At 38.5% G+C, this 57,671-nt stretch carries 53 protein-coding genes, 1 pseudogene and 1 other annotated feature (1 of these 55 running past the window's edge); of the genes and pseudogenes, 17 read left to right on the forward strand and 37 right to left on the reverse strand.

Translation table 11 applies throughout. The annotated features are described in order from the left end of the window. Positions 1-83: 83 nt before the first annotated feature. Genes GMJ66_RS10200 through acpS form a run of 3 tightly spaced genes read right to left on the reverse strand, consistent with a single transcriptional unit; the run spans position 84 to position 3,100 of the window. Entirely contained in the window at positions 84-1,115 is a 1,032-nt protein-coding gene (locus GMJ66_RS10200) for a LolA family protein (RefSeq protein WP_156290221.1), read from the reverse strand. Between the two features lie 53 nt (positions 1,116-1,168). After that, a complete protein-coding gene (locus GMJ66_RS10205; protein WP_156290222.1) occupies positions 1,169-2,686 on the reverse strand; it encodes an NAD(P)H-hydrate dehydratase in 1,518 nt (505 codons plus the stop codon). Between the two features lie 57 nt (positions 2,687-2,743). Further along, positions 2,744-3,100, reverse strand: a complete 357-nt coding sequence (gene acpS, locus GMJ66_RS10210; RefSeq protein ID WP_156290223.1) for a holo-ACP synthase — start codon at positions 3,098-3,100, stop codon at positions 2,744-2,746. Positions 3,101-3,225: 125 nt separating this feature from the next. Between acpS and GMJ66_RS10215 the strand changes: the two genes are divergently transcribed. After that, entirely contained in the window at positions 3,226-3,996 is a 771-nt protein-coding gene (locus tag GMJ66_RS10215) for a rhomboid family intramembrane serine protease (protein WP_156290224.1), read from the forward strand. Positions 3,997-4,038: 42 nt separating this feature from the next. Here GMJ66_RS10215 and GMJ66_RS10220 read toward each other — a convergent pair whose 3' ends face one another. Together GMJ66_RS10220 and GMJ66_RS10225 are read right to left on the reverse strand one after the other, a co-directional pair. Beyond that, positions 4,039-5,469, reverse strand: a complete 1,431-nt coding sequence (locus GMJ66_RS10220; RefSeq protein WP_156290225.1) for a PH domain-containing protein — start codon at positions 5,467-5,469, stop codon at positions 4,039-4,041. Continuing rightward, positions 5,462-5,941, reverse strand: a complete 480-nt coding sequence (locus GMJ66_RS10225) for a PH domain-containing protein (protein WP_156290226.1) — start codon at positions 5,939-5,941, stop codon at positions 5,462-5,464. The genes GMJ66_RS10220 and GMJ66_RS10225 overlap by 8 nt, the downstream gene beginning before the upstream one ends. Positions 5,942-6,560: 619 nt before the next feature. Between GMJ66_RS10225 and GMJ66_RS10230 the strand changes: the two genes are divergently transcribed. Beyond that, positions 6,561-7,139, forward strand: a complete 579-nt coding sequence (locus GMJ66_RS10230) for a hypothetical protein (protein ID WP_156290227.1) — start codon at positions 6,561-6,563, stop codon at positions 7,137-7,139. A 207-nt stretch (positions 7,140-7,346) separates the two neighbouring features. On the opposite strand, the gene GMJ66_RS10235 is transcribed toward GMJ66_RS10230, so the two are convergent. Further along, positions 7,347-8,807, reverse strand: a complete 1,461-nt coding sequence (locus tag GMJ66_RS10235; protein ID WP_156290228.1) for a DEAD/DEAH box helicase — start codon at positions 8,805-8,807, stop codon at positions 7,347-7,349. Positions 8,808-9,378: 571 nt separating this feature from the next. Between GMJ66_RS10235 and GMJ66_RS10240 the strand changes: the two genes are divergently transcribed. Beyond that, on the forward strand, positions 9,379-10,290 hold the full coding sequence (locus GMJ66_RS10240; protein ID WP_156290381.1) for a DMT family transporter: 912 nt from the start codon (positions 9,379-9,381) through the stop codon (positions 10,288-10,290). Between the two features lie 127 nt (positions 10,291-10,417). Here the strand turns inward: GMJ66_RS10240 and GMJ66_RS10245 are convergent, their stop codons facing one another. Together GMJ66_RS10245 and GMJ66_RS10250 are read right to left on the reverse strand one after the other, a co-directional pair. Further along, a complete protein-coding gene (locus tag GMJ66_RS10245) occupies positions 10,418-11,104 on the reverse strand; it encodes an alpha/beta hydrolase (protein ID WP_156290229.1) in 687 nt (228 codons plus the stop codon). Positions 11,105-11,256: 152 nt separating this feature from the next. Continuing rightward, positions 11,257-11,667: a YppG family protein gene (locus tag GMJ66_RS10250; protein ID WP_197046659.1), complete on the reverse strand. Its 411-nt coding sequence runs from the start codon at positions 11,665-11,667 to the stop codon at positions 11,257-11,259. Positions 11,668-12,016: 349 nt separating this feature from the next. Here GMJ66_RS10250 and GMJ66_RS10255 point away from each other — a divergent pair. From GMJ66_RS10255 to GMJ66_RS10270, 4 genes and pseudogenes are all read left to right on the forward strand, one after another. Continuing rightward, positions 12,017-12,316: pseudogene (locus tag GMJ66_RS10255) on the forward strand (phosphonate ABC transporter ATP-binding protein); the annotation flags it as partial. A gap of 62 nt (positions 12,317-12,378) precedes the next feature. Continuing rightward, positions 12,379-13,158, forward strand: coding sequence for a phosphonate ABC transporter, permease protein PhnE (gene phnE / locus GMJ66_RS10260; RefSeq protein ID WP_156290382.1), 780 nt, complete (start codon positions 12,379-12,381; stop codon positions 13,156-13,158). Beyond that, positions 13,058-13,474: a PhnE/PtxC family ABC transporter permease gene (locus GMJ66_RS10265; RefSeq protein WP_197046660.1), complete on the forward strand. Its 417-nt coding sequence runs from the start codon at positions 13,058-13,060 to the stop codon at positions 13,472-13,474. Before phnE ends, GMJ66_RS10265 begins: the two co-directional genes overlap by 101 nt. Before the next feature lie 72 nt (positions 13,475-13,546). Next, a complete protein-coding gene (locus tag GMJ66_RS10270) occupies positions 13,547-15,124 on the forward strand; it encodes a bifunctional metallophosphatase/5'-nucleotidase (RefSeq protein WP_231514892.1) in 1,578 nt (525 codons plus the stop codon). A gap of 900 nt (positions 15,125-16,024) precedes the next feature. Here the strand turns inward: GMJ66_RS10270 and GMJ66_RS10275 are convergent. Continuing rightward, positions 16,025-16,591 (reverse strand): GNAT family N-acetyltransferase, encoded by a 567-nt coding sequence (locus GMJ66_RS10275; RefSeq protein WP_156290233.1) that lies wholly within the window; start codon positions 16,589-16,591, stop codon positions 16,025-16,027. A gap of 372 nt (positions 16,592-16,963) precedes the next feature. Between GMJ66_RS10275 and GMJ66_RS10280 the strand changes: the two genes are divergently transcribed. Beyond that, positions 16,964-17,581 carry a VOC family protein gene (locus GMJ66_RS10280; protein ID WP_197046661.1) on the forward strand — a complete coding sequence of 206 codons (618 nt, stop codon included), beginning with the start codon at positions 16,964-16,966 and terminating at the stop codon, positions 17,579-17,581. Between the two features lie 44 nt (positions 17,582-17,625). Here GMJ66_RS10280 and GMJ66_RS10285 read toward each other — a convergent pair whose 3' ends face one another. Continuing rightward, on the reverse strand, positions 17,626-17,946 hold the full coding sequence (locus GMJ66_RS10285) for a thioredoxin family protein (RefSeq protein ID WP_156290235.1): 321 nt from the start codon (positions 17,944-17,946) through the stop codon (positions 17,626-17,628). Positions 17,947-17,974: 28 nt separating this feature from the next. After that, the gene (locus tag GMJ66_RS10290) at positions 17,975-18,790 is read right to left on the reverse strand and encodes a DUF368 domain-containing protein (protein ID WP_156290236.1); all 816 of its coding nucleotides are present in this window, start codon (positions 18,788-18,790) and stop codon (positions 17,975-17,977) included. Between the two features lie 161 nt (positions 18,791-18,951). On the opposite strand from GMJ66_RS10290, the gene GMJ66_RS10295 reads away from it, so the two are divergent. After that, positions 18,952-19,281, forward strand: a complete 330-nt coding sequence (locus tag GMJ66_RS10295; RefSeq protein ID WP_156290237.1) for a PadR family transcriptional regulator — start codon at positions 18,952-18,954, stop codon at positions 19,279-19,281. Positions 19,282-19,283: 2 nt separating this feature from the next. Next, positions 19,284-19,976: a DUF1129 family protein gene (locus GMJ66_RS10300; RefSeq protein ID WP_156290238.1), complete on the forward strand. Its 693-nt coding sequence runs from the start codon at positions 19,284-19,286 to the stop codon at positions 19,974-19,976. A gap of 33 nt (positions 19,977-20,009) precedes the next feature. Here the strand turns inward: GMJ66_RS10300 and GMJ66_RS10305 are convergent, their stop codons facing one another. Beyond that, entirely contained in the window at positions 20,010-21,167 is a 1,158-nt protein-coding gene (locus tag GMJ66_RS10305) for a CapA family protein (protein WP_156290239.1), read from the reverse strand. Between the two features lie 363 nt (positions 21,168-21,530). Here GMJ66_RS10305 and GMJ66_RS10310 point away from each other — a divergent pair, with 363 nt between their 5' ends. Together GMJ66_RS10310 and GMJ66_RS10315 are read left to right on the forward strand one after the other, a co-directional pair. After that, complete coding sequence (locus GMJ66_RS10310) at positions 21,531-21,713, forward strand: hypothetical protein (protein WP_156290240.1); 183 nt, start codon at positions 21,531-21,533, stop codon at positions 21,711-21,713. A gap of 63 nt (positions 21,714-21,776) precedes the next feature. Next, complete coding sequence (locus GMJ66_RS10315) at positions 21,777-22,631, forward strand: dimethylarginine dimethylaminohydrolase family protein (protein WP_156290241.1); 855 nt, start codon at positions 21,777-21,779, stop codon at positions 22,629-22,631. Positions 22,632-22,986: 355 nt separating this feature from the next. Here the strand turns inward: GMJ66_RS10315 and GMJ66_RS10320 are convergent, their stop codons facing one another. The 8 genes from GMJ66_RS10320 to GMJ66_RS10355 all read right to left on the reverse strand — a co-directional run bounded on the left by GMJ66_RS10320 (position 22,987) and on the right by GMJ66_RS10355 (position 33,094). Further along, on the reverse strand, positions 22,987-23,265 hold the full coding sequence (locus GMJ66_RS10320) for a DUF1232 domain-containing protein (protein WP_156290242.1): 279 nt from the start codon (positions 23,263-23,265) through the stop codon (positions 22,987-22,989). A 38-nt stretch (positions 23,266-23,303) separates the two neighbouring features. Continuing rightward, entirely contained in the window at positions 23,304-24,023 is a 720-nt protein-coding gene (gene treR / locus GMJ66_RS10325) for a trehalose operon repressor (protein WP_156290243.1), read from the reverse strand. Between the two features lie 81 nt (positions 24,024-24,104). After that, positions 24,105-25,748: an alpha,alpha-phosphotrehalase gene (gene treC, locus GMJ66_RS10330; RefSeq protein WP_156290244.1), complete on the reverse strand. Its 1,644-nt coding sequence runs from the start codon at positions 25,746-25,748 to the stop codon at positions 24,105-24,107. Between the two features lie 101 nt (positions 25,749-25,849). Continuing rightward, positions 25,850-27,766 carry a PTS system trehalose-specific EIIBC component gene (gene treP, locus GMJ66_RS10335; RefSeq protein ID WP_156290245.1) on the reverse strand — a complete coding sequence of 639 codons (1,917 nt, stop codon included), beginning with the start codon at positions 27,764-27,766 and terminating at the stop codon, positions 25,850-25,852. 853 nt (positions 27,767-28,619) lie between these two features. Beyond that, positions 28,620-28,865, reverse strand: coding sequence for a hypothetical protein (locus GMJ66_RS10340; RefSeq protein ID WP_156290246.1), 246 nt, complete (start codon positions 28,863-28,865; stop codon positions 28,620-28,622). A gap of 278 nt (positions 28,866-29,143) precedes the next feature. Next, positions 29,144-30,973 (reverse strand): translational GTPase TypA, encoded by a 1,830-nt coding sequence (gene typA / locus GMJ66_RS10345; RefSeq protein WP_156290247.1) that lies wholly within the window; start codon positions 30,971-30,973, stop codon positions 29,144-29,146. 97 nt (positions 30,974-31,070) lie between these two features. Continuing rightward, entirely contained in the window at positions 31,071-32,405 is a 1,335-nt protein-coding gene (locus GMJ66_RS10350; RefSeq protein WP_156290248.1) for a sensor histidine kinase, read from the reverse strand. Between the two features lie 2 nt (positions 32,406-32,407). After that, positions 32,408-33,094 (reverse strand): response regulator transcription factor, encoded by a 687-nt coding sequence (locus tag GMJ66_RS10355; RefSeq protein ID WP_156290249.1) that lies wholly within the window; start codon positions 33,092-33,094, stop codon positions 32,408-32,410. 181 nt (positions 33,095-33,275) lie between these two features. On the opposite strand from GMJ66_RS10355, the gene GMJ66_RS10360 reads away from it, so the two are divergent. Then, entirely contained in the window at positions 33,276-34,766 is a 1,491-nt protein-coding gene (locus GMJ66_RS10360; protein ID WP_231514893.1) for a S1C family serine protease, read from the forward strand. Between the two features lie 282 nt (positions 34,767-35,048). Here the strand turns inward: GMJ66_RS10360 and GMJ66_RS10365 are convergent, their stop codons facing one another. Both GMJ66_RS10365 and GMJ66_RS10370 read right to left on the reverse strand, forming a co-directional pair. Continuing rightward, positions 35,049-35,258 (reverse strand): zinc ribbon domain-containing protein, encoded by a 210-nt coding sequence (locus tag GMJ66_RS10365; RefSeq protein WP_156290250.1) that lies wholly within the window; start codon positions 35,256-35,258, stop codon positions 35,049-35,051. A gap of 47 nt (positions 35,259-35,305) precedes the next feature. Next, positions 35,306-35,989: a TraR/DksA C4-type zinc finger protein gene (locus GMJ66_RS10370; protein WP_156290251.1), complete on the reverse strand. Its 684-nt coding sequence runs from the start codon at positions 35,987-35,989 to the stop codon at positions 35,306-35,308. Between the two features lie 653 nt (positions 35,990-36,642). Between GMJ66_RS10370 and GMJ66_RS10375 the strand changes: the two genes are divergently transcribed. Further along, on the forward strand, positions 36,643-37,524 hold the full coding sequence (locus tag GMJ66_RS10375) for an NAD(P)-dependent oxidoreductase (protein WP_156290252.1): 882 nt from the start codon (positions 36,643-36,645) through the stop codon (positions 37,522-37,524). Positions 37,525-37,549: 25 nt separating this feature from the next. Here the strand turns inward: GMJ66_RS10375 and GMJ66_RS10380 are convergent, their stop codons facing one another. From GMJ66_RS10380 to GMJ66_RS10390, 3 genes are all read right to left on the reverse strand, one after another. Next, positions 37,550-37,849 (reverse strand): hypothetical protein, encoded by a 300-nt coding sequence (locus tag GMJ66_RS10380; RefSeq protein ID WP_156290384.1) that lies wholly within the window; start codon positions 37,847-37,849, stop codon positions 37,550-37,552. 104 nt (positions 37,850-37,953) lie between these two features. Continuing rightward, positions 37,954-38,154: a cold shock domain-containing protein gene (locus GMJ66_RS10385; RefSeq protein WP_231514902.1), complete on the reverse strand. Its 201-nt coding sequence runs from the start codon at positions 38,152-38,154 to the stop codon at positions 37,954-37,956. A gap of 326 nt (positions 38,155-38,480) precedes the next feature. After that, the gene (locus GMJ66_RS10390; RefSeq protein WP_407939231.1) at positions 38,481-41,345 is read right to left on the reverse strand and encodes a 2-oxoglutarate dehydrogenase E1 component; all 2,865 of its coding nucleotides are present in this window, start codon (positions 41,343-41,345) and stop codon (positions 38,481-38,483) included. A 456-nt stretch (positions 41,346-41,801) separates the two neighbouring features. Here GMJ66_RS10390 and trhO point away from each other — a divergent pair, with 456 nt between their 5' ends. Together trhO and GMJ66_RS10400 are read left to right on the forward strand one after the other, a co-directional pair. Further along, positions 41,802-42,779 (forward strand): oxygen-dependent tRNA uridine(34) hydroxylase TrhO, encoded by a 978-nt coding sequence (gene trhO, locus GMJ66_RS10395; RefSeq protein ID WP_156290254.1) that lies wholly within the window; start codon positions 41,802-41,804, stop codon positions 42,777-42,779. 110 nt (positions 42,780-42,889) lie between these two features. After that, a complete protein-coding gene (locus GMJ66_RS10400) occupies positions 42,890-43,369 on the forward strand; it encodes a glutathione peroxidase (protein ID WP_156290255.1) in 480 nt (159 codons plus the stop codon). A gap of 411 nt (positions 43,370-43,780) precedes the next feature. Here GMJ66_RS10400 and GMJ66_RS10405 read toward each other — a convergent pair whose 3' ends face one another. From GMJ66_RS10405 to GMJ66_RS10460, 12 genes are all read right to left on the reverse strand, one after another. Beyond that, positions 43,781-44,503, reverse strand: coding sequence for an amino acid ABC transporter ATP-binding protein (locus GMJ66_RS10405; protein WP_156290256.1), 723 nt, complete (start codon positions 44,501-44,503; stop codon positions 43,781-43,783). Beyond that, positions 44,496-45,155, reverse strand: a complete 660-nt coding sequence (locus tag GMJ66_RS10410) for an amino acid ABC transporter permease (protein WP_156290257.1) — start codon at positions 45,153-45,155, stop codon at positions 44,496-44,498. Before GMJ66_RS10410 ends, GMJ66_RS10405 begins: the two co-directional genes overlap by 8 nt. 30 nt (positions 45,156-45,185) lie before the next feature. After that, a complete protein-coding gene (locus GMJ66_RS10415; RefSeq protein ID WP_156290258.1) occupies positions 45,186-45,953 on the reverse strand; it encodes a transporter substrate-binding domain-containing protein in 768 nt (255 codons plus the stop codon). Positions 45,954-45,968: 15 nt separating this feature from the next. Then, complete coding sequence (locus tag GMJ66_RS10420; protein ID WP_156290259.1) at positions 45,969-47,132, reverse strand: M20 family metallopeptidase; 1,164 nt, start codon at positions 47,130-47,132, stop codon at positions 45,969-45,971. Positions 47,133-47,656: 524 nt separating this feature from the next. Continuing rightward, complete coding sequence (proS, locus tag GMJ66_RS10425; protein WP_156290260.1) at positions 47,657-49,096, reverse strand: proline--tRNA ligase; 1,440 nt, start codon at positions 49,094-49,096, stop codon at positions 47,657-47,659. 202 nt (positions 49,097-49,298) lie between these two features. Next, positions 49,299-49,536, reverse strand: a binding site (T-box leader). A 126-nt stretch (positions 49,537-49,662) separates the two neighbouring features. Then, positions 49,663-50,214: a cysteine hydrolase family protein gene (locus tag GMJ66_RS10430; protein WP_156290261.1), complete on the reverse strand. Its 552-nt coding sequence runs from the start codon at positions 50,212-50,214 to the stop codon at positions 49,663-49,665. Positions 50,215-50,218: 4 nt separating this feature from the next. Beyond that, the gene (thiD, locus tag GMJ66_RS10435; RefSeq protein WP_156290262.1) at positions 50,219-51,064 is read right to left on the reverse strand and encodes a bifunctional hydroxymethylpyrimidine kinase/phosphomethylpyrimidine kinase; all 846 of its coding nucleotides are present in this window, start codon (positions 51,062-51,064) and stop codon (positions 50,219-50,221) included. Positions 51,065-51,102: 38 nt separating this feature from the next. Continuing rightward, complete coding sequence (locus GMJ66_RS10440; protein WP_156290263.1) at positions 51,103-51,588, reverse strand: DUF456 domain-containing protein; 486 nt, start codon at positions 51,586-51,588, stop codon at positions 51,103-51,105. Between the two features lie 202 nt (positions 51,589-51,790). Further along, entirely contained in the window at positions 51,791-53,236 is a 1,446-nt protein-coding gene (locus GMJ66_RS21055) for an ABC transporter ATP-binding protein (RefSeq protein ID WP_331279678.1), read from the reverse strand. A gap of 15 nt (positions 53,237-53,251) precedes the next feature. After that, positions 53,252-54,076, reverse strand: coding sequence for an ABC transporter permease (locus GMJ66_RS10450; protein WP_156290264.1), 825 nt, complete (start codon positions 54,074-54,076; stop codon positions 53,252-53,254). Then, a complete protein-coding gene (locus tag GMJ66_RS10455; RefSeq protein ID WP_197046669.1) occupies positions 54,076-55,047 on the reverse strand; it encodes an ABC transporter permease in 972 nt (323 codons plus the stop codon). Before GMJ66_RS10455 ends, GMJ66_RS10450 begins: the two co-directional genes overlap by 1 nt. A 33-nt stretch (positions 55,048-55,080) precedes the next feature. Continuing rightward, positions 55,081-56,679, reverse strand: coding sequence for an ABC transporter substrate-binding protein (locus tag GMJ66_RS10460; RefSeq protein ID WP_156290266.1), 1,599 nt, complete (start codon positions 56,677-56,679; stop codon positions 55,081-55,083). 760 nt (positions 56,680-57,439) lie between these two features. On the opposite strand from GMJ66_RS10460, the gene GMJ66_RS10465 reads away from it, so the two are divergent. After that, positions 57,440-57,671 carry the 5' end (the start) of a M15 family metallopeptidase gene (locus tag GMJ66_RS10465; protein WP_156290267.1) on the forward strand. The gene runs 317 nt beyond the window's last position, so 232 of the gene's 549 nt are visible here — the first part of the coding sequence; the start codon lies at positions 57,440-57,442; its stop codon lies beyond the right edge, outside the window.

Below are 57,671 nucleotides of genomic sequence, written 5' to 3' on the forward strand. Positions count from 1 at the left end.
TGAAAAAAGTATTTGACATTGTACGCTAAGCAATAAAAAAGCAGACCCCCTTTCTTTTCGTGAGCCTGCTGCGATATATCACGTTATTTCACTGCTTTGCCTTGAACAGATTGTGCTACTTGAATTAACTCTTCTCTTGTTAATTCATCACTTGCCAATGTATAATCGACTCCATTGTAATTCCATTCAATTTTATTCTCACTTAAAGCTGCTAGCGTATACCCTAAATTCACAATATCTCCCTCTACCTCTTGCGGAGCATTCAGGGTGGTTACAGCATCCGAGCGTTCTTGAATGAAAGTAAAGTTTTTATCACCTTCAAATGTTAAAATAACCCTTTTGCCATTTTCGAGATCCACTTCTCTTTGTTCCATTACTTCTGCACCTGCAGTGAATTCCGGCATTACCACTTCCAGAACATTATCCGCAGTCTCCTCTTCCGCTCCAGCAGAAGCAGGTGCACTGGTATCACTGGAAGCCATGTTTTTATCCATAGAAAAGTCATCTTCATTAAATGTAGGATTAAGTTCAAAACTTGTGAAATTCACTTCTACCAAGGCATTATCATCTTTATCTAATACTCTTACTAGAACTGGCGTGTAATCTTCCTTATCAAAGTGAATTTCCTGATATGGCAAGTTGTTATTGCTTTGATAATTTGTTTTAGTTCTAAAAATATAGTCCGTTTCCGTTGTTTCAAAGGTTGCTTCCGGATCCGCAATAACGTCTTCAACCAATGATTGGTATAAATATGGCTGACTACCGTTATCTGGCCACTCTGTTTGGAATTTAAAGCTCTTTTCCAATGACGGAGTCAATACAAAAACACCATCTTCATTTTTCAGGATAATTTGGCTGCCTTTTTCATCGGACTCACTGGAAAGGGCAACACGATATAATTCTTCTTTTTGATGCCATATATCAATGTTAAATTTCTGTTCTTCCTCTCCGGTATTCATGGACATTTCTGCTTTTGCTTTATATCCTGTCATCTCTTCCAACTTCTTTTGCAGTTCACCGACAACATCTTCCTGTGTTTTTTCACCACATGCTGCTAATACCAGCACAATTAAACCGAGTACCATTAGTTTTAAAGTTACATTTAGTCTTCTCATATACATATCTCCCTTGTCTCAAAACATCAGGGAACTATTTTCACATGCAAATTTCAAGAAATAGTACGATATACTTTCGAAATGCCGTCAATGACATCTGTTGCCATTAAATCATAGTAAGTGTTTTGTCCTTCTACTTGAATATCTGCGGACCTACCATGAAGATAGCAAGCATTACACAATGATTGGAATAGGTCATGATGCTGCAAAATCATTGCAAGGACAATTCCTGTTAATACATCACCACTTCCACCTTTAGCCAGACCTTGATTTCCTGTCCGGTTTACCATCTGCTTTCCATCAGGTGATGTTATAATCGTATATTTCCCCTTTAATACGACATACACACCATACTCCTTGGCAAATTCCATGGAATAATGAAATGGCGCCATTAGCAACTCAGAAACAGACAAATCCAGTAACATCGCCATTTCTCCAGGGTGTGGAGTGATAACGGTTGGTGCTTGTCTCTCTTTCAGTACCGGAAGAGCTGATTTCATATGATACAGTCCATCAGCGTCTATTATAAGAGGAGAATCGGCTTGTTCCGTTATACTCCGCACAAGTTCAGCCGTCTTTTTTCTCCTTCCCATTCCAATACCTAAAGCGATGGCATGATAGCTGGAAATTGGAACTTCAACCTCATTTGTTAGGAAGCCATCCAATTCAGAAAGGGCTAGGTACATCGTTTCTGGACAATGCGACGCAATGATCGGAATTACTTCCTTTACCGTACCCGCTGTAATTAAGCCTGCCCCCGCTTTTAATGCAGCTTGTACGGTCATCGTGATTGAACCGGGCATTACTACACTTCCTCCAACAACTAACCCCCTGCCATGATTTCCTTTATGAGCATATGTTTCTCTTTTTGGCATCGTATCTCTAAAAAGCTGCTCACTCCATACCTTCCGATTGGCAAACTTTCGAAAAGCTTTTTCAGGAAATCCAATAGATACCACTTCCCATTGCCCATAAAAGGGGGCGGTTGCTTGAAGAAAGGCACTCATTTTCGCCGCTCCAACTACGAACGTGTAGTCTGCATCAACGCTCGTAAACGATTCTATCCCTTCGTCGGCAGGTAATCCAGTAGGAATATCGACGGAAATAACCGATGCTCTAGCATGGTTGACCTTCTTTACATAGCTCGATATCGGTTCCCGTAACTCACCTTTTACCCCTATTCCTAATACGGCATCAATTACTACGTCCGTCTCTGCTAAAATCACATTCAAATCGTCTCCTGATTTTATTTTAGTAAGGGCTCCGCCGCAGTTTAAAAACACCTGTTTATGATAACTGGCGTCCCCACTAACCTTTTCATCCGGAACAACTTGTACCGCTTTGACGTAGTATGTTTCCTCCATTAATGTCCTTGCAATGACAAAACCATCACCGCCATTATTCCCTGGTCCTATTAGGACGGAGATTCGATCCTTCTTTCCAATCACTTGCTTTATTTTCTCGCTTACAGCTCTTCCGGCATTTTCCATTAACAGCTTTCCTTCGATTCCAATTTCTCGCATTGTGTAATGGTCAATACCGTACATTTCTTTTGCAGTGACAATATCCAATTTGTTCCCTCCTGCTGCATTAAAATATATGAGACAACCTAGGCAAATATGCAAAGGTTATTCCGCTTCAATGACAACTTGGGCGACAGCATATGCTTTACTATGGGTAATGGAAAGAAATATCCTTTCTTTTTCAAAACCCTTCACCTGAATCATCGGAGCGCCATGTTCATCTGGCAGCACCTCTATATGTTGAAAACTTAACTTTCCAATTCCAGTTCCAATCGCTTTCGCAAATGCCTCTTTTGCAGCAAATCTCCCTGCAGCAAACTCCACTTTTCGGTTCGTTTTTTGTAAGGCATCATATAAAAACTTTTCCTTACTTGTTAAAATTCGATCAACAAACTTTTCATTTGCTATACTCTTCTGAATTCTATCCAATTCAATTATATCAATTCCAATTCCTTTTATCATATCTTTACTCCTCATTTTATGTATAGCTTACAATAGTCATAGGCTATAATTTTAAGTATTATAATAATAGTACACTTTTACTAAGAGATTAAAAATTATTTCATTTAGGGAGGTAATACCTTCACATGTTTATTCGGAATGAACGAAGCATAAAAGAGTTCATGGAGTATTATCCAGTTGTTTCCACTCTGGTAATCATCCATCTAGTGCTTTGGCTAATCATAGATTTCCTTGCGCTTCCAATTGGAGCAATGATTGAAGCCTGGGGAATAGGAGATAACTTCTTAATTGCACAAGGTCAGTATTGGCGCTTATTTACTCCAATATTCCTTCATGGCGATTTGATGCATGCGTTGTTTAATTCATTTTCCCTTGTGTTATTCGGTCCTGCACTGGAGCAAATGGTAGGGAAGTCAAAATTCTTGCTCGCCTATTTTGGTGCAGGAATTATTGGGAACTTAGGTACGTTTATATTTGGCCCTGAGTATTACTGGCATCTCGGTGCATCTGGTGCTGTGTTTGGATTGTTTGGCATTTATATTTTCATGGTGATGAATCGAAAACACTTAATCGATCAAGTGAGTGCACAAATGGTCAGCGTAATATTGGTTATAGGTTTAGTAATGACCTTTTTCCGTTCCGGTATAAATGTATATGCGCATTTATTTGGTTTTATTGGCGGATTTATCCTTGCACCACTTGTTTTAAAACATGCTTTGCCTTATTCTCCGTGGCGAAACCAAAGACGCCGTCGTTATTATGATGACGATGAAATTCAGTTTGACCCAAAACGTTGGAGAAAAAGAAGGTGGATTCCGGAAAAAATCAGAAAAAATTGGCTGTTAATTATCATCGGAATCCTAGCAATTATTGGCCTCTTGGGTCGATTCTTTTAATATTGGAGGGTGTCCTTATGAAACAAGGAACATCCTCTCCTTCTATCTTCTAACTTCTCTGGAATACCATTCCGCTAACCTATGAACATCCTCTTCCTTTAATTCTTTCAGTTTGTAATGTTTCCCAGCCCCCATCTTTCCAATGATGGCAATATCAAGTGTTGCTAGGTCTTCTTTTTGATGAAGGATATGCTGCTTTTTCTCCAAAGCTTGAATACGTTTCGGATACAGCATAACGGTTGTTTTACTTAATTTACGATATCGGATGGCTAACCGGTTTTTATCTAAGGAGAATCCAGCATCTTTATAACGAAAATAACCTAAAAACAAAAAAGCGATAAAGATCAGAATAAGAACCCAGCTTAACTGGGGTAAAAAGTAAATCATTGCTGCACTAAGCAAAACAAAAAATAAGCTTGCCCTTATTAAATAGTACTTTAACCCTCTTTTTGGAACTTGGGTTATCTCTTTCATATCCAGGGAATACGCAGGAATTAAATGCTGCAGGAATTCCTCTACCTCCCCCTTCCGTAAAATCGGGAATAGCACCGTCGAGAAATCCTCCCCCTGATCCAATGTACTGCCTGCTACTTCTGCAAACAAAGTAACATATCCAAAGGGCTGTCTAATGATACTTTCCGTCATTCCCACCGCCTGAATTCTCTTAATGGGAACGGTTAATTGTTTTTTCTCCAACAACCCTCTTGTGATAAATAGTTCCTCATCATTTTTAGTAATCGTAAAGTTCCAATACTTTACCACCGTCCCTAAAATACCCAATATCCATACGACAACGAACAAAATGATCACTAAACCAATAACGAAGATGATACTTAATCCAATGACCCATAGAATCATGGAATCGTAAAATTGTTCCGGGATAAATTGTTCCATCTCCGAAAAGGCAACCCCAATAAAGGCAAGAATAACACCTGCACTCCCTGAAGTAGCTCCAGCTAATAGCAGACGTTTGAAAGTGATGGTATACGTTTTATCATTATTCTGCATTCCATTCTCGTCGGTTGAATCTACTTCCGATGTGAACTCTTTAAACTCTCTGCGAATTCTCTTTCCTTCTTCATACTGAACTGCCTGTAAGGATATCTCTGCTCCCGTGCCACCACTGGCTGTTTCAATTTGAACTTTGGCCAAGTGGAAAATACGATGAATAATTCCCTGTGTTAAATCAATCGATTGAATTCTATTTTTCGAAACATGCCTTTCTTTTCGAATGAAAACACCATACTTGATCCATAGCTCATCCTGCTCGATTCTATATGTAAAGCGAATCCAGGAAAGAATACTATAGGTAAGTAACAATATAACGATTGCTATTACAATCAACAAAAAATACATAAAGTGATTTTCTCTTACTGCAAAAAATCCAATCACAAAATAAAAGAACCATCCTTTTAATGCCTGTAGAAACTTAAATAAAATCGTTGCCGGGTGCATGCGTTTAGCTTTAAACATCATCTTCATCCACCCTTGCCAGCGCAGATATCCGATCTCTTAGTTCCCCTGCGTCTTCTTCATTTAGTGCCGGAATCTCATGTGTTGTTGCTGCAGTTGAGATCGTTACACTCGCTAGTCTAAATTTCTTTAAAACCGGACCTTGCTTCGTATCCACGTGCTGTACACGAATCATTGGGACCAAAGTTCTTGTCATTACCCATATCCCATACTGAATATAAATTTCCTGTTCAAAGATTTCATAACGCCATCTCTTCCATCGTAACGCTGGCAAAACAAAAACAAAGAAATATGTAGATAGAATACTAATCAGCACAGCAATCATGGTTACCCAATATGGAAAATCAAAGATGTAAATGGCAACTCCAGTACCAATCGTTAGCAGCCATAATCCACTTATATAAATGATTGCCGTAATTTTCCACGCTTTTATCGCATCTAAGGCGATTCGGTTTTTTGGCGGTTCCCTCATCACTTTCTCTCCTTTTTAAACTTTTAACTAAATTATACGTACGAATGAAAAAATAGTTTCATTACTATTGTCCTACCAACTTTCCATTTATACAATGCATTAGGCGTGATTTTCTTTTTTAACTAAAAAAATAGGCTCTTTTCGTAAGTTTTGTTGTTAACCCCGCAGTAGATAGAAATCCTGACATAAGGTGCTTTGTTGATTTCCGCTCCGGGCAGTCGTGCACCTTAGGGCACGGCTTCAGCCTCCTTGGAAGAAAACCACTTCCTGCTCAGGTCTAGACACCTGCTTTTCCCGCAGGAGTCGACTGCCCTCCACTACAATCAACCAGCTTAATAGTCGTTCGCCATGCTAAGAATTTATTTAGCTAAAAAAAATGTTAGAGAGATAAAAGCATAAAATCAGCGGAGGAAATACACGAGCGCAACAATTAGGTCTCACAAATAAACAATTTACAATGAATGACATATTTTACTCCAGATGAAATCGTCTTTTAAAAATAGATGACTTATTTTTAGGAATATTCAATTTATATGTTAACATTATATTAGCGTACAAATTCTTATTCAACTAAGGGGCAGTAGTTAAGTTCAATAAGAAATAAATAGGAGGAGATTACTTGAGAAAATGGTTTTTTGTTATTAGTTTATTTATGGCTTTATTCTCTTTATCAGCTTGTTCATCAGAACCCTCTCTGGAACTAGTAGACGCAAATGTTGATATTGTTAAAGGTAAAAATTTACTTGGGTCAATTGGGATAACTGAAGGCGAAAGAAAAGGAGATGAGTTAATACCGGTAGCTTTATTTTATGAATTCACGATTAAAAATACTGGTGATAAAACAGTAGGTACTTCAGAAGTTGATAAAGGAATCGAACTTAAGATTGAACCTAAAGAAAAATTGAAATCAGTGTCAGAAGATGTAATAGGCTTCAATATTTATAATCCAGAAGATTATAATGAGAGTGGTGTAGGATTTGGTCAAACTTTTGTATCAGTTCTTAAATCTGAACAAAAGGGTGAGTATACTCTTCACTATGAATTAGGTGTAAGCGAGGAAAATGCTCAAGTTCCACTCCTTGTACCTTCACAAGAAAAATTGGATGAGCTTGAGAGGCATTCATTTAATGCCTTTCTGGTTATAACAATCGAAAATCAAGAAATAGCAAGATTTGACCTGGATAATTTAAAAAACTAATTACTTTTTAAAATTTACTTTGCTGAATAAAAGGGTGCAGTTAGTCAAAGAAGTAATTATAAAAAATAAAGCTTAGAGATAAATTTCTCTAAGCCTTTTTAAGTGTGATTTATAGTGTGAATTTTGTTCTAAAAACCCATCAATATACTCTGTGATTTGGCATTTTACACCTCACAAGTAAACCCGTTACTAGAATCAGTTTTTAGCTTATTTATTTCGGTTGCGGTTCTTTTGGAAATTTCCTTTACGGTTTCTTCCGCCTTGATTGCGTCCGCCTTGGTTACGCCCACCATAAAAGCGCTTCTTGTTGGATGATCTATTTCTCTTATCACCCTGCGCTTTTTTCACACTAATTGGCGCAACAGAGGAAATGGTTACCGGTGTATCTTTACGTTCTTTGGTCATAAGCTTCAATGCTGCAGCTATTATGGACACTGAATCATGATCCTGCAACAGGTCATTGGCAGCTTCATGATAGTCTTTTAAATCCTGTCTTTCAATGGTTTTAATTAATTTATCAATCGTAACTTGCTGCTGCCCTCTTTGTGCATCTTTATAAGAAGGAGGCATTAAACGTTTCATCTTGCTTTTCGTAACTTTCTCGATTAGGTGTAGATGCGCCATTTCTCTTGGCGTAATAAACGAAATAGCCTCACCGGTTTTTCCAGCTCTACCTGTTCGGCCAATCCGGTGTACATAGCTTTCAGGATCCTGTGGAATGTCAAAATTATATACATGGGTCACACCAGAAATATCCAGGCCTCTTGCGGCTACATCTGTTGCAACTAATACATCAAGACGTCCGTTTTTAAACTTATTTAATACAGACATCCGTTTTCCTTGTGTTAAGTCACCATGAATTCCTTCTGCACGGTATCCTCTAGCCTGTAAACCTTCTGTTATTTCATCTACACGTTTTTTCGTTCTGCCGAAAACAATTGCTAAATCCGGCGAGTGAATATCCAAATGATTATTAAGTGTTTCAAACTTTTGCTTCTCCGGGATTTCGATGAAGTACTGATCAATGTTCTCCACCGTCATCTCTTTTGCTTTCACTTTTACTTCTTTTGGATTGTTCATTAAATTGGTTGCAATATCACGTATTTCTTTTGGCATTGTTGCAGAGAAAAGCAGTGTTTGATGGCCTTCTGGGATTCCTTTTAGGATTTCACGAATATCATCAATGAATCCCATGTTTAGCATTTCGTCTGCTTCGTCCAGTACAGCAACCTGAACCATACTTATATTGATTGTTTTTCTCCGCATATGGTCAAGTAATCGTCCCGGAGTTGCAACGACGATTTGCGGACCATCTTTCAATGCCCGAATTTGCCGGTCCATATGCTGCCCGCCAAAAATGGCTAATGCACGTATCCCGGTAAATTTCCCTATTCGGTTAACTTCTTCTGCAACCTGTATAGCAAGTTCTCTTGTTGGTGCTACAACAAGACCTTGCACTTTCCTCTGTTTCGGGTTAATTTTTTCAATCATTGGGATTCCAAATGCAGCAGTTTTTCCTGTACCTGTCTGTGCTTGCCCAATGACATCGTTGCCTTCCAGTCCGAGTGGAATGGTTTGTGCTTGAATCGGTGTCGCTTCCTCAAACCCCATTTTATTCAATGCTTTCATAATTGGGGCCGAAACGCCTAGCTCGTTAAATGTTGTCACCTAATAGTCTACTCCTTTTTGTGAATATTTCCGCAAAAGAGGCCTAATATTTTTCTCATACTTTATCATGTACTTTGGAAACTTTATACATATATACTTGTTCATGATCCAGCGCTAATTTCAACTCAGTTCACTAAACAAGTAAAATGCCACTTCTGATTTTTATTGTTTCCATCTTATTTAAAGGTAAACTCATATTATCAAATGAATAGAAATTTTGTTTTTTATCCTCATCAATTGTTAAAGTATAAAAAAGGCGTCACCAAGGTTTTGGCAATATTTGGTAAGAGGCCTCTAACTATGCATGTTATATCATAACATACTTAAGTGAATCATATCTACTAACTAGCCAGTTTCGTGATTTTTTTATATTGGCATGGTAGAATGATTTTGTTATAAATATTATATCCAAACCGTATTTCATTCTTACATATAACCAATAAGAAAAGCGCAAGCGCCTGTTTAGCGACGTACGAAGGTGAGGGGAGTCTCGCTAGTCGCTGGGCGCTGGAGCTAGACATCGAAGCAAAAAATTTATACTTTCTTATCTTTCAAAGAAAGGGAGATGATGATGCGTATCCCTCCATTTAATCCGTATATCGCGATTGTAATCGGTGTGATTGCTGTTTCCACTTCGGCGGTTTTTGTTAAGCTGGCAGATGATACACCAGCAGCAATTATTGCATATTATCGATTATTGTTTGCTGTTTTGATTATGGCACCTATTGTTTTAACTAAATATCGAAAAGAGTTTCGTCGTATCAATAAGAAAAACTGGATACTATCCATTCTTGCTGGAGTTTTTCTAGCATTGCATTTCATCCTTTGGTTTGAATCGTTAACTCACACTTCTGTAGCCAGCTCCGTAGTTTTGGTAACGATGCAGCCAATTTTTGTTTTTTTAGGAACATATTTGCTTTTTCAAGAGCGGTTTTCATTCGGAACGATTATTAGCATGATTATTGCTATATTTGGCAGCATCATTATTGGGTGGGGAGATTTTCAACATAGTGGTATGGCGCTTATCGGTGACTTCCTTGCTATTCTTGCTGCGATCGCGATGACGGTATATCTGTTAACCGGACAACAGACCCGTAAAAATCTATCCTTAATGACATATACCTTTATCGTCTATGGCGTAAGTTCGATAACTCTGCTGATTTATAACTTGATTATGCAATATCCATTTTTTGGATACTCTGCTTCTAACTGGTATATCTTTTTAGCACTCGCCATTTTACCAACCTTCTTTGGTTACACGATATTTAATTGGTCATTAAGATGGTTGAGCTCTTCCACCGTTTCCATGGCTATTATATTTGAACCAGTAGGAGCTACCATCCTGGCCTATTTTATTTTAGGTGAATTGGTAACCTGGTACCAGCTGCTTGGTGGCACGATTGTTATTTTTGGATTGTTCTTATTCACCTTAAGCACCTCACGTAAAGCGATTGTTACGATAGCCAGAAGGGAAAACAACTAATTTCCTTCTTCTGCTTTTTCCAATAATAAGTACTCAACAATCTATCCTATTGGTATGATCAGTGAAGGAGGAATAAGTAGATAGGGAAATAAAGAAATCGGCCATTTTGCCGATTTCTTCAAAGAGGTTATTTAACTAAAAAATCATATACCATTTGATTTAGTGTATCCTTATCGTCTCCCAAACAGATTAAATGTTTGGACTGCTCAAATAAAACGAGTTCCTTTTCCTCAGATTTCAATTCTTTATCAAGGTCGTAAACTGCTTTATAAGGGACCATACCATCCTGCTGACCTTGAGCAATCAGAACCGGTGCTTTCACTTCACTAAGATATGGCTTTGTATATTTTACCAATTTCATAAATTCAATATTTGCTTTCATCGGAACCGTGCCCATTTTATTTTTATAATGGTTATATAACTCATTTTCATGCAACGTCCCCTTCACACGGTCACCGACTACTTCACCGATATCATGTGCTATTTGCCGAAACGATAAGTACTTTCTTGCAGGTGCAAGCAGCACAAGCTTTTCGATAGTATATTTTGCCGCTAAATAAGCAGCAATCATCCCACCCATAGAAAAACCAATTAGATAAATCTTTTCATATTTTCCTGTCATTTTTTGTAATACATCTTCTGCAGCAATAATCCATTCTTTATAATTCGTTTCCTTTAAATCCAGTTCCCGGCCATGTCCAGGCAGTGTCGGAAGTTCAATATGCCAGTCCGTTTTTTCCTGTAAAAACCGAGCTAATGGCTCGACTTCATAAGGGCCTCCTGTATATCCATGAATAACTAAGCAACCTATCATATGAATTCTCCTCATTTATTAACATATAAGCTTAGATTAACAACACTTTCTTAAGTATACTCATCCCTATTATCCCCGAATTCCCCCAAATTTTCCCCTATCCTGCTCATTCTTGTAAATGAAGAGAAGCTGAATGATTGCTACGAATTTAATCAGCTTCCTGCTCTAAAGTTTTTTATAAAATTACCAAATTGTTGGAAAATCGGAGCTACTTGATGATACGTATTTGCAAGCTGTCCTACTGTGTTAAGTACTTTATCCAAATCCAATTGACCGTTTTCCTTTTGAAATTGGGACATGGCATTGGATGGCATTTGTGGCTGCTGAAATTGGTTTGGCTCAAATGGCGTGTTATTTGGCCAGCTCATTGGCTGTTCGGGTTTTTGAAAGTAGTCATATGGCGTCTGATTCGAGTTTTCATTCATCGGGACTTGCCCCATTGGATTCACTTGGGAGTAATTCATATTCTGTTGTGGTAACTCCGAAAAGTGGTTATCCATGGAATTATATGGATAATTAAATGGTGATTCAATTGGACGATAATAATTGTTTCTATGATACATCATAACACCTCTTTCTTTTTAACTGCGCTATTTTTTTAGTTGTTGCTTTTGCCACTAGCGCACTTACGATTTTCCTTGATGAGACTATAGGCCGTTCCCACGAACCGCAAGTATTCTGCCGGAGTGAAGCAAGCTCCCTATCATCATTAGGACAAGCGAGAGCATCCCGATAGGAAATTTTCACTATGTCGACTTTATATCTACTGCGAGGTGAAAAAGCAACAAAACTTACGAAAAGAGCCTTAACTTATATATAAATTATGCACTCCAGATGAAATATGTGTAATGTACCTATTCCCTTACATAAGAACATTTCTCATAAACTATTTATCTTTTAAAAAATGGGGGAATTACACAACAGCCGAAATACATTTTAGCTGATGAACCTGTTGCCTCACTTGATCCTACCACATCACATCAGGTGATGACCTATTTGAAGAAAATTAATAAAGAGGATAACATCACTACCATTGTTAACCTTCACTTTATTGATATGGCAATGAAATATGCGGATCGTATTATTGGTATGCGTGCTGGTGAAGTCGTTTTTGATGGTCCAGTATCTGAAGTAAGTGAAAAAACATTTGAAGAAATTTATGGCCGCTCTATTCGTGAGGATGACTTGCGTGGGGGGGCGGATGAATCGTGACAAAGGAAAAACCTTCACTAAACCCTACTAAAACACTATCAATCTATCCTGCAAAAACAAAAATGCAGGTAACGATTATCTTTTTCGTTGTTCTAGCCATCTATCTTTTCAGTATGTACTGGACACAGCGTGAAATGGTCGGTGGCGTTGGTGGTGCTTTAGGAAATATGTATGTCGTAATTGAAAAATTCTTCCCACCAAATTTCGCAGTACTTCCTGCAATTTGGGAATCAATGGCACAGACTATACAAATGGCAATCATCGCAACAACCGTATCTGCTATTTTAACTGTTCCACTCGCACTGCTATCGGCTCAGAATGTAACGACAATTAAGCCACTTTATTACATCACTCGTACATTCTTAAATATTTTGCGTACCATTCCTGATTTAGTTTTGGCTGTTATTTTTGTTGGCCTGTTTGGAATTGGCCTTTTCCCAGGTATCCTGGCTTTAATCATTTTTTCATTAGGTATTCTGGCAAAATTAATTAGTGAAACCATTGAGGCTGTAAATATGAACCCCATGGAAGCTATGCGCGCTTCTGGAGGCAATAGTATTCAAGTAATTTGGTATGCATTAGTACCACAGGTAGCACCACAATTTGCCTCTCTGGTACTTTATGTATTTGAAATTAATATTCGTGCATCCGTTGTACTAGGGTTAGTTGGTGCTGGTGGTATTGGCTTAATTCTTAACCAGCAATATTTTATCCGCAGTACGTGCGTTCCCAGATATTATTTTGGCTATTTTATTCGTCGTTGCCGTTGGACCAAATGCCTTTGCAGGGGTCCTTGCTATCGCTATTGGTTCTACAGGAATGTTAGGGAAAATGTTCTCTGAGATTATCGAATCCATTGACATGCAGGTGGTCGAAGCCATGCAAGCAAATGGGGCAAACCGTATTCAGATCCTGTTCTATGCGGTTATGCCGCAAATCATTCCTGAATTTCTATCCTATGCCATTTATCGATTTGAAGTAGATATTCGTGCATCATCCATTTTAGGTATTGTTGGTGCTGGTGGTATTGGTACCATAATCATCTTTGCATCCAATAACCGTAACTGGAATGAAATGGGTACGATTCTTCTAGCAATTATTATCGTTGTTACAATTATTGACTTTGCTTCTGCAAGAATTAGAAGAAAAATTGTATAATGAATTTAAACTACATTGCATGCCCTACCTTATCGTAGGGCATCTTATTTTTAGTAGGAAAGGATGAGAATCTTGGATAACATCGCACACATTAAGATTCTTTATACTAGTGATGTTCACGGGAATGCCTTGCCGGTTCTATACGGAACGAATGAGGTAGCGGATTTAGGTCTGGCAAAATACGCAACGGCTGTAAATCAGACAAGAGCAACAAATGAACATGTCATTGCGATTGACAATGGGGATTTAATACAAGGTACCCCGTTAATGACACATTACGTTAAGGAACACACCGACCGAGAAAACCCAATGGTAGGAATTATGAATCGAATAGGCATAGACGCTGGGGTGATTGGCAACCACGAATTCAATTTTGGAAAAAAGATATTAACCGATGCCATTGAGCAATCCAGTTACCCATGGTTATCTGCTAATATCGTGGATAAAGAAACGAAAGAGCCCTATTTTGGTCCACCTTACATCATTAAAAAGTTTCCCAACGGAATAAAAGCAGCAATCGTAGGAGTAACAACACACTATATTCCAAACTGGGAATCCCCTAATCATATAAAAGGATTAGAATTTGCTGACGCCTTTACAACACTGAAAAAATGGGTAAGAAAGATCCGTGATACAGAAAAGCCGGACATTCTTATTGCTTCTTATCATGGTGGCCTGGAACGCGACTTGGAAACAGGCGAGCCAACAGAAGTTTTAACTGGAGAAAACCAAGGCTATCAAATGTGTAAGGAAATTGAAGGGATTGACGTTTTATTAACGGGGCATCAGCATCGAAAGTTAGTCAGCAAAATTAATGATGTACTCGTCATCCAGCCCGGAAACAATGCAATAAATTATGGTGAAGTCCAACTATCGTTAGAGAGAAAAGATAATAAATGGACGGTTATGAATAAAGAAGGCCAGCTCCATTCGCTGGAAAACATCCACTCCGATGACGAAGTTCTACGTTATATGGAGGACATAGAGAAGTCTACACAAACATGGCTTGATCAGCCTATAGGTTACATAGATGGGGATATGACAATCAAAAGTCCCTTTGAGGCCCGAATCCAAAAGCATCCATTTATTCAATTTATCCAGGAAGTACAGATGGCTGCGACAAGCGTTGATATATCTGTCACGTCTTTATTAAATAATGAATCAAAAGGATTTTCTTCCATCGTCACAATGCGGGATATTGTTTCAAACTACATGTATCCCAATACACTCGTCGTTTTGGAATTAACCGGAAAAGACATAAAAGAAGCGTTGGAAAAAACCGCTGCCTATTTCACCCATAATGCAGAAGGAGAAATTACGGTTAATCCAACCTATATTGAGCCTAAACCACAGCATTATAATTATGACATGTGGGAAGGAATCGACTACACGATTAATGTTGCTAAACCTGTGGGTTCCAGAATTGAACAGGTATCCTATAAAGGGAGTCATCTTGAAGATAAGAAAACCTATCATGTCGTATTAAATAATTATCGTGCAACCGGGGGCGGTAATTACGACATGTTTAAGAACAAGCCTGCCGTTAAGGAAATCCAAAAGGATGCCGTGGAATTAATTCGTGAATACTTTGAAAGACAAAAAACAGTTAAGGCATTTGTGAAAAACAATTTTGTCGTAAAAGCAAATTAGGATTAGGAGAAGAACTGGGTTTCCCGGTTCTTTTTTTGTACGTCAGCCCAAGTTTCGGCAAAAATTTTGCAAAGAGGCTAAAACAGGGTATATGACTCATCATGAACCTAGATATAATACGATTTTAGATTTTAAATTTGATATGTAGTGACCAAATAAAAAATGGAAAAATTTATATACGGGGATTTTTAAGCCTTTCAGCCGATACAACTTGAGTTAACTTTCACTCTATTAATTCAGCCTTCATTCCATTAATTCAGCCCCTATATTTCAGCCCAAGTTTCGGCAATTCAATCAGGGAAGGTGTGACATAGCATAAGTTAATAAAACAAACTAAAAAATGTTGTAGTGACCAAATAAAAAATGGAAAAATTTATATACGGGGATTTCTAAGCCTTTCAGCCGAAACCTCGGTTAGGAATTCATAAAATATTGGCTCCTCTCCATTAAGTATTCCCATTAAATCCATTTCTCTTTAAATAGGCTAGTATCATCTTCTTCTATTTCTAATTCGAGCACTTCATCTGTGGATGCACCTATCCGCACAGAAAATTATAAACAGGTGAAAATGAAAGGAAATCAGCGATAATCTAAGATAATGCTGCCTGAATCACGCTTTCAATTACTATATTACCGTTTTCACGGCCATTGTTTCCGTTTCCAGCAACATTGCCAAAAAATGTATATAAATAAGATAATAAGAAGGAAAGGAGATGATTTCATTGACGAAAATCCTTAACTTACTTATGGATGGTATGAAAATGTATGGAAAAGCTATTGAGTTAAATACAGAATGCATCAGTAACCGATTCTCCAACAAGTAGAAACGAAAGAGAATCGGTTTTTTCATGCAAAATCTACTCCACACTTTTTTGTAAGATCACTTCTTTTCACCTGCTTTTAGTCTCTCACTTTGGCATAAATACAGGTATCTCTTAAATCATTTGCCAGATTTCCAACTGTATTCTTATGTAGTATCCCTTCCAATGTAAACCCTAAACGTTCTGGTATTGCTCTGCTTTTTGTATTCTCCGTATCAATTTTCATTTCCAGCCGATTGGCTGTTAATGCATAGAACGCAAATACGGTTAACCCTTCGACCGCTTCTGTCATATAGCCATTGCCACTATATCTTGTATCAATCCAATAGCCAACTTCAAATTTTCTTGCATTCCAGTCAATCTGATGTAAACCAGCTGATCCGATAAATGTACGATTATCCCGACGGAAAATATGGAATCGCAAATCTTCACGCTTCAAGAAAAGAATGTGTGCTTCCCTAACACTCAATTCCGCTTCTTCAATTCCCTGATTCCTTGTTGTAAAGGTCATCCACGTTGTTAATTCCGGCAGACTTGCATTTATAGCATCATAAATTACTTTTCCATCACCTGGTAAAGGGGCTCGTAAAAAAAGCCGCTCTGTATGGAATTCATGCGGAAAGTCAATAAGCAATGGATTTTTCATGATGTCCTCCCTTCTCACATCTACCCAGGTCCAGCAACCTGAAGTTTTACGTGCTTGAGTTATTCTGTCCTTTTATTCCATTTTCCTCCTTTTTGAACACGGACTTTAATTACTTTTTCTGCTGTATGGAATTTAACATGATTTTTTTCTTATTTCTTTTTATTATACTAAGAAGATATTATAATTACGATAAGTACAACTATTCATATTTTTAGACTAATTCTCATAAGTTTAGTAGCCTTTTGATCTTCGCAGTTGATATAATCTACTATATAGTAAACGATTCCTAATATTTTTATAGATTTAGTGAAACACTGCATCTTGCAGAGAACAGATTATTATCAATTAATGTATAAGGAGTTGAATTTATGTATGTTAGCCTTAGATCATATCGTGATTGCGACAAGGGATCCGAAGCAAGCTGCAGAGGATTTTGCTAATGAGCATGCCGTTCAAACGATAAAAGGTGGAAAGCATGAGAACTGGGGAACCTATAATTATCTGGCTTACTTTTCCAATAATAGTTATATAGAATGGCTCGGTATATTTGACGAGGAAACAGCAAAAATTTCTGATAATCCATTAATACAACAATTGGTTGCAAGCTTTGAAGACAACAAAGAAGGAATGATTCAGTTCGCTCTTCGCACCCATTTTATGGATGATTTCGTAGATTACTATAATGATCAGCGTTTCTCCTATAAAGGCCCTATTCCTGGTAAAAGAATAAAACCCGATGGAACACTATTAGAATGGTGTATGCTTTTTCCATCCACCACCTCCAACCTTCCGTTTATCATTGAATGGGGAAACGGAAAGAACATTCCCGATGATAAAAACCTGATCAACACCAAAAAAATAATAAGCATACATACTCTTGGTAAGGATGTCTTGGAAAAGGTATATCAACTCAATTTTAGCAACAATTACGCCTCTCTAGAAAATAGTTCTCTAAAAATCAGTGATACGTTGACTTTTAAAATTACATAACAAAAACGATCATTCTTCGTTTCGATGAAGAATGATCGTTTTTTCTATCCTAATTGCTGATGTAGAAATTCTGTTACGGATTCAGGTGTCTTTGTATAGGCACTATGCTGATGCGCTAATTTTTCCCCGTTCTGGAAGATTAGTATACTAGGGATTCCCATTACTTCATACTCTTCCGCAATCCCTTTTATTTCGTCGGTATTTACTTCATACCATTCAAAGTTTTTGAATTCCTCCAAAATACCATCAATAAACATATCCATGCGTTTGCAGTCAGGACACCAGTCAGCAAAGAATTTTATAATAACTGGAGCCTCACTTTGAATAACCTCGTTAAATTTTTCTTCTGTTTGAATATATTCCATTGTTCCACCCCTTTTTACTATGTTTTTTCTACTGTTTATATTCTACCCTACCAAGTATGTAAGCTACAAATAAACCGGCTGCAAAAGTTAAGATGCTGAGCAGAATTAAATCAGTCTCTGAAGGAAATCCTGGAAACACAACAAAGACGGAGCCAATAACCAATCCTATAATAATCGCAAATGTTCCAGTATAATAACTGGTCAAGAAGAAATTAATTACTTTACTCATAACAACGATTCCAATAACTACTCCAAGTCCTATTACAGCAATGATATCCAATTGCAAGTTGCTAATTGCTGAAATAACGGTTGTGTACACCCCAAGCAAAAGTAACATAAAAGAACCACTTATTCCTGGAATAATCATGGCACTGCTCGCTATAAAACCGGCAAAAAATAGAAGAACATAGGTTGAACCAGTAACCTGTTCCATTACTTCCCCTTCAACAGGGTTTAAAAATGCCATGGATGCAACAACGATGATACCAATTACTAATAGAAGAATATGTTGTGTGTTAAAGGCATTTTTAGCGTCTGCTTTATGAAATAGATAAGGCAATACACCAAGAATTAATCCAAGAAAGAAAAATTGCGTTGGGCCAGGATAATACTCAAACAGCCATTCAATGAGATTGGCCAATAAGAAAATAGCTGTCAGTATACCAATTCCCAAAGGAAGCAGAAAACCTAAATGCTTCTTCCACTCCTTACTAAAAAAGCCATTGATGGAAGCAATTAACCGGTCATAAATTCCAAGCAAAACGGCAAGTGTACCACCACTTACTCCAGGAATCACATCACTTGCTCCCATAATTAAACCACGGTAAATATTTTTCCATTCCATGTACGTATCTCCCTTATATCACTGCGTTAAAATCTAAAATTATCATATCAGAAATTACTTGAAAATTATAGAATAAGCTTTATACTAATATTAAGCTACTTTGCAATACAAGGTAGCTTACTACATATCGACTATATTGTTATACAAGGTAGATGATACAAGTGTCCCAACGCAGTCAATTGCTAAAAGGAATCCTTGAAGGCTGCATTTTAGCTGTCATCAAAATGGAGCCAACCTATGGCTATGAACTTTCCATGAAATTAAAGGATTTCGGATTATCCGATGTCAGTGAAGGTTCTATATATCCGATTCTGCTGCGGCTACAAAAAGAGAAACTAATTGTCGGTGAGATGAAAAGCTCTGAATCAGGGCCAAAAAGGAAATATTATCATTTAACAGAAGAAGGAATAAAAGCTTTACAAGCATTTATATACCATTGGGAGTCGATTAAACAACCTGTAGACTCCATTATTGAAAAAGGGAGGGAATGAATATGAATGCCAAAGATATCATAAAAATGAACAACGAAAAAAGGGAGCAGTTAAGTGAAAAAAACAAAGCTTATTACGAGGACATGCTAACTTATATTCGACTGAACACAACGAAGTCCGAACAGCAAACGGAGGAAGTTTTATTAGAATTATTGGATCATTTATTGGAAGCCGATGCACAGGGGAAAACGGCAAAGGATGTATTTGGGGAGGATCTTCAGGCATACTGTAATGAGCTCCTAACTGAAATACCAGGTGAGAAGGTATTGAAAAATATCTACTTTATCTCTTTTCTTATCCTTGATTTGCTTGCTATTCTTGCATTATTTCAAGGAATTGTCGGATATGGACTGTATACATTATTTGATATAGGTACGAATTCTTTATCCTTCCCCCTCGGTTCTGGACTTCTCATTGGTATTATTGATTTATTATTGATTGCATTCTGGGTTGTTATTATTTTAAAATGGCTGAAAGGCTCGACCTTCCAAAAGAAAAAGCAGAATAAGTGGATAGAGTTCTTACAATTATGGCTAATCTGTTCGGTATTCATCGGTTTATCCTTAGTTGCCTTTATGTTCATGCCAGATTTTGGAATTACAGTGAATATTCATCATCTAATGATTGCGGGATCAGGCCTTATACTTTATCTCATAAAAATGTTTATAAACAAACGATTTCGTGTAACCACATAATAAAATGCTCATTCATTGATGGATGAGCATTATCTATTCCTCGATAAACTCCAGTTCCGGCATCCATTGGGACATATGGGCTTTTATCTCTTCATAATGACTTTTTGCCCCTGAAAGCTCTTCGTTTGTTAGCTGATTCATCGGTACCACTCGATAATTCGTCTGATTCGCATCAAAGGTAACATACGTTGGCATAAATTCCGGTGAATGAACTTCTATGTCTACCCGATCCCCTTTTTCCGTTTTTTTAATGGAAAAGTTCGTAATACCGCCAATTCGTTTATATAAGCCCTGCTGATTCGATAAAAAGTTACCTAATGAATAAACTACCAATGTTTCATTGTCATTTTTTCCTGTTACCCATTCCATTGGCTGCAGGACATGGGGATGGTGTCCAATCACCGCGTGTACACCTTGGTCTGCAGCAAATTGTACAAGGTCCTTCTGTGTATCATCTGGGTACCTCTCATATTCATTCCCAAAATGCAGACTTAAAATAACAGCATCTGCCAGTTCCTTTGCCTTATCGATTTCACTTTCCATCCATTCCTTATCAATCAAATTCACGAGAAAATCCTTGCCTTCTGGTACTGGGATTCCGTTCGTTCCATACGTATAAGATAAGAAAGCAACGGAAACGCCTTCTCCTGTTTCATAAACCCTCACTTTCTCTCGATCTTCCTGATCCTTGTAGGAACCTGTATACATCATATCAATGGTTTCCCAATGTTCAATGGCGTTTTGAACCGCCTCTTCCCCTCTATCCAATGTATGATTATTCGCTATGGTCACCACATCCACCCCTACTTCCTTTAAGGCATCTCCTACTTCATGTGGACTATTAAAAGAGGGATACGTGGATAATCCTAATTCTTCTCCACCAATCATAGTCTCCTGATTTGCTATTGTTATTGTTGGTTGCTCTAAATAAGGCCTTACCTTTTCCAGCATTGGCAAGAAATCATATCCGTCTTCCCCTTTGGCATCTTTATAAACCGGGCTATGAATAAGGATATCACCAATTGCCGAGAGGGTTATTTCCTGAGTATATTCCTGGTGTTCTTTCGGCTGCAAATATACTTCTTTTAAAGAAGCATTTTCACTGCTCATGACCTGATCCTGATTATCTGTACCAGTACATGCTGCGGCAAAAACACATAACATAAGAAGTACTGTCAGTATTCTACTCATTATCAAACACCTCCTACCCTTTTACAATTATCATACCACGAAAAGCGAAAATTCGACATGATACGCGATGTTCTTAAGTAGTGGTAGACAAAGGGATTTTTTCACCTCCCACTAATTATTAGATGGATGAATCAGGAATTTACTGGCTATAAGTTCCCCACTTATAATTCTAGAAGTTTCGAATTCTCTCTCGTTAAGGGTCTTCTGCCAGTTAATCACGTGATAAAATTTAGGACTGTTATCCTACACCGTCATTTTATTGTTTGCTATACTGTAAATAGGCTTTAACACATATTTTGCATAATAAGAATATAAATATAATGAAAACCTTATCATAATTATTTTTTGAGGGGAGAAATTTCCATGAAACGATATCTTACATCCTTCTTTATTTTACTAAGTGCGATCTTTATTGTAACTGGAATTAGCCTTGATTTATATTGGAGTGGAATTGCAGGATGGGGACTTGCTTTTGTTTGTCTAATTTTTGCAGCATATTATACCAAATATATCCCAAATGAAAAAAAACGAAAAAAAACAAAATAAAACATTGCTTTTTTAGAGATACTTTAAAGTAAGGGCGCTAATCTTATGATTGGAGGAAATGATATGGAAAAAGCTACATCAAAAAAGGGGAAAATCAGCTGTTACAATGAATATCATTCATTAAGACAAGTTATTGTAGTTCCCCCTGAATATATGGAAATAAAAGAAGTTATCAATACTACTCAGCGTCATTACTTGAAAGAAAATATCGATAATGACATTGCTGTACAACAGCATCAGAAATTTGTACATACCTTAGAATCAGAAGGTGTAAATGTTATTCCGTTTCATGCAGAGAAAGAATTAAATGAACAAGTTTTCACACGGGACATTGGCTTCACAATAGGAAACACATTTTTCATTGCTGCTCTAAATAAAGAGTTACGGAAGCCTGAAGAAGATGTCTTAAAAAAATGGTTAAATGAACAGGATATACCCTACCACCACATCGACATAGAATCGATTGAAGGTGGGGATGTATTAGTAGATAATGGGAAAGTATGGATTGGTGTAAGTGATCGGACTACTCGGGACGCTATTGATTATGTACAACACAAACTTCCGGATTATCAAGTAACTCCTATTTCTATCCGCGAAGATATTCTTCATTTGGATTGTACATTTAATATTATTAGTGAAGATACTGCAATTATTTTTAAAGATGGAGTCAATGAAGAAGCCTATAAAATACTGCAGCAGCATTATCAGCTTATTGAAGTGTCAGAGGAAGAACAATTTAAATTAGGTACCAATGTTTTTTCTATTGGAAATAAAAAGATTATCAGTCTCCCCATCCAAAAACGGTTAAACCAGGAATTACGCAGAATGGGATATGATGTCATTGAAGTAGAGTTTTCTGAAATTATTAAATCAGGTGGATCCTTCCGCTGCTGTACTCTTCCATTAGTTCGAGAGTAAAAAAACACGCAAAGTATAGGAATTCCTCAGAAGGATCCAAATGCTAGGGTGTTGTATAACTAGACCCTAGCCAAAAATACACCGAGACTCCTTGAAAAAGAAAAGCGCTTTTTCTGCGTGCGATGTAACGCTGCCGAGGCCTTCCTTGTCCTGCGGGAAGAATGACTAGAACGAGACCCACAAGTCGCATCAGCTCGAGGAGGATCACGGGTCATCTTAAGGGGAAGCGAAATGAATTTCCGTAGCGGTATAATAAGCTCCATGATTATTTAAATTTATGTCGCATTTTTTATTAACTGCGAATATTAACAAGAAATTTCATATGCTTACTTTCCCGTAAATCCCTACCCTCAAACTATGTAAGCTTTTTATATTTTTCCTTTAACGAATCCGGGGCCACCTTCACCATTTGCTGCAGTAAAATAAGTGCCAGCGTTATATCATCGACGATACCAAACACAACCAGAAAATCAGGAATTATATCAAATGGTATGATAATATAACCTATAATTAGAACCAAAAATAACAATTTTGTTGTCCATTTTACTTCTTTTGAAACGAAGAACTCTACAAGAAATGGAATCGATTTATGAAAGGTAAATAAAAACTTTAACCGATGGAAAAATCGTTTCACACGAATCACCTCATATTTTAAGCCAATACATAAGCAGTCTACTTTTTTACTCTTCTGGCAAAATCTACAAAACGGAATTTATCAGGCCTATGTCTCGATTCCGTATATTGGAATAATGTAGTATCGTCCAAATAAACAAGACTTCGGATTACGACGACATTCGAGTAGCCATCTAAATCCAGCAATTCCCTGTCCTCCTCTGTTGGATCCTCTACAACGATTTCCTTTTGAGCAAAACTGATCACTAAATCCAATTTATTTTCAATATAGTGGTAAATGGAATTCTCACAAATCTCTCTGGAAAGCAAAGGAACATATTGCTCATTAAAATAATCTTTATCCAAGATTACTTTTTCCCCAGAAATCTCGCGGATTCTCGTTACTGTCCAGACTTTCTCCTCCTGGGAAGCATCTAATACTCGCCTGGCTTCCTGCGATTTTGTATACCCAAGATGGTTAACAATCGTTCTGCTGGATAAACCTAACTCTTCTACAAGCTCTGTATAACTGACAATCCCTGAGACCGGAAAAGAGAACTTGTCAAAGTCGATGACCACGGAACCTTTTCCCCGGACTTTTTGTATATAACCATTTTGCGCCAGCAGATTGAGCGATTTTCGAATCGTTTCCCGTGATGTGTGATACATTTCTGTCAGTTCATTCTCTGAGGGAAGCAGTGAATCTTTGGTCCAAACGTTTGTTTGAATTTTATTTACAAGATCATGATAAATAGCTAAATATTTCTTATTCCTCGACATATACTTACCTCTTTATAAAGTTGTTTTCTAAATGTATAAGAAGATTCCCCCTTCCATGAGGAAATGAGGAATCTAAGCTTGTTATTTCACATAATAAACAATGGATTCATACGGTCTTAATGTTGTATGGCTTTTTGCATCTGAGTAATTGGATATTAGTACTTCTGCCTTTTCCAGCGGCAGGTCGATTTCTACTTCATTTGCATAAAAATTACTTAAAACAATTAATTTTTCATTTTGCCAATTACGTGTATATGCAAATACTTCTGGATGATCTTCCATCATTAGTTGGTAATCCCCATAAGTAATAATATCATACTTTTTACGTAGTTCGATTAATTTTTGATAATGGTAGAAGATAGAATCTTGATCATTTACTGCTTTTTCCGCATTTACTTCCGGATAGTTTTTCGCAACATCAATCCATGGCGTTGCATTGGTAAAACCTGCATGTTCAGAATCCGGCGACCACTGCATCGGTGTTCTCGCATTATCACGTGACTTTTGCTGCAATATGTCCAAGATTTCCTGTTCGGATTTCCCTTCTTCCTTCAACATCTTATATGCATTTAAAGATTCTACATCCCTATATTCATCAATAAAGGTAAAGTTCGGGTTAGTCATTCCAAATTCCTCCCCTTGATATATATAAGGGGTTCCTTTCATCATATGCAAAGTCGTTGCCAGCATTTTTGCAGACTCTTTATGATATTTCCCATCATCACCGAATCGCGAAACGGCACGTGGCTGATCATGATTACACCAGAACAAGGCATTCCAGCCGTTTCCCTCATGCATCCCTACTTGCCAGTTGGAAAGGATTTGTTTCAATTGTATAAAGTTAAACGGTGCCTTCGTCCATTTTTCTCCATTTGGATAATCGACTTTTAGATGATGGAATTGGAAGGTCATATCCAATTCTTTTCGTTCCGGATTCGTATACAATATACAGTTTTCCAGTGTAGTCGATGACATCTCACCAACTGTCATCATATTATAAGGGGAAAAAGCGGCTTGATTTATTTCATGCAAGTATTCATGAACGCGTGGTCCATCTGTGTAAAACTTCCGTCCATCCCCCGTATCATCACTAGGAAAACGCTGATCCTTAGAAATGAGATTAATGACATCAAGGCGGAATCCATCAATTCCTTTTTTAGCCCAGAACTGAATCATATCCACTAATTGCTTTCTCACTTTTTCATTTTCCCAGTTTAAATCTGCTTGTGTCACATCAAATAAATGGAGGTAATACTGACCAGATTTCTCATCATACTTCCAAGCCGAACCGCCGAATTTGGACTGCCAATTATTTGGTTCTTTTCCTTCCACCGGATCCTTCCAAATATAATAATCCCGATACTCATTATCTTTGAAGGATATCGCTTGCTTGAACCATTCATGTTCGGTTGATGTATGATTAATGACTAAATCCATGATTAGTTTCATTCCACGTTTATGGATTTCGTTTAATAATTCTTCAAAATCCTCCATCGTCCCATAGGTTGGTTCAATGGAATAATAATCACTAATATCGTAACCATTATCATTTTGTGGGGATTGGTAAACAGGTGTTAACCATAATACATCTACACCTAATTTATGCAGATAATCCAGTTTCTCAATGATTCCCCGGATATCTCCAATCCCATTTCCAGTTGTATCATGGAAGCTTTTCGGATAGATTTGATAGACGACTGCTTTTTTCCACCAAGGTTCATTCATAAATTTATTCACTCCTCATTTTTGTTGCTCTAGTTGTTCTTTTATAACTATCTCATTAGAATTCAATCAGTGGAGGATTCCCCCACTGATTGATGTTTGATCTATCGAAGTTTTCGTTTAGCAATAATAAATGTAATGACAAATGGTACAACAATAACGATAGCCATCCCAATTAAGAATGGAATCCAGCTTTCTGGAAAGATGGATAATGGCGCTGGAATTCCACCTATCCCAACGGAAGAAGCTCGCACTCCTGAGAAAGTAATAAATGCTCCGGCAATGGCTGTACCGATAATTGCCGCATAAAATGGATAACGATAACGGAGATTAACCCCAAACATTGCTGGTTCTGTAATACCAAGCCATGCGGAGACCCCAGACGTACCCGCTAGACCTTTTACTTTTTCATCTCTGGCAGCAAGCATAATTCCGAAAACAGCAGCTCCTTGAGCAATGTTGGAAAGTGCCAAGATTGGCCATAGGACTGTCCCTCCTGTACTTCCAATCAACTGCAAGTCAACGGCAAGGAAAGTATGATGCATTCCGGTTATAACTAAAGGTGCATAAAGTAATCCATAAATTAACCCACCAATAATTGGTGCTACTTCAAATACTGTAACAACTCCACTTGTAATCCAATTTCCAATTGTAAATGTGATTGGTCCGATAACAATAAATGCTAAAATACCTGTAACTAAAAGTGCAACTGGTGCAACAATTAATAAATGCAAGGAATCCATCACACGTTTTCTTAACCATACCTCTATTTTTGCCAATACCCATGAAGCTACTAATACCGGCAATACTTGACCTTGATAACCTACTTTTTCCACTTCCAGACCGAATAAATTCCATGCAGGGATTTCTCCCTCTGTTAGTGCGGCGCCGTAACCCCAAGCATTCATTAAATCAGGGTGTACAAGTATTAACCCCAGTACGATACCGAGCAGTTCACTTCCACCAAACCGCTTCACGGCAGACCAACCAATGAGAGCAGGAAGAAACGTAAATGCCGTGTTGGCGATAATATGAATCATATCTGCTATCCCAGCCCATTGTGGGTACATTTCAATAACAGATTGTTCTCCAAAAATAGGGTTTACTAATACATTATTGATCCCCATCAATAAACCCGCTGTAACAATCGCAGGTAATATTGGTATAAAGATGTCGGCTAATATTTTAATTCCTCGCTGCAGCGGATTTTGATGTTTTTGAGCACCAGCAGCTTTCACTTCATCCTTTGATGCTTCTGTAATCCCTGTTTCCTGGACCATTGCCTTATACACTTTATCTACTGTTCCTTGACCAATAATAACCTGGAACTGGCCATTCGTTGAAAATGATCCCTTTACAAGATCCATTTTATCTAATGCTTCTGTATCCACTTTGTCTTCGTCGTTTAAGGCAAAACGCAATCTCGTCACACAATGAGTGGCCATATCCACGTTTTCTTCTCCACCAACTGCAGCAACGATATCACGTGCTTCTTGACTATACTGTACAGAACTTGCAGATTTTACAGGTTCTGATTTTTCAGTGCTTTGTTTTTCCTTTTTGTCCACTTTGATTAATTTCGTTTCCCCAGCAGTTGCAGTATCGTCCTCCGAAACCTCCTGTGGTTCGAAATCACTGCCATTGGTAATAATGATTGGGGTTACATGACTGGATGCTTTTTCCTTAATAAAGTCCAAATCAAAAGTAAGTAACGTATCACCTGTTTTCACTTTATCCCCTTGGCTTATTTGAACATCGAAACCTTCACCATCTAATGCAACGGTTTCCAATCCGATGTGTATTAAAATTTCAACTCCTGATTGTCCCTTCAAACCAATCGCATGCTTAGTTCCTGCAACAAGTACAACCTCTCCATCAAATGGGGCTACGACTTTTCCCTCTGTCGGTTCAATCGCGATTCCATCCCCCATTAATTTTTGTGAAAACGTTGGATCTGGGACTTCTTCTAATTTTGTAATCTTCCCACTAAGTGGTGCATAGATCCATTCTATGTTAGACAACTGTTTTTCCTCCCTCTGTTAAAACTTGTTATATGAAACAAACTTGTATATACAATTTTTTCGCATTCACAGTATAACCTGTATATACAAATAATGCAACTGCTTTCACTTTAAAATTATTATTCCCTCATTTGCTCTTGTAATTATAATTATTTGAAACAGGAAAATAGAAAGAGTTCACTCGACCTTCTTTTTACTTTTTCGGGCTTTGATTGGGAACCTAGAACTTTTTCACGTGACCTTTTTTACTTTTTCCAGCTTGATTCGGCACCTAAAACCTCTCTACGTGATCTTTTTTACTTTTTCCAGCTTGATTCGGGCACCTAGAACCTTTCTACGTGACTTTTTTTACTTTTTCCAGCTTGATTCGGCACCTAGAACCTTTCTACGTGACTTTTTCTTCTTTTTCGAGTTCGCTTCGGGCACCTAGAACCCTTCTACGTGACTTTTTCTTCTTTTTCGAGTTCGGTTCGGGCACCTAGAACCCTTCTACGTGGCCTTTTTTACTTTTTCCAGCTTGGTTCGGGCACCTAGAACCCTTCTACGTGACTTTTTCTTCTTTTTCGAGTTCGGTTCGGGCACCTAGAGCCCTTCTACGTGGCCTTTTTTACTTTTTCCAGCTCGGTTCGGGCACCTAGAACCTTTCTACGTGCCTTTTTCATCTTTTTCGAGTTCGGTTCGGGCACCTAGAACCCTTCTACGTGACCTCTTTTACTTTTTCCAGCTTTGTTCGGGCACCTAGAACCCTTCTACGTGACTTTTTCATCTTTTTCGAGTTCAGTTCAGGCACCTAAAACCCTTCTACGTGACCTTTTTTACTTTTTCCAGCTTGATTCGGGCACCTAAAACCTTTCTACGTGCCTTTTTTATCTTTTTCGAGTTCGGTTCGGGCACCTAGAACCCTTCTACGTGCCTTTTCATCTTTTTCGAGTTCGGTTCGCGCACCTAGAACCCTTCTACGTGCCTTTTCATCTTTTTCGAGTTCGGTTCGGGCACCTAGAACCCTTCTACGTGACTTTTTTACTTTATCCAGCTCGGTTTGGGCACCTAGAACCTTTCTACGTGCCTTTTTCATCTTTTTCGAGTTCGGTTCGAGCACCTAGAACCCTTCTACGTGACCTTTTTTACTTTTTCCAGCTTTGTTCAGGCACCTAGAACCTCTCTACGTGCCTTTTTCATCTTTTTCCGGCTCGGTTCGGGAACCAGAACCTTCTTCTTGTGTGTTCCCTAAATGCACACCGCCCCGTGCAGAAATCAAGAAAGTAGTTATTTCATCACCGTTTATATATTAAATTTTTTAGAAATAGCCAAATGAGAAAAGTCAATCAAAAACAAAAAAAATTGGCAGATGTCATATGACATCTGCCAATTTATAACTTAGCCTAATTTATTTCGTTTGGCTGCTTTTTCGCGTTCGTTTTTATTTAAAATCTTCTTGCGTAAGCGGATGGTTTCTGGTGTTACTTCACAATATTCGTCGTCATTCAAGTATTGCAGTGCTTCTTCTAATGACATTTGACGTGTTTTACGAATGGTTGTTGTTTGGTCTTTTGTTGCGGAACGAACATTGGTTAAATGTTTTTCTTTTGTGATATTAACGGTTAAGTCATTTTCACGGTTATGTTCGCCAACGATCATTCCAGCATATACTTCGGTACCGGGTTCTACAAAAATAACCCCACGATCTTCCAATTGCATAATTCCATACGTAGATGCTTTTCCATTTTCTAAAGCAACGAGGACACCTTCACGACGTCCACCAACCTGTCCTTTAATAACAGGTTCATATGCTTCAAAAGTATGATTAATAATTCCATAACCACGAGTCTGTGACATAAATTCTGTGGAATATCCAAGTAAACCACGAGATGGCACTTTAAATTCCAGACGAACTTGTCCATTTCCATGGTTCACCATATCCAGCATTTCGCCTTTACGTGCACCTAATGATTCCATTACTGGACCCGTGTAATCTTCCGGAACATCCACTTGTACGCGCTCTACCGGCTCACATTGCACACCATCGATTTCTTTAATAATAACTTTCGGTTTGGAAAGCTGCAGCTCGTAACCTTCACGGCGCATGTTTTCAATTAAAATCGATAAGTGCAGTTCCCCACGCCCTGACACGATCCATGCGTCAGGAGATTCTGTTGGGTCGACACGTAAACTTACATCGGTTTCCAATTGTTTCATTAAACGCTCTTCAATTTTTCGGGATGTAATATATTTTCCTTCACGCCCTGCAAATGGACTATTGTTCACCAGGAATGTCATTTGCAATGTTGGTTCATCAATACGGAGCCATGGTAATGCTTCTGGATGTTCCTGTGGACAAACCGTTTCCCCAACATTAATATCTTCCATACCTGAGATGGCTACAATATCCCCTGATTGAGCTTCTTCAATTTCGATTCGTTTTAAGCCAATGAACCCAAATAATTTAGTCACACGGAAATTCTTCTGTGAACCGTCTTCTTTCATCAGAACAACTTGTTGGCCAACTTTAATGGTTCCACGCACTACTCGGCCAACACCAATTCGGCCTACATAATCATTATAATCCAAAAGGGTCACCTGGAACTGTAATGGTTCCTCTGACGTATCTACCGGTGCAGGAATATGTTCAAGAATTGTCGTAAACACAGGATCCATCGTTTCCTGCTGATCTTCAGGCTCTAATCCAGATGTTCCATTTAATGCGGAAGCATAAACAACCGGAAATTCTAATTGTTCATCATCTGCTCCAAGTTCAATGAATAGATCAAGAACCTCATCCACAACTTCTTCAGGTCTTGCATTTGGACGGTCAATTTTATTTAAAACTACAATAGGTGTCAGTTTTTGCTCCAATGCTTTTTTCAGTACAAACCTCGTTTGTGGCATCGTTCCTTCATAAGCATCGACAACCAACGCAACACCGTCTACCATTTTCATGATACGTTCGACTTCTCCACCGAAATCGGCGTGTCCAGGTGTATCTAAAATATTTATCGTCGTGTCGTTATATTTCACTGCTGTATTTTTAGCTAAAATCGTAATTCCGCGTTCACGCTCTATATCACCGGAATCCATGGCACGTTCATCAACATGTTCGTTTTCACGGAAAGTTCCGGAATACTTTAATAATTGGTCGACAAGGGTCGTTTTCCCGTGGTCAACGTGGGCAATAATTGCGATATTGCGAATATCTTCTCTTAATTGCATAAATGTACGCTCCTCTTATATAACTATAACCATATGCATCAAACTACAACATTATATCACATAAAATGCTTTGAAAGATTAATTTAATTAAAAAAACTTATTTTTCAGGTAGGGTTATTATAAATTTTGCTCCACCCAGTTCTGACTTGTCTACAGCTATTTTGCCATGAGAATGTTCGATAATGGCGCGCGCTATCGACAGTCCCAGACCTGTTTCTCCATCTTTCCCCTTTACAAAACGGTGGAATACATTTGGTGCTAGTTCTTCCGAAATCCCTGCGCCATCATCTTCAATAGTAATGGTGGTTATCCCATTTTTATTCGATACATAAATAGCTACCTGGGTGTTTGCATGACGAATTCCGTTAAAAACGACATTTAACAATGCCCTTAACAGTTTTTCTTCATCAGCAAATATTTGTATATTATTTTCTACTTTATGGTGCAATGTTATTCCTTTTTCATTGACCAATGGCAATGCTCGATCGGCTATTTTTTCAACTATCTCTCTGCCATCAATCTTTGTTGGTTCATATATATTCAGCTCCGTATCTAATTTGGCCAGCAGTATCATTTCATTGATGATTCCCTTTAAACGGTTCACTTCAGTAACCATTACTTGCAAACCTCTCTCTGTTTCCTTTTCATCGAAAATACCATCTTTTATACCTTCCGCATACCCTTGAATTGTCATTAGGGGCGTTTTTAATTCATGACTGGCGTTTTGGAAAAAGGTTTGCTGAGAATTCATGTACCGCTGAAGTTCATTTGCCATTTCATAAACACTTTCAGCCACTTCTTTAATTTCTCCTGTTGCCTCAATATGTTTAATATCATCAAATTGCCGCTTTTCTATTTTCTTCAATTGACGTTTCAACTGGGATAATGGTGTTACTAACCTTTTCGTAAAATAATGGGCCAGTAACGCCGCCGCAGTCAGTCCAATAAGAAAGACGAGGAATAGCCGGAAGAAGAAACTTTGCTGAACCTCCCGCAGATCATCTACAGGGGTAAGCAGTATCATTTCAAGTCCTGATGTTTCCGGCAAAAATAAAATTCTTGATGTAACATATTTCTCATTTCCGAAGTCCCATATCGTTTCACTTGGATTGGAAATATCATTATTATCATTAAAACCTTGAACTACTCTACTTGACATAGATGAAAACAATACCCTATCCTGGTTTCTGTCATACAAAAGTAACTGCAAATCCTGGTCCTGCAGTACACTGTAAAATTGTTGAATATTCTGTGGAGAACTATACTGTTCATTGAGAATATCCACCAATAATTCCCCTGTTTGTTCGAGCTGACGTTGTTCATCCTGAATTAATAAATTCAATATTAATGAATAAATCACGTACCAGACAACTGCCATGATGACTAAAAGCAAAGATGTAAACGCAATGCTGAGTTGAGATTGTAGTTTCATGATTAATCCTCTTCTTTTCGCATTCGATATCCATATCCCCATACTGTTTCTATCGGAATATTATTAAATTTTTTACGTATACGTTTAATCAGATCGTCTACAGCCCGGTCGCTTCCGAAATAATCATTCCCCCATATTTTTACCAATAAATCATCTCTGGAAAACGCACGATTCGCATTCTCGGTAAGCAATAGTATCATATCAAATTCCTTTGTTGTTACTTCATATTCTTCTCCGTGCCAAAATACCCTTCGCTCATTTTTATAAATTAAAAGTTCATCCAGCTTCAGCCTATTCTCGTCTGCAACTGACGGCTTCTTAGTCACACTGGTTCGTTTAAACAACCGTTTAACACGCGCAACCAGCTCACGTGGACTAAAAGGCTTCGTTAAATAATCATCTCCCCCTAACTCCAGACCTAGTATTTTATCAATTTCGTCATCTTTTGCCGAAATAATGATGATGGGTACATCACTTTCGTTTCTAATTTTTTTACAAAACTCATATCCATCCATACCCGGTAGCATAATATCCAGAATCCACATATCAGGTGGATTTTGTTCCCATATACTCATGGCTTCTTCCGCAGAATCCATTACTTCTACTTTATACCCCTCTTTTTTTAAATACGCCGAAACAATATTTTGGATATTGGAATCATCTTCAACAAGTCCAATAAAATGTGTCATTTTATTCACCTTTTTCTACCTGCTATTTTATTTATATTGTTACATATTTTTTAGAATGTTTACACTAACTCGTTCATTTATTTACACAAATATGCCACATTTTTACCTAATCCATCCCACTGGTGGTGGCTATACTAAGGATAGTATACTAAATATATCAAATTAAAGGGAAGTGATTTTCATGGAACACAATAACAATGACAAGCGTCATCATTATTCACAGAATCCTGACCAAAGCAATCAGGACAGCGCTAATGATTCTATGAAAAATCAGGATAGACACGATACTTATAAGGAAGAGAAAGATTTCGTACAAGATGATGAACATCATTACAAACCAGAACATCATGAAGAATCTGCTTTACCTTATTCAACATACAATAATCATAACCATCCTGAAGAAAGCGCGGCAACAACAGAAGGGCCCAATGATCCTGAACAGAATTATCAAAATCCGTATCGCCGGTCCAGTTCTGAGGAGTCATCTTTGAAACAGTCAAAACAGAAGAACTCTTGGGTTAGTGGTGTATTTGGCGGGTTAATCGGCAGTGTTATATCTGCAGTGATTATAACCTCCCTCTTCACAAACGGTATCATCGACATTGGTAACGAATCTTCTGAGACAGCAACGAACAGCTCGGAACAAACTGCGGTTCAGGTAGATGGAACACCAATCGTGGAAGAACTGGCAGCAGAGGATGCAAATGTTTCAACAAACATTGAGGAGGTTGCCGAGACGGTTGTTGGTGTAGTGAACTTACAGCAGCAAAGCGTCTGGACCGGTAGTGAGGAAGCCGGCACAGGTTCTGGAATCATTTATAAAAAAGAAGACGGAAAAGCATATGTTGTCACCAATCAACACGTTGTCGACGGTGCAGAGGAAGTAGAGGTTGTTCTAAATGAAGAAGAGCGAATACCTGCGCAAGTTCTAGGCGAAGATCCTCTTACTGATTTAGCAGTACTTGAAATTGACGGAGAAAAGGTAAGCACCGTTGCGAATATCGGTTCTTCTGAAAATCTTGTCGTGGGAGAAACGGTATTGGCAATTGGTAACCCACTCGGACTGGAATTCGCGAACTCTGTAACAAAGGGAATTATAAGTGGATTAAACCGTTCCGTTTCTGTGGATACAAACGGTGATATGCAAGCTGACTGGGTAACTGAAGTTATTCAAACCGATGCCGCTATCAACCCTGGTAACAGTGGTGGGGCTCTCGTTAACGCCGATGGAGATGTGATTGGTATTAATTCCATGAAAATTGCCCAAGGTGCTGTAGAAGGTATTGGGTTTGCCATTCCAGTAGATGCTGCACTACCTATTATGGAGGAATTGGAAGCAGAGGGAGAAGTTACTCGACCACAAATTGGTATATCTACCGCATCTTTATATCAGGTTCCTCCACAATATCGTTATGAAATCAATCTGCCAGATGATGTGGAAGGCGGAATGGTCATTGCTGATGTTCAGCCAAACTCCCCGGCTGATCGTGCTGGGTTACAGCAATTTGACGTCATTACAAAAATCGATCGTAATGAGGTAACATCCATTTTGGAACTAAGAAAATACCTTTATTCCGAAACAACTGTTGGAGATGATCTTGAAATCGAGTATATCCGTGATGGAGAAACACACACAACAAACCTGCAGCTCGTTGAAATGGAGCAGGAATGATGATAATAAAAACAGGCTCTTTACTTATTTAAAGTAAAGGGCCTGTTCCTTTTATTTATACGTTCGGAAAGATAAAGTGAATCTTTAATCAGTGTTTTTTTCATCCCCCACTAATTGTTAGTACCACAAGGAGAGACCCGCAGTCCCTGAACGAATTAGAAGTTTACTGGCTGCCTCCCCACTTATAATTTTTGAGGCATCTTGAGTTCTTCTCGTTTTGGATCTTACAGCCAGTTAATCACGTGATAAATTTTAGCCAAGAAGTTCGTTTGACACAATATTTTACCCTCCAAAAAATAAGTCGATGATATTGCTTCCAGTAGAACTTCTCTTGTTATAGAACTCGGAATAGCCACAATCCTCGCAATATACAACGATGAACTTATTATGTTGAACATCAAACATTTTGGATAATCCTGTACCAGTCATGGCAACTTCCTTCTGATTTGCCCTCGTGCTTCCACACTTCAGACACCCTTTTGTATCCTCCATTTTCTCATCACCCCTATTAGGTGTTACGAATAACGATCAAAAAGGTTTCAAAATTCTCCCGCTTCTTCATCATTATCTTCGTATTTTTGATGGTTTGGAGTAACTCCGGTAAATTTGCCATTGATATCTGCTGATGCAAAATTTTCATAATCTTCCACAGCACCGACATTCTCATCACTATTTGGGTACATATCATCGTAATTTTCGATATCATCGTAAAAATCTGCGGTTGTCTCACTCGTTCCATAACGGCTGACATCCTGCCATGCATCTTCAGCATCGTAACCTACCTGCTCCTCATCAGTTATTTCGTTCGGGTTAATATTCGGTGAAAAAACCTCTTCCTCCATTGTTCTTGGATGGTCAGAAATTGTATCTTTGGCGTGCTCGACACAGCGATCCGTTGTTGGCACAGCAGCTAAACGTTCGAATGGAATATCCGCTCCACACTTCGTACAAATGCCATACGTCCCCTCTTCTATAGCATGCAGTGCTTCATTAATTTCCTTCAGCTCTTTTTCGGCGTGTTCGTTCAGTGCCGTATCTTTTCCCCTTTCAAATAATTCTGTTCCTAAATCTCCAGGGTGATTATCATAGTTGGATAACTCACTAACGGATTCTTTCGCCATTTCAAGCGTTCTTCCATAATGGTCCTGTATATGATGAATTAACTCATTTTGTCTTTGTATTAACGCAGTTTTACACTGTGATAGTTGCTCATTCGTGATCATTATGACCAGCCTCCATTAAATTGATGTGTGGCTAAAAATGATTACTATCTATACTATGTGTAACTGTGGTAGTTTGATTCTTTATCTGCACTCCCAAATCATGTCAGCAAGGGGAATTCCATCCTTTATGTATACTTTTGTAATGTTGTTTGAATCCTAATGAAGTAGCGATTGCTTTCGTAAGTTGCCTGTCTCTTATTCCTTTATTGTGGTATTTTTGCCGTACAGCACAATGGTTACCTCTTTAACTAAATATTGTATTGGTCTACTACCTTAACCCCTATTTTCAAGACCATTTTCCAGCAATATATACTTCTGATTAAACATTAAGTAATGTTGGAGCAAATCTACTACTGGAGCGGGAATTCTTATATATGATTGCTCCTCTCCTTCTTATGAGCGGGTAGTTTTCATTTATGAGCGTTCCCATCCCTTTTATGAGCGGAAATTTTTACTTATGAGCGCTCCTCTCCCTTTTATGAGCAATAAAACATATTTTTCATTGGTCCGAAGTTTATATGCCACCCAATTCTTTACCCTTCCCATTTTCATGCACTTTAACTATATATGCCATGGATTTTTTCACATAGATTGTGATATCCACTTAAAAAAGATATGATTAGAAAAAGAAGATGATGGAGAGGGGAATAAAAATGGATACAAAAAACACAAAAATTGGCTTTGTCGGTACTGGAGTAATGGGAAAAAGTATGGCTTTCAATTTACAAAATGAAGGATATTCCATTAATATTTACACTCGAACGAAAGCAAAAGCAGAAGATTTATTGGAGAATGGAGCAGCTTGGAAAAACACAGTGAAAGAACTGGCCAACGACTCCGATGTCATTATTACCATGGTTGGCTACCCTTCTGATGTGGAAGAGGTATATTATGGGCCAGAGGGTATATTGGAAAATGCAAAACCACGATCCTATGTCATTGATATGACTACATCCAAACCTTCCCTAGCCATGGAAATTTATGAAAAGGCAAAAGAAAAAAATATCTTTGCACTCGATGCACCTGTTTCAGGCGGGGATATCGGCGCAAAAAATGGGACACTTGCAATTATGATTGGTGGAGATCAGGATGCATATGAAGCACTTCTCCCGATATTCGAAGTGATGGGAAACAACATTGTACTGCAAGGAAAAGCGGGTGCTGGACAATACACGAAATTAGCAAACCAAATTGCTATTGCATCCAATATGGTCGGTGTATCAGAAGCAATTGCTTTTGCAAAAAAAGCGGGATTAAATCCAGAAAGAGTTCTTGACAGCATTTCAACAGGTGGTGCAGCGAGCTTCTCTCTTTCCAACCTCGCTCCTCGAATGCTAAAAGGGGATTTCGCACCTGGTTTTTATGTAAAGCATTTTATTAAAGACATGACGATTTCACTGGAATCTGCAAAAGAACTAGGCTTCTCTACTCCAGGGCTGGAGCTATCTTTAAACCTCTACAAAGAACTTGCTGAAAAGGGAGAAGAAGATAGCGGTACACAGGCATTAATTAAATTATTCAATCAACAGCTGTAATGTAAAATAGAGAAACAGGAAATAGTTACTTTCCTCGTTTCTCTATTTCATTTTGAACAACAAATGCTAAATCATCATTTCCAAACAGCTGCAAAACATTTAATACTGTCTCGTCCTCAATTGTATCGGATTCATTTTTAGAAACCGTATCCTCCAACACCTCAGTCAGTATTTCATTTTTTGGCTGATTCGGATATGCTTGTGCATATATCTCCTCAGGATCTAAATCATGATTAATACACCACTGCGCAAAAATCAAAATCATCATTTTTTCATTTTCCTGGTAATTTTGAATTACTTGCTCATCGATTTCCTTGCGATTCATATTCATTCTAACCCTGCTTTCTCTCTCATTGATCCTATACAATACTTTCAACTCACCAAAAAAGGTTTACCTCACGAATGAGATAAACCTTTTACAATCATCTATTATAGACGAGTTACGTTAGCTGCTTGTGGTCCACGGTTACCTTCAACGATTTCAAATTCAACGTCTTGACCTTCTTCAAGCGTTTTGAAACCTTCCGCGTTGATTGCTGAGAAATGTACGAATACATCGTCTCCATCTTCGCGCTCGATGAAACCGAACCCTTTTTCTGCGTTAAACCATTTTACTTTACCAGTCATTATTATGACCTCCTTATAACGTTTTGCTGCAAAGTGATGGAATCAAAAATACTTTTACAGCTCCTTGTCAGGAGGTCGTAAAGTATTGCTCCACTTTCCTTTTGCTAATTTTACTTTAACCTTTTTAAAAATAAAATGCAAGCGTTTAAGTAACTTTTTTAGAAAACTTTCCTTTGCGGTTGCTTATTAGACAACTTTCATCAAGAATCGGCATTTTGCGACAAAATCTTCATATTGTTGTTTCGTAGAATTGGTTGCTTTTAAGGATTCACATTATATATGAAAAGCAGCATTTTTAAAGTAAACAAGCCGCACATCAGCGGCCTGTTCTACCCAATTTTCCTTACACTTGTATTACGTTTTACTGTTTGGGTTAATACGTTATTAATAATTCTGTTTTGCTCTTCTTTATGGACCAGTGGATCTCCTTCTGAAGGACTTGCCATATCCGGTCTTCCATTATAAGTCACTTTTATATTTTCAGGTGCCAGCTCCTGTAAGCGTGGAGCTACATAAGACCATGCTCCCATATTTTGTGGTTCTTCTTGTGTCCATACGATTTCTTCCAGGTTTTTATATTTGCTTAGGAGATGATTTATTTTCTCTTCTGGAAAAGGGTATAATTCTTCTACTCTTATCATATCCAGCCAATTATACATTTCCTTATCCTTGGATACTGCCTCAGACAATTCAACTGCCAACCTACCTGTTGTAAACACGACTCTCTTAACATCATCCGGATTCTCACCTAATCCAGGTTCTTTTATAATCGGTTGAAATTCTCCATTTGCTAAGTCTTCAAGGTAGACGCCTGCCGCTGCGTTTCGAAGCAGACTCTTCGGAGACATAATCACAAGCGGTCGAATATCATCTGTATCCAATAAGGCCGCCTGCCTCCTTAGAATATGAAAGTAATTTCCGGAACTGGACAAATTAGCAACGGTCCAGTTATTTTCAGCAGCCGATTGCAAGAATCGTTCCAGTCTGGCACTGGAATGTTCAGGTCCCTGGCCTTCATACCCATGTGGAAGCAGCATAACTAATCCGGATTTTTGTCCCCATTTTTCCCTTCCCGATGATATGAACTGATCAAAAATGACTTGTGCACCATTGGCAAAATCGCCGAATTGTGCTTCCCATAATACAAGGGTTTCTTTAGAATGCACGTCATATCCATATTCAAAACCTAAAACCGCCTCTTCTGAAAGTGTACTATTATGGACTGCAAAAGAAGCATCTGCCGAACTTAACGTATGAAGCGGACTGTATTTGTTTCCCGTCTTTTCATCAGATAATACAATATTCCGATGGGAAAATGTCCCCCGCTCCGAGTCTTGCCCGGTTAACCGAATGGGGTTGCCATCCTTCAAAATCGAGGCAAAAGCCAAAATTTCTGAATGACCCCAATCTATTTTCTTATGCTTTTCAATGGCGTCACGTCTACGATTTAAAATTTTCTTAAGTTTACCATAAACATGAAACCCTTCAGGCCATTCCAACAGTTCGTTATTTATTTTAGTTAAGGTTTCCTCATCAACAGATGTATCTGTATTTGGAAACTCATTTGAATATGCAGCATGACGCTCAGCAATCGGACGGACTGGCTCCTGATCGAAACGAATATTTTGATACGCCTGTTTTAATTTATTTTGTGTTGCGTTTTCTATTTCAATCATTTTCTCATTTGCTATAGATTGTTCAGCTGCAAGCTTTTCCTTATAAATCTTTGTCACCGTCGGATGTTGATCAATTCGCTTGTATATCACCGGACTTGTCGTACGTGGTTCGTCCATTTCATTATGACCAAGTCGGCGATAGCCGATTAAATTAATCAATACATCTTTATGAAAGGTTTGTCGATATTCAAAAGCTAATCGAACCGCTTTTAAGCAGGCCTCTGGATCATCAGCATTAACATGGATAACTGGCACATTGTAGCCTTTTACAATATCACTTGGATATTTGGTTGACCGATCATCTTCCGGGTCTGTCGTAAAGCCAATACAATTATTGGCAATTACATGAATCGTACCGCCAGTTCCATATGCTTTGGTGTTAGCGTAATTTAGCACCTCTGTTACAACACCTTGCCCAGTAAAAGCCGCATCCCCATGAACCAAAACAGCCACAGCTTTCGAAACATCTTGCCTAGGATACCCTTTTTCCGTTCTAGTTTCCTGTGCTGCCCTAGTATATCCTTCTGCCACTGTACCAGCAATTTCCAAATGGCTCGGGTTATTAGCCAGTGTTACTTTTATTTCGTTATCTTCCACTCGTTTTTTCTTTACCGCTCCAAGGTGATACTTCACATCACCTGTCGCCCCATCTACTACTTCTAATGTGGGATCTTCATTTTCCCATGTGGAATGCTGAAACTGAGAGAATATTGCTTCATAGGGTTTCTCCAGAACATGCGTCAAAACATTAAGCCTTCCACGGTGAGCCATCGATATCATGACATCCATCATCCTGTCCTTTGCAGCAAGACGAATCATTTCATCCATTACAGGAATTAATGATTCCAGCCCTTCTACAGAAAACCGCTTTTGACCAACATAAGTTTTTCCTAAAAACTGTTCAAAACCTTCTGCCGCCAGAAGCATTTCCAACAATTGCTGTTTTTCGGAAACAGAAATCTCTTCATTAACCACTTCTGTTTCTATCTTATTTCGCAGCCATGCTTTTTCTGTTGGTTCCATATGATTAACGTCGAATCCAATCGTTGATGTGTAAATTTGTTTTAAATAATTTATGGCGTCCAGTCCATTATTCAATTGTTTATTTTCACTGCAAATAAAATGTGCAGGTATCTCCCTTAAATCTTCCTCGGTCAATTGATAACTGGACATATCCAATAAATCATTTGCCTCTTGTTTTTCCAAAGGATAGATATTAGCCTCTAAATGCCCATATGCCCGAATATTATCTGCCAATGTAATGGCAGATACAAGCTTATTCATTTTATTTAATAATGCGTTGGGAGACATGGAATTGACTTCCCTATCATTATTATTGTCAGAAGCGACTGGTTCCCCCCACACATCAAATAAATCTTTAAAGCTTTTCTCGACAGCATCCGGGTCATTTATATATAAATCATATTGTTCTAGAAGATAGCCCATATTAGGACCTTTCACATCTGCCCATGGATTCGCCCTATAGTTATTCATCTCGTTTACACTCCTATTAAATATTATTACTCACCATTTTTTACAATTCCCAAGTTTTACAGCTTATAATCCATTAAATTATATATTTTAAAAAATAGGCTCCTATATTATTTATGAGAAACCTAACTAACTGAATTTCAACTGTATCTTTTTACAATAATACATACCGACATACAGTTGGACAAGTACTTACCATCACATATCTTCTAATCATTCCATAGAAATACCCCTTTCGTAAAATTTCTCAGGATATAACCATCTATTTGTAAGCACTTACAAAGTTTATATGTATATAATAGTACAAGAAAGCAAATAATAAAAGGACAAACTATAGATTTTTCTCGTTATATCGGATTTTTTATTGGAAGGTAGTAATTAACGTGAAAACATGATAGAATATTGTTTTGCAAGATAATAATTGAATCGACTACCAATAACATTTGTATCTTGCAAATATAAATGGAATAGGTGGTAATAAAAATGGAAAAGAAAGATTATCGTGTATTACTGTACTATCATTATGTAGATATTGATGATCCTGAAGATTTTGCTGCCGAACATTTAAAGTTCTGCAAAGACATCGGATTAAAAGGAAGAATCCTTGTAGCACAAGAAGGAATTAACGGTACAGTATCTGGTACTGTGGAAGCAACCAATAAGTATATGGAAGCCATGCACAATGACCCACGTTTTGCTGACTTAGTATTCAAAGTGGATGAGCATGAAGGTCATGCATTCAAGAAAATGCATGTACGCCCACGTAAAGAACTAGTTACACTTCGCCTAGATGAAGAAGAAGATGTCGATCCAAAAGAAATAACTGGTGAGTATTTAACACCTAAAGAATGGTATGAAGCCATGCAGCGTGAAGATACAGTTGTTGTGGATGCGCGTAATGATTATGAATATGATTTAGGGCATTTCCGCGGAGCCATTCGTCCGGATATCGAAAACTTCCGTGAATTACCGGAATGGGTTCGTGAAAATAAACATTTAATTGAAGGCAAAAAAGTCCTCATGTATTGTACTGGTGGAATTCGCTGTGAAAAATTCACCGGTTGGATGATTAAGGAAGGCTTTGAGGATGTTGCCCAATTACATGGTGGAATTGTCACTTATGGCAAAGATCCAGAAGTACAAGGTGAATTATGGGACGGTAAATGCTATGTATTTGACGAACGTATTGCTGTTGATATCAATCAAAAAGAACATGTTGTAGTCGGCGTGGACTATTTTGACGGACAACCGTGTGAACGTTATGTCAATTGTGCAAACCCTGAATGTAATAAACAAATTCTCTGCTCCGAAGAAAATGAGCATAAATATATGCGCGGATGTACACATGAATGCCGTGTTCACCCTCGCAACATGTATGTAAAAGAACACAACTTAACGAATGAAGAAGTTCAAGCTAGACTTGAAACGATTGGTGAAAGTTTGGAAAAACAAGAAGCATAATACAAGGCGGCCTATTGGTCGTCTTTTTTGTTTCTATAGTTAAGTCTATTTCAATATTTTGACATTTAATTTCTTCATTGCTATTCTCGATGGTAAGGGAGGAGATTGGAATGAGCGTATATGAATTTTCCGCAAAGACAATCGATGGAGAAGAAAAATCTTTAAAAGAATATAAAGGTAAAGTGCTGCTTGTAGTCAATACGGCTAGTGAATGTGGGTTTACCCCGCAATTTGATGGGTTACAAAAATTATACAACCAATACAAAGAGCAAGGTTTAGAGGTTCTGGGTTTTCCATGCAATCAATTCGGAAGTCAGGACCCAGGTTTAGATGAAGAAATATCTTCTTTCTGTCAAAAGAACTATGGCGTTACGTTCCAAATGTTTAGTAAAGTTGATGTGAATGGAGATAATGCCCATCCGTTATTTAAATATCTGACACATGAGGCAAAAGGACTGTTATCAGAAAAAATCAAATGGAACTTCACGAAATTTCTTGTCGATCAAAACGGCAATGTTGTAAATCGGTATGCACCGCAAACAAAGCCGAAGAATATACAAAGTGACATTGAAAGACTTCTAGGCGCTTGAATTCATTGATAGTTACCACTAATACAGATAAAGTCTAACATAATTCGAGAAAATGGTTGGTATTTTATCAACTGTTTAGGGCAGTTGGCTTTACAGGGCTAAAGCTGTTGCTTTCCCGCAGTCGGGCTGCCCTCATCTACAGTCAACCACATAAAAGGAAATGGCTTTTATGTGGTTTCATAAACTTTCTACAGGTAACATAACAACATTAGAAAAAGCCACCCCTTATGGAGTAGCTTTTACCATACGAATTATAGAGGATGTTCAAAAAGTCCGGTGAAAAGGACACATCGAATTTCTTCGTTGGCTCGCTTTTCCGTTGCTCACGTATTAACTGCATACGTTCCGCTACTCAAAGCTTCGCCGCCTCGAACTTCTCGGTCCTTTTCATCCTCCTTTTTGAACACGCACTTATAATACTTTATCCAAAAAGTCCCGTGCCCGGTCGGTTTTTGGCTGTTCGAAAAATTCTTTCGGGTCTCCCTCTTCCAAGAGCACCCCATCATCTAAAAACAATACTCTGTCTGCCACTTCTTTGGCAAAGTTCATTTCATGGGTCACGATAACCATGGTCATTCCTGTATTCGCCAAATCTTTCATAACATCTAATACTTCCTTAACCATCTCAGGGTCAAGAGCTGAGGTTGGTTCATCAAACAGCATAATTTCCGGTTCCATTGCAAGCGCTCGGGCAATGGCAACACGCTGCTTTTGTCCACCAGATAGGCGGTTTGGATAAGCATCTTCTTTATCCGTTAACCCTACTTTCGCAAGTAGATCTTTAGCGATTTTTTCCGCTTCTGCTTTTGTTTTATTTTTTACCTTTTGCGGTGCATATGCGACATTATCCAATACTGTCATATGCGGAAACAGGTGAAAGTGCTGAAACACCATACCAATATTTTTCCGAATCTCCAGTTTATCTACTTTTTTATCAGTAATTTTCCTATCCTCTATATATATTTCCCCTGATGTAGGTTCCTCCAGTAAATTCAAGCATCTTAAAAAAGTGGATTTACCAGAACCCGATGGACCAATGACAGTCACTACTTCCCCTTTGTTAATTGTCGTTGATATATTTTTTAAAACGGTATTTTTTCCAAAGTTTTTTGTAATCTCTATAGCCTTAATCACTTTGCCTCATCCTCCGTTCCACAACTTGACCAATTCTCGTCAATATAAATACCATAACCCAATATATTGCTCCTGCCAATAATAATGGTTCAAAGTTACGATAGATATCTGCCCCTACTATTTGCGCCCGACGCATGAGGTCCAGATAACCAATGGTGGATACAATGGCCGATTCCTTTGTTAATGTGATGAACTCATTCATTAATGCAGGCAAAATATTTTTAATCGCCTGTGGTAGGATGATATTCAGCATCATCGGACGATATGGTACACCCAACGCTTCAGCAGCTTCCGTCTGTCCTTTATCAACAGCCATAATCCCTGCACGTATAATTTCTGAAACATATGCTGCAGAGTTTAAACCGAAAGCTAGTATCGCTGACAGAAATGCTGGAATATCATATCCTGTTAATTGTGGTACTGCAAAATAAATGATCATCAATTGCAGAATAAGAGGAGTTCCGCGGAAGATGGATGTATATGCATCTGCTAAACCTTTTAAAAATGGAACCTTCGTAATCTTACAAAGTGCAAGTAATGTACCTAATACTAATCCTAATATAATCGATATAATAACAAATTCTAATGTAGCCCATATTCCTTCTAACATAAAAGGAATATAAGGCACGATTTGGCTGAAATCCAAATTCATGCCCTAACACCTCATTTCTTCTTATGCTGTTTATTCTTCCGTTAGTTCCCATTCTTCTTCTAATTGTGCTACCGTACCATTATCAATCAGCTCTTGTAATACCGCATTAACTTCTTCTGCAAGTTCACTTCCCTTAGGAAAAGCAATCGCCATACCCGGAGAGCTTGTTGTTGGATCATCAAAACCTGCTAAATCCTGTTCTTCCATAAATCCTTCTGCTACAGCTTTATCCATATAACCTACATCAACACGGTTAGAATTAAGTTCTTGAATTAATAAGGATGATTTATCCACTTTTTTCACTTCAAAATCATATTCTTCACTTAATTCATCTGCACCTTCCTCCTGAATCGTACCTAATTGAACACCGACAACTTTTCCTTTTAGATCTTCTAAACTCTTGATTTCAGAATCTTTCTTCGTCAAAAACATTTCTCCAGAACGATGATATTCCACGGAGAAGTCAACATTTTCCTTACGATCTTCTGTTGCACTCATACCAGCCATTACCATATCGACACGGCCAGCTTGCAACGCACCTATTAATCCATCAAAATTCATATCTTCAATTTTCAATTCATAACCTAATTCATCTGCAATGGCATGTGCTAAATCAATATCAAATCCTTCAAAATTCCCTGCTGTATCAAAAGACTCGAAAGGAGGGAAGTCCGCTGAAGTTGCCATTTTTAATACTTTCGTTTCTTCATTTTCTGTATCTGCTGCACCTGATCCACAAGCTGCTAAAAACCCAATGAATAATGTCATAAATAATAATTTAATTAAGATTGATTTCATTTTTCTTTCCCCTTTTTATTTATTTTTGTATTTAAATTCTTCTTTTATTGCTGTTAATAAACTTTCGTCTGAGATGACATCAAACCCTGTTTGTGCCAATGCTAATGCACCACTTACCAACGTTTCATATCCGTCTTTACTAACGGTTTGGTCAGCAAACTCTTTTGTATGATGCACTAATCCAGCTTTATTCATACCAATATAAGGATGAATGGCTGGCACTACTTGACTGACATTCCCCATATCAATGGATCCTGACCCCTTTTTTTCCGAATGGATTGGATGTTTACTTGTCTGTTTCAAGTTGTTGGTAAAAACGTCAGATAATGTATGGTTGGTTACCATATTATCGTAGCTCAATTCATAGTTGGAGATTTCCAAATTGGCACCGGTCATTAATGCTGCACCCTCAGCAATGTTCTTCACTTTCGCTACTACTTCATTTAAATAGTTTCTATCGTTTGCCCGGATATAAAATTGAGCGACTGCCTTATTAGGAACAACGTTTGCCGCATGTCCGCCTTCTGCGATGATTCCGTGAATCCGAACATCTGAAGTCACATGCTGCCTTAGTGCATTGATTCCATTAAATAATTGAATCACACTGTCTAATGCATTAATTCCTTCTTCAGGAGATGCTGCTGCATGGGCTGATTTACCTGTGTATGCATATTGGATGGCATCCATTGCAAGCGACTCCCCACTTTCATAAGACTGATCACTAGGATGCAGAATCATAGCAACATCGATATCATCAAAAATTCCTTCTGCACTCATCGGTACCTTAGCCCCGTTTGTTTCCTCAGCTGGTGTGCCTAATACTACAACATTTCCGCCAATCTCACCGATAATTTTGCTTAGCGCGACACCTGCACCGACACTCATCGTTCCTATTAAATTATGACCACATCCATGACCTACTCCTGGAAGTGCATCGTATTCAGCTAAATATGCTATTGTCGGGCCTGGCTTCCCACTTTTACACACCGCTTTAAATGCGGTTTGGCGATGAACCGTTCCTGTTTCTACAGTAAAGTCATGCTCTTTAAGGAAGGCCGTTAGTAGTTTCATTGACTCATATTCCTGATCACCCAATTCAGGATTTTCATACAATTGTTTATTCATTCCCCAAAGATTATCCTGAATATTTCCAATTTGCTCTTTTAACTGTTCCTTCATGTTGTCCTCCCCACTTGATGTCTTTGTATAGTCGTGTATATTTATAAGTTTTTTTGTATATTTATTAAATAGCTATTTATATTTATACCATGAGTCGGGGAAGTATGCAATAGTTTTTTTACATATAATTTAATACAGATTAGGTGTAATATTTAAATTTTTAACCCTTCTTAATATATCTCCTTGCAACAAGTTAAATAGTTAATAGTTTGGAATATGATGTGACACTATTTCCTGCCTTTTTTATCAACACAAAGTCCGCTCATATCAACCTGTGCATGCTCGATATCGACTGTTGGAGGGCAGATATCAACCATAAAGGTGCAGATATCGACCGTTGGAGGGCATATATCAACCATAAAGGAGGAAATATCAACCGTTGCGCAAAATATCAACACAACGCTTGATCATATCAACCGTTAAGGACATTTATCAACCATAAAGATGCAGATATCGACCGCTACTCAGGATAGCAACCAAAAATAAAAAAATAGGTGCCGTTTTCCGACGGCACCTATTTTTTCTTAATATGCTTTTGCCCAATACACCATTTCTTTTGCTTCTTTTTTGCAGCATACACAAGTATCTGCCACTTTTTCCTGTTCAAACGGAATACAGCGGGAAGTTGCAGTCGTGTCTTCTTTTATTTTCTCTTCACATGCAAGATCACCACACCACATTGCTTTGATGAATCCGCCTTTTTCATCAATCGTTTGTTTGAATTCTTCCATGTTTGTAGCAACTGTCGTCATTTCATTACGATGTTCTAATGCTTTGTTGTATAAGTTTTGCTGAATTTCTTCTAATAATTTAGGCAGGCGCCCCTCTAATTCATGGAGTGCAACAAATTCTTTTTCTCCCGTGTCACGACGAACAAGAACCACTTGTTCTTTTTCAATGTCTTTTGGTCCCATCTCGATACGAACTGGGATACCTTTCATTTCATATTCATTGAATTTCCAGCCTGGCATTTTGTCACTTGCGTCAATATCCACTCGCACTAAGTCTTTCAATTGATCACGTAACGCATAGGCTTTATCCAGTACACCTTCTTTATGCTGTGCGATGGGAACAATCATTGCTTGTGTAGGTGCGATGCGTGGTGGAACAACTAGACCACGATTGTCTCCGTGTACCATGATGAGTGCACCCATAATCCGTGTGGAAAGTCCCCACGATGTTTGGTGAACATATTGACTTTCTCCGTTTTCATCTAAATACGTAATGTCAAAACCTTCTGCAAAATCAGTACCCAAATAATGGGAAGTTCCAGACTGTAATGCTTTTCCATCATGCATTAGGGCTTCAATTGTTAATGTATATTCTGCACCAGCAAACTTCTCTTTGTCCGTTTTTCTTCCTTTGAGTACTGGAACTGCTAAATAATTTTCAACGACCTCCGCATACACATTTAGCATTTGGTCCGTTTCCTTTGATGCATCCTCTTCTGTCGCATGTGCAGTATGACCCTCTTGCCAATGGAATTCAGACGAACGAAGGAATGGACGAGTTGTTTTTTCCCAGCGTACAACATTTGCCCATTGGTTATAAAGCATAGGCAAGTCACGATAGGAATGGATATTTTTAGAATAGTAATCACAGAAAAGAACTTCAGATGTTGGACGAATCGCCAAACGTTCCAGTAATTCCTCATCCCCACCATGAGTTACCCATGCAACTTCCGGGGCAAATCCTTCCACATGGTCTTTTTCCTTTTGCAGGAGACCTTCTGGAATAAATAGAGGAAAAGCAACATTCGAATGGCCAGTTTCTTTTATTTGGCGGTCTAACTCATCTTTAATATTTTCCCAGATTGCATAGCCATATGGTTTAATAATCATCGTTCCGCGCACTAGACCATAATCGACTAAATCCGCCTGTTTAACCACATCGGTATACCACTGTGCGAAGTCATCTTCCATTGCTGTGATTTTTTCTACAAACTGCTTATTTTTCTTTCCCAATCTAAACACCTCTTTATCCAATTTATTTTCATTTTGGCTGTTTTCTATAATCCATAATGTCCGAATAGTATAGTGCAGCGTTGATTTCCGCAGCTATTAACGCACGAGACTATCATCTCAGGTTGTGTCGTATTCTATATTAACTGCGAGTCTAAAAACCAGCAAAAGTTCCGCTTTTCTGCACAAAAAAATCCTCCATCCGAAAAGGGACCGAGGTTTGGCGTTACCACCCTTGTTTGCAAAAAACAGAACATCTCCTTATTTCTTGCACTCTCTTCCTTGGTAACGGTGATGAACCGCGCACATCTTACAGCAAATATGCCCTTCTGATGGCGAACTGAAGAGGCAGGTTCTAACTTGCGTCAATGGAAAATTCCCACCAGCCATTTCCTCTCTGTAAAAGACAACAAATTATACTAATCCTCTTTTAACGTTTCGTATATGCTTAATATAATTTAATATATATGGATGATTTTAGAAAGTCAAGGTATACACTATAATAATGGATGGAAATAATATTTCTTCTCATAGATAGAGCATTTCCCGACATGACGAACTTTACTACATTACCGCACTTCCGCTCCCAGTGAATCTTTGAAATGTCCTAATGCCCATTCATGCCCGGCCTGATTAAAGCTTGCAACCGCATCTTTATGGATAATAATCTGAAAACCTTTATTATAGGCGTCCACGGCAGTATGGAGCACACAAATATCGGTACATACCCCGATAATGTGTACTTCCTCAATCCCACGTTCACGCAGTTTGATTTCCAAATCGGTTCCCGCAAATGCACTATATCTTGTCTTATCAAAATAGTAGACATTCTCTCTGTCTTTATTCGCATCATAGACTCGAGCCAGTTCTCCATATAAATGACGCCCTGGTGTTCCTATAATGTTGTGGGGTGGAAATAATTTGTTTTCCGGGTGGAAGTCATCACCTTCTTTATGGGCATCAATAGCAAATACGACATAATCACCGGCATCCATAAATTCCTTTGTCAGACTAACTATCTTTTCTTCAATCGCTTGTCCAGGTTCTCCGCAAGTTAAGGCACCATCTATCGCAACAAAATCATACGTATAATCCACATTGATTAAGGCACGCTTTGTCATTTTTTTATTCCCCCATTTGATCGATTGTCTCGATTTTAATTTTATAAGCTTCTCCATACTTGCGTTCTGCAGCATGGTAGGTTGGCCCGACAATTTCCGTATACGAGAATCCGTGTTCAATTGCCGTTGTTATGTAACTTTTAGCTTGTCTTACCGCATCTTTTACAGGTAACCCTTTTGTAAGATTGGCAGCAATGGCGGCAGAATAGGAGCATCCCGCACCACTTGTATTTGGTGTATGAATCCGCGGTGCTTCATATGTTGTAATTGTATCCCCATCATATAAGACATCTACTGCAGGGCCTTCTAGTCTTCCGCCTTTTACCAGAACATTTTTAGCACCAAGCTGATGTAAATCGACTGCCGCTTGCTTCAACTCCTGAAGGCTGTTTAGTGGCCGATCATCTAGCAGGACAGAAGCTTCCGGAACATTTGGTGTCATGATCGTTGCTAGTGGAATGAGATTTGTTTTCAACACTTCGATTGCATTGTCCTCCAATAACTTGGAGTTCATTTTCCCAATCATAACTGGATCGACAACCACTGTCTTAACATCAGCACCTTTAATTAATCGCGTAACGGTTTTGATTACTTCCTCTGAAAATAACATTCCTGTTTTTATACCATCCGTACCGACTTGCTCCATGGCCGTAGCAAATTGGGCCTCGATAGCCTCTATATCCACCGCATGCACATTTTTCTTCGTTTCCGGATGCCTGCCGACAATAGCGGTGATGATGCTCATTCCATATACATCCAATTCCTGAAATGTTTTTAAATCAGCCTGTATGCCGGCACTACCTCCCGCTGCAGAACCGGCAATAGTCATTACTCTTGATGGAACGTTCATATGAAAAACCTCTCTTTTCGTATTTGTTTCACCTTCTTTTAGAATATGATAACAATAAAGAACCAAATAATCATTATTAATTGAATGACAACTTTAGCTACTGATCCTCCAAGGAATCCCAATAATGAACCAATCGATGCTCTAGCTGCTTCATTTGGTGGCCGGTGCTGAAGCAATTCAATAACAAATACGGTAATAAACGGAACAAGGATGATACCGAATGGCGGGATGATGAAGGAACCAATAATTACGGCAATCGCTGCTCCTCTTTCTCCCCATTTGCTGCCTCCATACTTTTTCACAAAATAACTATTGGCTAGAATATCTGCCAGGAACAGAAAAGCAGTGAAAATGACCATCACAATCCAAAACGAAGCAGTCAGTTCATTTGCATTGATGATGAACTGATAAAGGAAGAAGCCTACCCAAATAACCAATACAGATGGAATAATCGGATATAGGATTCCAACAAAGCTTAAAACAAATAAAGCAATAATGACAATCCAGATGATAAAATCTAACATAACATCCTCCTAACATGGATCAGGACTTTTTATGGTCCATACGAAAAATTTAATTGCTACCTTATTTAGGATACGTTTATAGCTTACCCTATGTTTCATTATATTTAACAGGGAGATCACTATGACAATCCTTAGTAGGAACAGGCACCGTCCGAATCTTTTAGAAAAAGCGTATATCTTAAATTAGAAAAATCCTACGAGTTTAACTTTCATGGACATGATTAATCTCATTAAAATTAATCATCCGATCACTTATGCGCTGCAGTAGCTGATGATCGTGACTAATGGCAAGCACACCAATACTTCGTGCTTTTGCAATTCGGAGAACCATTTCCCACAATTTAGCCTGGGTAACTGCATCCAGCATGGTTGTCATTTCATCTGCAATTAAATATTTCGTTCCATCATGTAGCGCCCGTGCAATACAGAACCGTTGCAGTTCACCACCCGACAGCTCGCTCGGCCAGCGGGATAACCATTCTTCCTGAATACCAAGTTCATTTAATAGAGGGCTATTCTCCATATTGGTCTCCGCAAGGACCTTATGCATCTGCCAGCGTGGGTTAATCGCCTTTTCCGGATGCTGCCAAATTAATTGAACAGGATGCATTCCTTTTTTCTTTATCTTTTTTCCGCCAAGTCGAATGGTTCCTGCTTCTGGCTGGAAGTACCCTGCCATCACTTTTGCCATCGTTGTTTTACCAGAACCGCTATACCCATGCAACCCAACTATTTCTCCAGGTTGAAGGCTTAAATCTAGATCTTTAAATACATATGGTCCATTCCCATATTTATAACTAATTCCTCTTATCTCCAGCATTTCTCCACTTTGTTGCTTTTGTTCCATTTCTTTCTCTCTTTGAAAAAACTCATTTCTCGGCAGTCTATTCCATAAAGCTTTTGAATAAGGATGCCTTAACCTTTCCCCTTTTCCCGAAAAAGCTGCCGCGTCTGCCGACTCAATGGTTTCTCCCTTATAAAACACAACGACTTTATCCGCAATAGTCAATGCGGTGTCGATATCATGACTAATGAACATGATTCCTTTTCCCTCTCGGGCTAATTGTTTCAGCAGTGAAATGGTTTCTTTCAGTACTTTTGGATCTAGCCCTGGAGTTGGTTCATCGGCAATAATTAATTCTGCCGGGCTAACCATTGCAGCCGCCGCCAGCACTCTCCTAGCCATTCCACCCGATAATTCAAACGGATACTTATTTTCGGCATCTTCCGGCAAACCTACCCGCTCAAAGATATCCTGCTGCACTACTTTTCTATCTGATTGGTGAATGACTCCCTGCACCTGTTTCCCGGTTTTCATTAAAGGATTCAGTGAATGGATAGACTGGGGAATGATTGAAATTTCCTTCCCCCGTAATACCTCTTTTATATTCTCCCCTTTATAAAGCAATGTCCCATGAGTTATTGCATGATCCGGAAGAATACCAAGAATAGCATTGGCGAGCAAGCTTTTCCCTGAACCACTTGCACCAACTACCGCGACAATTTCCCCTTCATGAATGGTGATATTCAGTTTCTTTATTACTTCCATCTTCGTTTCTCTTAATCCTTTTTTAAAGGATGGAAAAGCAAGTGAAAAGTCTTTCACTTCAAGTAATGGAGGAAGTTGATAATGCCCGTTGGTTTCCACGATAATTTCCTCCTTCTATGGCTTTTGTGCGTGAAACGGATCGATGAATAGCTTTATATTTTTTCCCAATACATCAAATAGCCCAACGATAATGAGTAAGGCAAGGCCTGGGAAAAAGGCAAGCCACCACATTCCAGCTGAAAGGTAGCGCATGGATTCTGATAATATTATCCCAATGGCTGGCTGTTCTGCCGGAAGTCCAAAGCCTAAAAATGTAATGGCAGCCTCATGTAAAATAGCATGGGGAAATAATAACAGAAATCCAATAAATAACTGTGGTAGAACATGTGGAAGGAAATGATGTCTCGCTATCCATAGCCTTGTTTTCCCTAGCCTTAATGAAATACCTACATAATCCATAGATTTCATTTGCAGTATTTCAGCGCGAAGCACCCTAGTTAAGGAGGGCCAATGTGTGAGGGCTAGGCCAATCACAATCCCTTGGAAGCCTCCACCTAAGGCAAAAGAAATCAAAATTAAAAGCACGATGTGTGGTACGCTAAGAAATAAATCGATGAGCCATGTCACTATTCGGTCCCATGTTTTATTAAAAGAAGCAAGTAGACTAAGGCATAGGGCAATCACTGTACTTGATAAGGCAGCCAGTATTCCTACTCCAATACTTAATGTTAGCCCTTTTAACGTTCTAGATAACATATCCCGTCCTAACCAGTCCGTTCCAAATAAATGGTCCAATGTTGGGGAACTGTTCTTATTTTCCATATTTATCCTCATACTCTCTTCCCCAATAAAAAGGCCACCTATTACAACTATTAAAAGGAAGAAAAGCGATAACGCAATCTTGAACAATGTCCGTTGTCTTAGATTGATAGAATTCATTATCCTTCCCCCCTTCTGATTCGGGGGTCTACCACTTTATATAGCACATCGGCAATGACGTTCCCTGTAAACACAAATATTGTACTAATTAATACGATTCCTAATAATAATGGAACATCCCCACCCAGACCTGCATCTACGACAGCCTGCCCCAGTCCCGGATAAGAAAATACCTGTTCCGCTAACACCGCTCCACCAAAAATTTCACCAAATGAAGCAAAGTGCAAGGAAATTGCAGGCAGGGAGATATTTCTCAGTCCATGCCTGTAAATAAGGCTAATACCTCGTTCTCCCGTTGCTTTGGCATAGCGAATATATTCACTTTCCAGTACATCTATAAGCTTTTGCCTTGTATGGAGTGCAATATTGGCGATACCGACCACACTTAATGTAAGGACCGGCAAGAATAAATGTCTAAGTTTATCCATGATAGAAACATCTCCAGCCAATACACCCGCTGGCGTTCCTAACCCTACCGGAAACCAACCAAGCCATACAGAAAATATCATTAATAACAGGAGACCAAGCCAAAATCCTGGGGTGGAAGCTAATACATAACAATATCCTCTAATAAATCGATCCAGCCATGTCCCTTGTTTCATAGCTGCCAACACACCCAGTAGAAAACCAATCAATCCGGACAAAACCCAAGCTAGACCCATCAATGTAAGCGAAGCAAGAAAGCGTTCGGCAATCACTTCCTTCACCGGGGCCCGGTATAACAGGGATGTACCCAAGTCCCCTTGAAGAACAGCTTTCCCCCAGTTGATGAATTGGCCAGCCTTAGGTTCATCCAGACCCCAATATTCAGCAATTTCCTCGCGTTGTTCGGGACTTACCCTTGTCATATCTGCACCAACATAAGACTGTACTGGGTCAATTGGTGAAATATTCATCAATGAAAAAGAAATGATACTAACTGCAATAAGCAAGGTTACCAGCTTTAGTAATTTACTTAAAAAATAATTCATAACATGTTTTACATACAATTTCCTGCCTCTTTTCTACTCTTTCCAATGCCAGTCCTCAATGAAATCAGTGATTGGCCAGCCGTGACCATGTGGCTGAATCTTTTGTTCACCGATTTCCAGATTTTCATTAACAAAGTACAAATGATCAAGATTTACTAACCAAGCCCATGGTGCATCCCCTTTTGCAGAGAACCCTTCTTCGCCATCCCATTGAGCTTTCTTCCACAAATCATGTGCTTCTTCTTCCGATGTTGCACGTAATGCTAGATTCATATATTCATCAACAGTTGGATTGAAATAGTAGTTTGAATTATAATAACCAATTCCCCTCGTACTGCTGCTGTACAAATTATACATTTCCAGTGGGTCATGACTGCCCCACCCCATCATAATAGGCTGAGAATACATGAGCTGTTCAATCTCATTCCAGCTTTTCCCCTCAGTTGTCACAGCTATTCCTAAAGGCTTCATCATTTCAGCAAAGGCCATTGACAGAGACTGCCGAATCTGATCATCCGCTGGGTAAAGTAAGGAAAATGCCGCTTCTTTTCCATCCTTCACTCGTACACCTTCATCAGATTCTTTCCAGCCTGCTTCATCCAATATCTCTTTTGCCTTTTCCATTTGATTGTCTTCTAGTACCGTATCCGGATTCCACCATGGTAAATGATCTGCAACGGAATATGCTGGTGTACCGTACCCATCAAGCACACCTTCTACCAAGGCTTGTCTGTCAACACCGACATTGATTGCTTTTCGTATCGCTTCATCTGCAGTTACATCATTTCCAATCGGTAATCCGTCTTCCGTTACTTTACCGCTTGGCACATACGGAAACATCACTCCCCGATTATCGACAGACGCTAATTGAATTAACTCCATCCCGGGAATCTCCTGATTTGCAAAAGTAGAGGGTACAGAAACTACATCCACTTCTCCTGCTTTGGCAGCAGCAAAACCTGCATCTTCTGATAAAAATAAGAAGGTTAGTTTATTAAAGAAAGGTGTTTGCCCATAATATAGAGGATTTCGCTCCACAATAATTTGCTGTCCTTTATCCCATTGAACAAGCTGATACGGCCCAGAGCCAATTGGCTGTTCCTTATAATTTTCATCATAGACATGTTTAGGAACAATCCCTGTTGTGACAAGCAAGTAGATAAAGGTAGAGTCCGGTTTCGTTAATGTAAATTGAACCGTATACTCATCCAGAGCTTCTACATTCTCCATATTACTTAAATCCACTACCGAACCACTTTCCTTTGTCGTTTCAAAGGTAAATACAACGTCCTCAGCCGTTAATGCTTCTCCATCGGAAAATTGTACATCATCCCGAATCGCTACCGTCCATATTAATCCGTCATCACTTACTTCATAATGCTCCGCGAGATCAGATTGAATATCAAAGTCTTTATTATATTTTAATAGAGTACTTTGAAAAAGTGGAGATCCATAGCGTCCCCAGCCTGTTGTAGGGTCAAATCCATCTTCAGGTTCTCCGCCGACAGAGAGAATTAACTCATCTGTAGTTTGATTTATGCCTGACGAATCACTCGTATTTTCAGATTTTGTTGTACAACCAGCTATCAAGCTAATTGCGATTATAAAAAATAGAATTGCTGTTTTTCTCATTTGTACATCTCCTCTATTCTATTCCTTGTACGTACTTCTACTATTTTAAGTTTTCTGCGTAAATACCGCAATAATAGAAGACCATAATTCCGAAGGAAGCTAGGCGGGAAAACCATAAAGTTTGTTGTTATGGAATTGATATAAACTCCAGACTAACTTTAGAATGCTAAGTTGGTGTTGTACCTACCGCTGCGGAAATACACTACGCTGGTTGGTACTATTCAACATTCTATCTGATTGTTGCTAATCGGTGTTTGATTGAATCTGAGAACAGTTTATTTCTCTAAAGTACTCTCTCAACTTAAAAAGAAACTTATCATAAGTCACTTTAATAGGTTATAGTTATACATTAATTAGAAAACCAGTACTAGCGTAGGCAGAATACGTAGACTCCTCGAAAATAAAAATCGATTTTCTTCGTGCGATATAGAGCTGCAGTTCGTGTTCCTTGTCCTGTGGGAATAGCACGTGTCCAGACCTGAGCAGGAAGTGGTTTTCTTCCGAGGAGGCTGAGGTCGTGCCCTTGAACCGTAAGTATTCTGCCGGAGCGGATGCAAGCACGCTATCATCATTAGAACAAGCGAGAGCAGCACGATAAGAATTTTCACTTAGTCGAAGTTTATATAAGATGTGGAATGAAACTTTTCTGCAAAACAACATGTCTTTTAGGTGGGACGAGTAATCGCAGTCCTAATTTTTCAGAAAACAGTATTCTGTTAAAATACTAATATTAGAAAAAGAACTTACAGGGGAAATACGAATGAAACTCTTAACAAACACCATGTTTACTTGGCTGATCGTCATCATTTTCTTAGTTGCTCTTTTTTACCTTTATAACACCCAAAAAGAGGAATCTTATACGTACCATGGAGATGATGCACCGATACCAGCAGAATTGCATCCAATTGTAGAAGAAAAGAAAAGGCAATTAATCGATTTAGCATCTTCGAGAAATATTCAACTCGTTATTACCGAAGAAATCCGTTCTTTCG

It is taken from the genome of Oceanobacillus salinisoli, assembly GCF_009733865.1.
GTDB classification, from domain to species: domain Bacteria; phylum Bacillota; class Bacilli; order Bacillales; family Amphibacillaceae; genus Oceanobacillus; species Oceanobacillus salinisoli.

What these genes read in the sequence shown, in the direction of transcription:
- GMJ66_RS10200 (WP_156290221.1), bottom strand. Translation starts at nt 1,115, where the DNA reads ATGAGAAGACTAAATGTAACTTTAAAACTAATGGTACTCGGTTTAATT.
- acpS (WP_156290223.1), bottom strand. Translation starts at nt 3,100, where the DNA reads ATGATAAAAGGAATTGGAATTGATATAATTGAATTGGATAGAATTCAG.
- GMJ66_RS10215 (WP_156290224.1), top strand. Translation starts at nt 3,226, where the DNA reads ATGTTTATTCGGAATGAACGAAGCATAAAAGAGTTCATGGAGTATTAT.
- GMJ66_RS10220 (WP_156290225.1), bottom strand. Translation starts at nt 5,469, where the DNA reads ATGTTTAAAGCTAAACGCATGCACCCGGCAACGATTTTATTTAAGTTT.
- GMJ66_RS10225 (WP_156290226.1), bottom strand. Translation starts at nt 5,941, where the DNA reads ATGAGGGAACCGCCAAAAAACCGAATCGCCTTAGATGCGATAAAAGCG.
- GMJ66_RS10240 (WP_156290381.1), top strand. Translation starts at nt 9,379, where the DNA reads ATGCGTATCCCTCCATTTAATCCGTATATCGCGATTGTAATCGGTGTG.
- GMJ66_RS10245 (WP_156290229.1), bottom strand. Translation starts at nt 11,104, where the DNA reads ATGATAGGTTGCTTAGTTATTCATGGATATACAGGAGGCCCTTATGAA.
- GMJ66_RS10250 (WP_197046659.1), bottom strand. Translation starts at nt 11,667, where the DNA reads ATGTATCATAGAAACAATTATTATCGTCCAATTGAATCACCATTTAAT.
- phnE (WP_156290382.1), top strand. Translation starts at nt 12,379, where the DNA reads ATGCAGGTAACGATTATCTTTTTCGTTGTTCTAGCCATCTATCTTTTC.
- GMJ66_RS10275 (WP_156290233.1), bottom strand. Translation starts at nt 16,591, where the DNA reads ATGAAAAATCCATTGCTTATTGACTTTCCGCATGAATTCCATACAGAG.
- GMJ66_RS10280 (WP_197046661.1), top strand. Translation starts at nt 16,964, where the DNA reads ATGTTAGCCTTAGATCATATCGTGATTGCGACAAGGGATCCGAAGCAA.
- GMJ66_RS10285 (WP_156290235.1), bottom strand. Translation starts at nt 17,946, where the DNA reads ATGGAATATATTCAAACAGAAGAAAAATTTAACGAGGTTATTCAAAGT.
- GMJ66_RS10290 (WP_156290236.1), bottom strand. Translation starts at nt 18,790, where the DNA reads ATGGAATGGAAAAATATTTACCGTGGTTTAATTATGGGAGCAAGTGAT.
- GMJ66_RS10300 (WP_156290238.1), top strand. Translation starts at nt 19,284, where the DNA reads ATGAATGCCAAAGATATCATAAAAATGAACAACGAAAAAAGGGAGCAG.
- GMJ66_RS10305 (WP_156290239.1), bottom strand. Translation starts at nt 21,167, where the DNA reads ATGAGTAGAATACTGACAGTACTTCTTATGTTATGTGTTTTTGCCGCA.
- GMJ66_RS10310 (WP_156290240.1), top strand. Translation starts at nt 21,531, where the DNA reads ATGAAACGATATCTTACATCCTTCTTTATTTTACTAAGTGCGATCTTT.
- GMJ66_RS10315 (WP_156290241.1), top strand. Translation starts at nt 21,777, where the DNA reads ATGGAAAAAGCTACATCAAAAAAGGGGAAAATCAGCTGTTACAATGAA.
- treR (WP_156290243.1), bottom strand. Translation starts at nt 24,023, where the DNA reads ATGTCGAGGAATAAGAAATATTTAGCTATTTATCATGATCTTGTAAAT.
- treC (WP_156290244.1), bottom strand. Translation starts at nt 25,748, where the DNA reads ATGAATGAACCTTGGTGGAAAAAAGCAGTCGTCTATCAAATCTATCCG.
- typA (WP_156290247.1), bottom strand. Translation starts at nt 30,973, where the DNA reads ATGCAATTAAGAGAAGATATTCGCAATATCGCAATTATTGCCCACGTT.
- GMJ66_RS10350 (WP_156290248.1), bottom strand. Translation starts at nt 32,405, where the DNA reads ATGAAACTACAATCTCAACTCAGCATTGCGTTTACATCTTTGCTTTTA.
- GMJ66_RS10355 (WP_156290249.1), bottom strand. Translation starts at nt 33,094, where the DNA reads ATGACACATTTTATTGGACTTGTTGAAGATGATTCCAATATCCAAAAT.
- GMJ66_RS10360 (WP_231514893.1), top strand. Translation starts at nt 33,276, where the DNA reads ATGGAACACAATAACAATGACAAGCGTCATCATTATTCACAGAATCCT.
- GMJ66_RS10365 (WP_156290250.1), bottom strand. Translation starts at nt 35,258, where the DNA reads ATGGAGGATACAAAAGGGTGTCTGAAGTGTGGAAGCACGAGGGCAAAT.
- GMJ66_RS10370 (WP_156290251.1), bottom strand. Translation starts at nt 35,989, where the DNA reads ATGATCACGAATGAGCAACTATCACAGTGTAAAACTGCGTTAATACAA.
- GMJ66_RS10375 (WP_156290252.1), top strand. Translation starts at nt 36,643, where the DNA reads ATGGATACAAAAAACACAAAAATTGGCTTTGTCGGTACTGGAGTAATG.
- GMJ66_RS10380 (WP_156290384.1), bottom strand. Translation starts at nt 37,849, where the DNA reads ATGAATCGCAAGGAAATCGATGAGCAAGTAATTCAAAATTACCAGGAA.
- trhO (WP_156290254.1), top strand. Translation starts at nt 41,802, where the DNA reads ATGGAAAAGAAAGATTATCGTGTATTACTGTACTATCATTATGTAGAT.
- GMJ66_RS10400 (WP_156290255.1), top strand. Translation starts at nt 42,890, where the DNA reads ATGAGCGTATATGAATTTTCCGCAAAGACAATCGATGGAGAAGAAAAA.
- GMJ66_RS10410 (WP_156290257.1), bottom strand. Translation starts at nt 45,155, where the DNA reads ATGAATTTGGATTTCAGCCAAATCGTGCCTTATATTCCTTTTATGTTA.
- GMJ66_RS10415 (WP_156290258.1), bottom strand. Translation starts at nt 45,953, where the DNA reads ATGAAATCAATCTTAATTAAATTATTATTTATGACATTATTCATTGGG.
- GMJ66_RS10420 (WP_156290259.1), bottom strand. Translation starts at nt 47,132, where the DNA reads ATGAAGGAACAGTTAAAAGAGCAAATTGGAAATATTCAGGATAATCTT.
- GMJ66_RS10430 (WP_156290261.1), bottom strand. Translation starts at nt 50,214, where the DNA reads ATGACAAAGCGTGCCTTAATCAATGTGGATTATACGTATGATTTTGTT.
- thiD (WP_156290262.1), bottom strand. Translation starts at nt 51,064, where the DNA reads ATGAACGTTCCATCAAGAGTAATGACTATTGCCGGTTCTGCAGCGGGA.
- GMJ66_RS10440 (WP_156290263.1), bottom strand. Translation starts at nt 51,588, where the DNA reads ATGTTAGATTTTATCATCTGGATTGTCATTATTGCTTTATTTGTTTTA.
- GMJ66_RS10450 (WP_156290264.1), bottom strand. Translation starts at nt 54,076, where the DNA reads ATGAATTCTATCAATCTAAGACAACGGACATTGTTCAAGATTGCGTTA.
- GMJ66_RS10455 (WP_197046669.1), bottom strand. Translation starts at nt 55,047, where the DNA reads ATGAATTATTTTTTAAGTAAATTACTAAAGCTGGTAACCTTGCTTATT.
- GMJ66_RS10460 (WP_156290266.1), bottom strand. Translation starts at nt 56,679, where the DNA reads ATGAGAAAAACAGCAATTCTATTTTTTATAATCGCAATTAGCTTGATA.